This is a genomic window from Streptomyces sp. PH10-H1 (assembly GCF_030063355.1).
Classification (GTDB): Bacteria; Actinomycetota; Actinomycetes; order Streptomycetales; family Streptomycetaceae; genus Actinacidiphila.
This window is the reverse complement of record NZ_JASISZ010000055.1, coordinates 1-52,265: the sequence shown is the minus strand read 5'-3', so window position 1 is coordinate 52,265 and position 52,265 is coordinate 1. Positions and strand designations below refer to the sequence as shown.

General features: G+C 70.9%; 49 protein-coding genes and 1 pseudogene. 37 read left to right on the top strand and 13 right to left on the bottom strand.

Going from position 1 to position 52,265, the window contains the following annotated elements; all coding sequences use genetic code 11:
* Positions 1 to 52 precede the first annotated feature (52 nt).
* Positions 53 to 2,494 carry a RelA/SpoT family protein gene (locus QMK24_RS28220; protein WP_502962517.1) on the top strand — a complete coding sequence of 814 codons (2,442 nt, stop codon included), beginning with the start codon at positions 53 to 55 and terminating at the stop codon, positions 2,492 to 2,494.
* A gap of 69 nt (positions 2,495 to 2,563) precedes the next feature.
* On the opposite strand, the gene QMK24_RS28215 is transcribed toward QMK24_RS28220, so the two are convergent.
* Together QMK24_RS28215 and QMK24_RS28210 are read right to left on the bottom strand one after the other, a co-directional pair.
* On the bottom strand, positions 2,564 to 3,793 hold the full coding sequence (locus tag QMK24_RS28215; RefSeq protein ID WP_283469619.1) for a DUF349 domain-containing protein: 1,230 nt from the start codon (positions 3,791 to 3,793) through the stop codon (positions 2,564 to 2,566).
* Between the two features lie 173 nt (positions 3,794 to 3,966).
* Positions 3,967 to 4,806, bottom strand: a complete 840-nt coding sequence (locus QMK24_RS28210) for a peptidylprolyl isomerase (RefSeq protein ID WP_283469618.1) — start codon at positions 4,804 to 4,806, stop codon at positions 3,967 to 3,969.
* A gap of 221 nt (positions 4,807 to 5,027) precedes the next feature.
* Here QMK24_RS28210 and QMK24_RS28205 point away from each other — a divergent pair, with 221 nt between their 5' ends.
* Both QMK24_RS28205 and hisS read left to right on the top strand, forming a co-directional pair.
* Entirely contained in the window at positions 5,028 to 5,738 is a 711-nt protein-coding gene (locus QMK24_RS28205; protein WP_283469617.1) for an MBL fold metallo-hydrolase, read from the top strand.
* A gap of 11 nt (positions 5,739 to 5,749) precedes the next feature.
* Positions 5,750 to 7,012, top strand: a complete 1,263-nt coding sequence (hisS, locus tag QMK24_RS28200; protein ID WP_283469616.1) for a histidine--tRNA ligase — start codon at positions 5,750 to 5,752, stop codon at positions 7,010 to 7,012.
* 72 nt (positions 7,013 to 7,084) lie between these two features.
* Here the strand turns inward: hisS and QMK24_RS28195 are convergent, their stop codons facing one another.
* The 4 genes from QMK24_RS28195 to QMK24_RS28180 are packed head-to-tail and all read right to left on the bottom strand — an operon-like array spanning position 7,085 to position 10,633.
* Positions 7,085 to 7,705 carry a response regulator gene (locus QMK24_RS28195; RefSeq protein WP_283469615.1) on the bottom strand — a complete coding sequence of 207 codons (621 nt, stop codon included), beginning with the start codon at positions 7,703 to 7,705 and terminating at the stop codon, positions 7,085 to 7,087.
* Entirely contained in the window at positions 7,702 to 8,937 is a 1,236-nt protein-coding gene (locus tag QMK24_RS28190) for a sensor histidine kinase (protein ID WP_283469614.1), read from the bottom strand. Before QMK24_RS28190 ends, QMK24_RS28195 begins: the two co-directional genes overlap by 4 nt.
* Positions 8,934 to 9,782, bottom strand: coding sequence for an ABC transporter permease (locus tag QMK24_RS28185; protein ID WP_283469613.1), 849 nt, complete (start codon positions 9,780 to 9,782; stop codon positions 8,934 to 8,936). The genes QMK24_RS28190 and QMK24_RS28185 overlap by 4 nt, the downstream gene beginning before the upstream one ends.
* Positions 9,779 to 10,633, bottom strand: a complete 855-nt coding sequence (locus QMK24_RS28180) for an ABC transporter ATP-binding protein (RefSeq protein WP_283469612.1) — start codon at positions 10,631 to 10,633, stop codon at positions 9,779 to 9,781. Before QMK24_RS28180 ends, QMK24_RS28185 begins: the two co-directional genes overlap by 4 nt.
* Before the next feature lie 152 nt (positions 10,634 to 10,785).
* On the opposite strand from QMK24_RS28180, the gene QMK24_RS28175 reads away from it, so the two are divergent.
* Positions 10,786 to 11,424 carry a vitamin K epoxide reductase family protein gene (locus QMK24_RS28175; RefSeq protein ID WP_283469611.1) on the top strand — a complete coding sequence of 213 codons (639 nt, stop codon included), beginning with the start codon at positions 10,786 to 10,788 and terminating at the stop codon, positions 11,422 to 11,424.
* Between the two features lie 124 nt (positions 11,425 to 11,548).
* Here the strand turns inward: QMK24_RS28175 and QMK24_RS28170 are convergent, their stop codons facing one another.
* Genes QMK24_RS28170 through QMK24_RS28160 form a run of 3 tightly spaced genes read right to left on the bottom strand, consistent with a single transcriptional unit; the run spans position 11,549 to position 15,089 of the window.
* Positions 11,549 to 12,340: a 3-oxoacyl-ACP reductase gene (locus QMK24_RS28170; RefSeq protein WP_283469610.1), complete on the bottom strand. Its 792-nt coding sequence runs from the start codon at positions 12,338 to 12,340 to the stop codon at positions 11,549 to 11,551.
* Between the two features lie 6 nt (positions 12,341 to 12,346).
* The gene (locus QMK24_RS28165; RefSeq protein WP_283469609.1) at positions 12,347 to 13,714 is read right to left on the bottom strand and encodes an aldehyde dehydrogenase family protein; all 1,368 of its coding nucleotides are present in this window, start codon (positions 13,712 to 13,714) and stop codon (positions 12,347 to 12,349) included.
* A 13-nt stretch (positions 13,715 to 13,727) separates the two neighbouring features.
* Positions 13,728 to 15,089 (bottom strand): glutamine synthetase family protein, encoded by a 1,362-nt coding sequence (locus QMK24_RS28160; protein WP_283469608.1) that lies wholly within the window; start codon positions 15,087 to 15,089, stop codon positions 13,728 to 13,730.
* 74 nt (positions 15,090 to 15,163) lie between these two features.
* Between QMK24_RS28160 and QMK24_RS28155 the strand changes: the two genes are divergently transcribed.
* The 4 genes from QMK24_RS28155 (at position 15,164) to QMK24_RS28140 (ending at position 19,741) form a co-directional block, all read left to right on the top strand.
* Positions 15,164 to 15,919, top strand: a complete 756-nt coding sequence (locus tag QMK24_RS28155) for a FadR/GntR family transcriptional regulator (RefSeq protein ID WP_283469607.1) — start codon at positions 15,164 to 15,166, stop codon at positions 15,917 to 15,919.
* A gap of 138 nt (positions 15,920 to 16,057) precedes the next feature.
* Complete coding sequence (gene eat, locus QMK24_RS28150) at positions 16,058 to 17,557, top strand: ethanolamine permease (protein ID WP_283469606.1); 1,500 nt, start codon at positions 16,058 to 16,060, stop codon at positions 17,555 to 17,557.
* 101 nt (positions 17,558 to 17,658) lie between these two features.
* Positions 17,659 to 18,381 (top strand): gamma-glutamyl-gamma-aminobutyrate hydrolase family protein, encoded by a 723-nt coding sequence (locus QMK24_RS28145; protein WP_283469605.1) that lies wholly within the window; start codon positions 17,659 to 17,661, stop codon positions 18,379 to 18,381.
* A 10-nt stretch (positions 18,382 to 18,391) separates the two neighbouring features.
* Positions 18,392 to 19,741 (top strand): replication-associated recombination protein A, encoded by a 1,350-nt coding sequence (locus QMK24_RS28140; RefSeq protein WP_283469604.1) that lies wholly within the window; start codon positions 18,392 to 18,394, stop codon positions 19,739 to 19,741.
* A 40-nt stretch (positions 19,742 to 19,781) separates the two neighbouring features.
* Here the strand turns inward: QMK24_RS28140 and QMK24_RS28135 are convergent, their stop codons facing one another.
* Complete coding sequence (locus tag QMK24_RS28135) at positions 19,782 to 20,081, bottom strand: YciI family protein (RefSeq protein ID WP_283469603.1); 300 nt, start codon at positions 20,079 to 20,081, stop codon at positions 19,782 to 19,784.
* A gap of 10 nt (positions 20,082 to 20,091) precedes the next feature.
* Positions 20,092 to 20,832, bottom strand: a complete 741-nt coding sequence (locus QMK24_RS28130) for a DUF2470 domain-containing protein (protein ID WP_283469631.1) — start codon at positions 20,830 to 20,832, stop codon at positions 20,092 to 20,094.
* Between the two features lie 124 nt (positions 20,833 to 20,956).
* Here QMK24_RS28130 and rpsD point away from each other — a divergent pair, with 124 nt between their 5' ends.
* A complete protein-coding gene (gene rpsD, locus QMK24_RS28125) occupies positions 20,957 to 21,568 on the top strand; it encodes a 30S ribosomal protein S4 (RefSeq protein ID WP_283469602.1) in 612 nt (203 codons plus the stop codon).
* A gap of 95 nt (positions 21,569 to 21,663) precedes the next feature.
* Here the strand turns inward: rpsD and QMK24_RS28120 are convergent.
* Positions 21,664 to 22,474 (bottom strand): annotated as a pseudogene (locus QMK24_RS28120) (ATP-binding protein); the annotation flags it as partial.
* A 173-nt stretch (positions 22,475 to 22,647) separates the two neighbouring features.
* On the opposite strand from QMK24_RS28120, the gene QMK24_RS28115 reads away from it, so the two are divergent.
* From QMK24_RS28115 to nusB, 14 genes are all read left to right on the top strand, one after another.
* Positions 22,648 to 23,082, top strand: a complete 435-nt coding sequence (locus QMK24_RS28115) for a DUF948 domain-containing protein (RefSeq protein ID WP_283469601.1) — start codon at positions 22,648 to 22,650, stop codon at positions 23,080 to 23,082.
* Positions 23,083 to 23,088: 6 nt separating this feature from the next.
* A complete protein-coding gene (locus tag QMK24_RS28110) occupies positions 23,089 to 23,454 on the top strand; it encodes a DUF6167 family protein (RefSeq protein ID WP_283469600.1) in 366 nt (121 codons plus the stop codon).
* Positions 23,454 to 26,123, top strand: a complete 2,670-nt coding sequence (gene alaS / locus QMK24_RS28105; protein ID WP_283469599.1) for an alanine--tRNA ligase — start codon at positions 23,454 to 23,456, stop codon at positions 26,121 to 26,123. The genes QMK24_RS28110 and alaS overlap by 1 nt, the downstream gene beginning before the upstream one ends.
* Positions 26,120 to 26,593, top strand: a complete 474-nt coding sequence (gene ruvX, locus QMK24_RS28100) for a Holliday junction resolvase RuvX (RefSeq protein ID WP_283469630.1) — start codon at positions 26,120 to 26,122, stop codon at positions 26,591 to 26,593. The genes alaS and ruvX overlap by 4 nt, the downstream gene beginning before the upstream one ends.
* Positions 26,594 to 26,697: 104 nt before the next feature.
* Positions 26,698 to 28,431, top strand: coding sequence for an endolytic transglycosylase MltG (mltG, locus tag QMK24_RS28095; RefSeq protein ID WP_283469598.1), 1,734 nt, complete (start codon positions 26,698 to 26,700; stop codon positions 28,429 to 28,431).
* Between the two features lie 11 nt (positions 28,432 to 28,442).
* Positions 28,443 to 29,300 carry a shikimate dehydrogenase gene (locus QMK24_RS28090; RefSeq protein WP_283469597.1) on the top strand — a complete coding sequence of 286 codons (858 nt, stop codon included), beginning with the start codon at positions 28,443 to 28,445 and terminating at the stop codon, positions 29,298 to 29,300.
* Positions 29,301 to 29,450: 150 nt separating this feature from the next.
* Entirely contained in the window at positions 29,451 to 30,635 is a 1,185-nt protein-coding gene (aroC, locus tag QMK24_RS28085; RefSeq protein WP_283469596.1) for a chorismate synthase, read from the top strand.
* Positions 30,632 to 31,147, top strand: coding sequence for a shikimate kinase (locus QMK24_RS28080; protein WP_283469595.1), 516 nt, complete (start codon positions 30,632 to 30,634; stop codon positions 31,145 to 31,147). Before aroC ends, QMK24_RS28080 begins: the two co-directional genes overlap by 4 nt.
* Positions 31,144 to 32,235 carry a 3-dehydroquinate synthase gene (gene aroB, locus QMK24_RS28075; RefSeq protein WP_283469594.1) on the top strand — a complete coding sequence of 364 codons (1,092 nt, stop codon included), beginning with the start codon at positions 31,144 to 31,146 and terminating at the stop codon, positions 32,233 to 32,235. The genes QMK24_RS28080 and aroB overlap by 4 nt, the downstream gene beginning before the upstream one ends.
* On the top strand, positions 32,232 to 32,672 hold the full coding sequence (gene aroQ, locus QMK24_RS28070; protein WP_283469593.1) for a type II 3-dehydroquinate dehydratase: 441 nt from the start codon (positions 32,232 to 32,234) through the stop codon (positions 32,670 to 32,672). Before aroB ends, aroQ begins: the two co-directional genes overlap by 4 nt.
* Positions 32,669 to 33,511, top strand: coding sequence for an AAA family ATPase (locus tag QMK24_RS28065; protein WP_502962521.1), 843 nt, complete (start codon positions 32,669 to 32,671; stop codon positions 33,509 to 33,511). Before aroQ ends, QMK24_RS28065 begins: the two co-directional genes overlap by 4 nt.
* A 77-nt stretch (positions 33,512 to 33,588) precedes the next feature.
* Positions 33,589 to 34,698, top strand: a complete 1,110-nt coding sequence (locus tag QMK24_RS28060; protein ID WP_283469591.1) for an aminopeptidase P family protein — start codon at positions 33,589 to 33,591, stop codon at positions 34,696 to 34,698.
* Between the two features lie 53 nt (positions 34,699 to 34,751).
* On the top strand, positions 34,752 to 35,318 hold the full coding sequence (efp, locus tag QMK24_RS28055) for an elongation factor P (RefSeq protein ID WP_283469590.1): 567 nt from the start codon (positions 34,752 to 34,754) through the stop codon (positions 35,316 to 35,318).
* Position 35,319: 1 nt separating this feature from the next.
* Positions 35,320 to 35,745: a transcription antitermination factor NusB gene (gene nusB / locus QMK24_RS28050; protein WP_283469589.1), complete on the top strand. Its 426-nt coding sequence runs from the start codon at positions 35,320 to 35,322 to the stop codon at positions 35,743 to 35,745.
* A gap of 287 nt (positions 35,746 to 36,032) precedes the next feature.
* On the opposite strand, the gene bldD is transcribed toward nusB, so the two are convergent.
* Positions 36,033 to 36,533, bottom strand: a complete 501-nt coding sequence (gene bldD / locus QMK24_RS28045) for a transcriptional regulator BldD (protein ID WP_138352602.1) — start codon at positions 36,531 to 36,533, stop codon at positions 36,033 to 36,035.
* Between the two features lie 237 nt (positions 36,534 to 36,770).
* Here bldD and pyrR point away from each other — a divergent pair, with 237 nt between their 5' ends.
* The 14 genes from pyrR to QMK24_RS27975 all read left to right on the top strand — a co-directional run.
* Positions 36,771 to 37,343 carry a bifunctional pyr operon transcriptional regulator/uracil phosphoribosyltransferase PyrR gene (gene pyrR / locus QMK24_RS28040; protein ID WP_283469588.1) on the top strand — a complete coding sequence of 191 codons (573 nt, stop codon included), beginning with the start codon at positions 36,771 to 36,773 and terminating at the stop codon, positions 37,341 to 37,343.
* 83 nt (positions 37,344 to 37,426) lie between these two features.
* Positions 37,427 to 38,452, top strand: a complete 1,026-nt coding sequence (locus QMK24_RS28035) for an aspartate carbamoyltransferase catalytic subunit (protein WP_283469587.1) — start codon at positions 37,427 to 37,429, stop codon at positions 38,450 to 38,452.
* A gap of 2 nt (positions 38,453 to 38,454) precedes the next feature.
* Complete coding sequence (locus QMK24_RS28030; protein WP_283469586.1) at positions 38,455 to 39,750, top strand: dihydroorotase; 1,296 nt, start codon at positions 38,455 to 38,457, stop codon at positions 39,748 to 39,750.
* The gene (locus QMK24_RS28025) at positions 39,747 to 40,421 is read left to right on the top strand and encodes a PH-like domain-containing protein (protein ID WP_283469585.1); all 675 of its coding nucleotides are present in this window, start codon (positions 39,747 to 39,749) and stop codon (positions 40,419 to 40,421) included. The genes QMK24_RS28030 and QMK24_RS28025 overlap by 4 nt, the downstream gene beginning before the upstream one ends.
* Positions 40,418 to 41,593, top strand: coding sequence for a glutamine-hydrolyzing carbamoyl-phosphate synthase small subunit (carA, locus tag QMK24_RS28020; protein WP_283469584.1), 1,176 nt, complete (start codon positions 40,418 to 40,420; stop codon positions 41,591 to 41,593). The genes QMK24_RS28025 and carA overlap by 4 nt, the downstream gene beginning before the upstream one ends.
* Positions 41,586 to 44,897 (top strand): carbamoyl-phosphate synthase large subunit, encoded by a 3,312-nt coding sequence (carB, locus tag QMK24_RS28015; RefSeq protein WP_283469583.1) that lies wholly within the window; start codon positions 41,586 to 41,588, stop codon positions 44,895 to 44,897. The genes carA and carB overlap by 8 nt, the downstream gene beginning before the upstream one ends.
* Before the next feature lie 78 nt (positions 44,898 to 44,975).
* Positions 44,976 to 46,100 carry a quinone-dependent dihydroorotate dehydrogenase gene (locus QMK24_RS28010; protein ID WP_283469582.1) on the top strand — a complete coding sequence of 375 codons (1,125 nt, stop codon included), beginning with the start codon at positions 44,976 to 44,978 and terminating at the stop codon, positions 46,098 to 46,100.
* Positions 46,097 to 46,933 carry an orotidine-5'-phosphate decarboxylase gene (gene pyrF / locus QMK24_RS28005; RefSeq protein WP_283469581.1) on the top strand — a complete coding sequence of 279 codons (837 nt, stop codon included), beginning with the start codon at positions 46,097 to 46,099 and terminating at the stop codon, positions 46,931 to 46,933. Before QMK24_RS28010 ends, pyrF begins: the two co-directional genes overlap by 4 nt.
* 233 nt (positions 46,934 to 47,166) lie before the next feature.
* Entirely contained in the window at positions 47,167 to 47,490 is a 324-nt protein-coding gene (locus tag QMK24_RS28000) for an integration host factor (protein WP_138352594.1), read from the top strand.
* Positions 47,491 to 47,528: 38 nt separating this feature from the next.
* On the top strand, positions 47,529 to 48,122 hold the full coding sequence (gene gmk, locus QMK24_RS27995) for a guanylate kinase (protein WP_283469580.1): 594 nt from the start codon (positions 47,529 to 47,531) through the stop codon (positions 48,120 to 48,122).
* A gap of 44 nt (positions 48,123 to 48,166) precedes the next feature.
* Positions 48,167 to 48,436, top strand: coding sequence for a DNA-directed RNA polymerase subunit omega (rpoZ, locus tag QMK24_RS27990; RefSeq protein WP_138352592.1), 270 nt, complete (start codon positions 48,167 to 48,169; stop codon positions 48,434 to 48,436).
* A gap of 98 nt (positions 48,437 to 48,534) precedes the next feature.
* A complete protein-coding gene (gene coaBC / locus QMK24_RS27985; protein ID WP_283469579.1) occupies positions 48,535 to 49,743 on the top strand; it encodes a bifunctional phosphopantothenoylcysteine decarboxylase/phosphopantothenate--cysteine ligase CoaBC in 1,209 nt (402 codons plus the stop codon).
* Positions 49,744 to 49,974: 231 nt separating this feature from the next.
* Positions 49,975 to 51,183 (top strand): methionine adenosyltransferase, encoded by a 1,209-nt coding sequence (gene metK / locus QMK24_RS27980; RefSeq protein ID WP_283469578.1) that lies wholly within the window; start codon positions 49,975 to 49,977, stop codon positions 51,181 to 51,183.
* A gap of 94 nt (positions 51,184 to 51,277) precedes the next feature.
* Positions 51,278 to 52,265, top strand: a 988-nt coding sequence (locus tag QMK24_RS27975; RefSeq protein WP_502989165.1) for a primosomal protein N' family DNA-binding protein, incomplete at its 3' end; no start/stop codon positions are given.

The window sequence follows — 52,265 nt, the reverse complement described above, 5'->3', positions numbered from 1 at the left end:
CTCCTGCCACAGATCGATACCATGGGTTCTCCCACCCGCGTGAGGAGTGCTCTTGCCAGACGAGGCCCAGCCGCTCGACGCCGAAGGCGGGACCGAATCCCCCGCCGGGAGCAACGGAGCCGCTCCTGAGCCGCCGACGCCTGCCGTCCGGCCCGTACGGACCCCCGGCAGCGCGACACCGTCGCGCGCCGTGGGCTCCTCCAACCGCGTCCGCGCCCGCCTCGCCCGGCTCGGCGTCCAGCGTTCCAGCCCGTACAACCCGGTGCTGGAGCCGATGCTGCGGATAGTCCGGGGAAACGACCCCAAGGGCGACACCGCCCAGCTGCGCCAGATCGAGCGCGCCTACCAGGTGGCCGAGCGCTGGCACCGCGGGGTGAAGCGCAAGAGCGGCGACCCGTACATCACCCACCCGCTCGCCGTCACGACGATCCTCGCCGAGCTGGGCATGGACCCGGCCACCCTGATGGCGGGGCTGCTGCACGACACCGTCGAGGACACCGACTACAGCCTGGACGCGCTGCGCCGGGACTTCGGCGACCAGGTCGCCCTGCTCGTCGACGGTGTCACCAAGCTCGACAGGGTGAAGTTCGGCGAGGCCGCGCAGGCCGAGACCGTGCGCAAGATGGTCGTGGCCATGGCCAAGGACCCGCGCGTCCTGGTCATCAAGCTCGCCGACCGCCTCCACAACATGCGCACCATGCGCTATCTCAAGCGGGAGAAGCAGGAGAAGAAGGCCCGCGAGACGCTGGAGATCTACGCACCGCTGGCGCACCGGCTGGGCATGAACACCATCAAGTGGGAGCTGGAGGACCTCGCCTTCGCGATCCTCTACCCCAAGATGTACGACGAGATCGTGCGGCTGGTCGCCGAGCGCGCCCCCAAGCGCGACGAGTACCTCGCCGTCGTCACCGACCAGGTCCAGCAGGACCTGCGCGCGGCCCGGATCAAGGCGACCGTCACCGGCCGCCCGAAGCACTACTACAGCGTGTACCAGAAGATGATCGTGCGAGGCCGCGACTTCGCCGAGATCTACGACCTGGTGGGCATCAGGGTGCTGGTCGACACGGTCCGCGACAGCTACGCGGCGCTCGGGACCATCCACGCGCGGTGGAACCCGGTGCCCGGGCGGTTCAAGGACTACATCGCGATGCCCAAGTTCAACATGTACCAGTCGCTGCACACGACGGTCATCGGGCCCAGCGGCAAGCCCGTCGAGCTGCAGATCCGCACCTTCGACATGCACCGCCGCGCCGAGTACGGCATCGCCGCGCACTGGAAGTACAAGCAGGAGCCGGTCTCCGGCGCCTCCAAGGTGCGCACCGACACCCCGCGCAAGAGCGACAGTGCCACCGGCAGCAACGCGGTCAACGACATGGCGTGGCTGCGGCAGCTGCTGGACTGGCAGAAGGAGACCGAGGACCCGAGCGAGTTCCTCGAGTCGCTGCGCTTCGACCTCTCGCAGAACGAGGTCTTCGTCTTCACCCCCAAGGGCGACGTCATAGCGCTGCCGGCCGGTGCCACCCCGGTGGACTTCGCCTACGCGGTCCACACCGACGTCGGCCACCGGACCATAGGGGCCCGGGTCAACGGCCGTCTGGTGCCGCTGGAGTCGGCACTCGACAACGGCGACCTGGTGGAGGTCTTCACCTCCAAGGCCGCGAGCGCCGCCCCGTCGCGCGACTGGCTGGGCTTCGTGAAGTCCCCGCGCGCCCGCAACAAGATCCGCGCCTGGTTCTCCAAGGAGCGCCGCGAGGAGGCCGTCGAGCAGGGCAAGGACGCCATCGCACGCGCGATGCGCAAGCAGAACCTGCCGATCCAGCGGGTGCTGACCGGCGACTCGCTCGTCACCCTCGCGCACGAGATGCGCTACCCGGACATCTCCGCGCTGTACGCGGCGATCGGCGAGGGGCACATCACCGCCCAGTCCGTCGTCCAGAAGCTGGTCGACGCGCTCGGCGGCGAGGAGGGCGCGACCGAGGACATCGCCGAGATCACCACCCCCTCGCGCAGCCGCTCCAAGCGGCGGGCCAACGCCGACCCGGGCGTGGTCGTGAAAGGCGTCGACGATGTGTGGGTCAAACTGTCCCGCTGCTGCACCCCGGTGCCCGGCGACCCGATCATCGGCTTCGTCACCCGGGGCAGCGGCGTTTCCGTGCACCGCACGGACTGCGTCAACATCGAGTCGCTGTCCCAGGAGCCCGAGCGGATCCTGGAGGTCGAGTGGGCGCCCACCCAGTCGTCCGTCTTCCTGGTCGCCATCCAGGTTGAGGCGCTGGACCGGTCGCGGCTGCTGTCGGATGTGACCCGGGTCCTGTCCGACCAGCACGTCAACATCCTGTCCGCCGCTGTGCAGACCTCCCGCGACCGGGTCGCGACCTCGCGCTTCACCTTCGAGATGGGCGATCCCAAGCACCTGGGACACGTCCTGAAGGCCGTACGCGGCGTCGAGGGCGTCTACGACGTGTACCGGGTGACTTCGGGCCGTCAGCGCTAGTTTTCGTCCTCAGAACGCCGGACGGGCTGGTTCACCAGCCCGTCCGGCGTTTCGATGTCACGGCAACGTTCAGCCGCCGAACTCCTCCAGGCCCTTCAGTGCCTGGTCCAGCAGGGCCTGGCGGCCCTCCTGCTCCCGGGTGAGCTTGTCGGCCTTGCCGGTGTTGCCCGCCGCCCGGGCCGCCTCGGCCTGCGCGCCCAGCTTGTCGACGGCCGCCTGCAGCTGACCCGTCAGACCCGCGGCGCGGGCCCGCGCTTCCGGGTTCGAACGGTGCCACTCGTTCTCCTCGGAGTCCTGGATCGCGCGCTCGACCGCGTGCATCCGGGCCTCGATACGGGGCCGGGCGTCGCGCGGCACATGGCCGACGGCCTCCCAGCGCTCGTTGATCGCCCGGAACGCCGCGCGCGCGGCCTTGAGATCCGTCACCGGAAGGAGCTTCTCGGCCTCGATGGCCAGCTCCTCCTTGAGCGAGAGGTTCTCCCGCTCCTGGGTGTCCCGCTCGGCGAAGACCTCGGCACGGGCCTGGAAGAACCCGTCCTGGGCGCCGCGGAAGCGGTTCCACAGGTCGTCCTCGGACTCGCGCTGGGCGCGGCCCGCGGCCTTCCACTCCGTCATCAGCTCGCGGTAGCGGGCGGCGGTCGGACCCCAGTCGGTGGAGTTCGCCAGCGCCAGTGCCTCCGTGACCAGCTTCTCCTTGGCGCGACGGGCCTCCTCGCGCTGTGAGTCCAGCGACGCGAAGTGCGCCTTGCGCCGCTTGGAGAACACCGAACGGGCGTGGCTGAAACGGTGCCACAGCTCGTCGTCGGCCTTGCGGTCCAGGCGCGGCAGCGCCTTCCAGGTGTCCACCAGGGCGCGCAGCCGCTCGCCCGCGGTCCGCCACTGCTCGCTCTCGGCCAGCCCCTCGGCCTCCGCTACCAGCTCCTCCTTGGCCACCTTGGCCTCGTCGGTCGCCTTCGCCTTGGCGACCTTGCGCTCCTCGCGGCGGGACTCCACCAGCCCGACGAGAGCGTCCAGCCGCTTGGCCAGCGCCTCCAGGTCCCCCACCGCGTGCGCCTCGGTCACCGACGCCCGAAGGTGCTCGATCGCGGTCAGCGCGTCCTTGGGCGCGAGGTCGGTGGTCTTCACCCGCCGCTCGAGGAGGCCGATCTCAACGACGAGCCCCTCGTACTTGCGCTCGAAGTAGGCCAGCGCCTCGTCCGGAGACCCCGCCTGCCACGAACCGACCTCCCGCTCTCCGTCGGCCGTACGCACGTACACGGTCCCCGTCTCATCGACGCGGCCCCATGGGTCGCTGCTCACAGCGCCTCCTCCACGTGATGCCCGGCCGTTGTACGGCTCGCCGGCATCGTCCACAGTTTCCTCCGGCCGGGCTGCGCCCTGACCGGTCCAACGCCAACATAGGCGACCGGCGCCCCGGCTGTCCGCATCCCGCACACGCGAAATTTACCGCCGGGGCCCCGTTCATCAGGGGTTCACGACTGCTTGACGACCGCCTTGTCGATCACCACGGTCGCGTTCGGGGCGGTGTTCTGCTGGGCGTCGGGCGCCTGCGCACCCGCTGCCGCGATCTTCTGCAGCACCTTCATGCCGTCGGCGCCGATCGTGCCGAACGGTGTGTAGTCGGCCGGCAGCGGACTGTCCTTGTAGACCAGGAAGAACTGGCTGCCGCCCGAGTTCCGGCCCGTGGCTGCCTGGGCGTTGTACTGATTCGCCATCGCGACCGTCCCGGCCGGATAAGTGCCCTTCGCGATGGCGGTGTCCTTCAGGTTCTCGTCCGGAATCTTGTAGCCGGGTCCGCCCTGTCCGGTGCCCGTCGGGTCGCCGCACTGCAGGACGTAGATGCCCGTGGTGGTGAGGCGGTGGCACTTGGTGTGGTCGAAGAAGCCCTTGCCGGCCAGGAACGTGAACGAGTTCACCGTGGCCGGCGCCTTCGCGGCGTCCAGCGACAGCGCGATGTCACCGCAGGTGGTCTGCAGCGTGAAGGTGTACTTGGCGCTCTTGTCGATCGCCATCGCCGGTTCCGTTTTCCACTGCGCCTTCCCCGGGACGCCCGCGCCCGGCTTGGCGCACGGGTCCGGCGCCTTGGAGGCCGGCGGCGGCGTGGTGGCCGCCGCGTCGGTCTTCGCCTTGTCCTTGCCGCCCAGGCTGCCCGTCGCGTACGCCGTGGCACCGGCGGCGACCACGACGGCCACCACGGCGGCGACCACCGCGTTGCGCCGGCGGGACTTGGAGCGCTCCGCGGTCCTGCGCTGCTGCTGCCGCTCGAACTTCTCTCGGGCGAGCTGTCGCCGCCGCTGTTCCTTGGTGACCACTTCGCCGTCTCCCGGTCTTCTTCTTCAGTCTTCTCGAAAACGTCTGCTCGAACGTGAATCCGCGTGCGGCAGATCTTCGCGCCCCACACGGCCCCCAGTCCAGTACCCGTCCGGCCCGGCCGGGCGCCCTCTGCGGGGACGATACGGGTTAGCGGCCGCCGCTCCCGCGCCGGTAGGCTCGTGAACTGCCGACACTTCCCGCGGACGACAGAAGGACGAACGTGCTTATTGCCGGGTTCCCCGCCGGGGCCTGGGGGACCAATTGTTATGTGGTCGCCCCCGCCGCCGGTGAGGAGTGCGTGATCATCGACCCGGGTCACCAGGCGACCCAGGGCGTCGAGGACACCCTCGCCAAGCATCGCCTCAAGCCCGTCGCCGTCATCCTCACCCATGGCCACATCGACCATGTGGCGTCCGTCGTGCCGGTCTGCGGGGCCCATGACGTCCCGGCGTGGATCCACCCCGAGGACCGCTACATGATGAGCGACCCGGAGAAGGCCCTGGGCCGCTCCATCGGGCAGCCCCTCATGGGAGAGCTGACCATCGGCGAGCCCGCCGACGTCAGGGAGCTCAGCGACGGCGCCGCCCTCGCGCTGGCCGGCCTGCGGTTCACCGTGGCGCACGCGCCCGGCCATACCAGGGGGTCGGTGACCTTCAGGCTCCCCGACTCCTCCGACGTGCCGTCGGTGTTCTTCTCGGGCGACCTGCTGTTCGCCGGCTCCGTCGGACGCACCGACCTGCCCGGTGGCTCCACGGCCGAGCTGTACGAGTCGCTGGCCCGCGTGTGCCTGCCGCTCGACGACTCGACCGTGGTGCTGTCCGGCCATGGCCCCCAGACGACCATCGGCCGCGAGCGCGCCGCCAACCCCTACCTGGGGGAAGCGGCCCGCGGCCCCGGAGCCGGCTCCCCGGCTCCGCGACGAGGAATGTGACGACGCTTCCTGTGAGTACCTTCCAGGCCCCCCGGGGCACCTATGACCTGCTGCCGCCGGACTCCGCGACGTTCCTCGCGGTGCGTGAGGCGATCTCCGCGCCGTTGCGCAACTCCGGCTACGGCTACATCGAGACGCCCGGCTTCGAGAACGTCGAGCTCTTCGCGCGCGGTGTCGGCGAGTCCACCGACATCGTGTCCAAGGAGATGTACGCCTTCACGACCAAGGGCGGCGACGAGCTGGCGCTGCGCCCCGAGGGCACCGCGTCCGTGCTGCGCGCGACGCTGGAGGCCAACCTCCACAAGACGGGATCGCTGCCGGTCAAGCTCTGGTATTCCGGCTCGTACTACCGCTACGAGCGCCCGCAGAAGGGCCGGTACCGGCACTTCTCGCAGGTCGGCGCCGAGGCGATCGGCACGGAGGATCCGGCGCTGGACGCCGAGCTGATCATCCTCGCCGACCAGGCGTACCGCTCGCTGGGACTGCGCGACTTCCGGATCCTGCTCAACTCGCTGGGCGACAAGGAGTGCCGTCCGGTCTACCGCGACGCGCTCCAGGGCTTCCTGCGCGAGCTCGACCTGGACGAGGAGACCCGGCGCCGTATCGAGATCAACCCGCTGCGGGTTCTCGACGACAAGCGCGCGGACGTCCAGAAGCAGCTGGTCGGCGCACCCCTGCTGCGCGACTTCCTGTGCGACGCGTGCAAGGCGTACCACGAGGAGGTGCGTGAACTGATCGGTGCGGCCGGTGTGGTGTTCGAGGACGACGAGAAACTGGTGCGCGGCCTCGACTACTACACCCGCACCACCTTCGAGTTCGTGCACGACGGACTCGGCGCGCAGTCCGCGGTGGGCGGCGGCGGCCGCTACGACGGCCTGTCCGAGATGATCGGCGGCCCGGCGCTGCCGTCGGTGGGCTGGGCACTCGGCGTGGACCGTACGGTGCTGGCGCTGGAGGCCGAGGGGATCACGCTCGAACTGCCCGCCTCCACCAGCGTGTTCGCGGTGCCGCTCGGCGAGGAGGCCCGCAGGATTCTGTTCGGCGTGGTCACCGAGCTGCGCAAGGCGGGGGTGGCCACCGACTTCGCGTACGGCGGCAAGGGGCTCAAGGGGGCGATGAAGGCGGCCAACCGCTCGGGTGCGCGCTACGCGCTCGTCGCGGGCGAGCGCGATCTCGCCGAGGGCGTCGTCCAGCTCAAGGACATGTCGAGCGGCGAGCAGGCCCCGGTGGCCCTGGGCGAGCTGGTCGCCACCCTCCAGGCCAAGCTGGCCTGACGCACGGCGAAGGCCTGGACGGCACCGGCCGTCCGGGCCTTCGGCGTTCCGCATCGCGCGTCGCCGTGGGGATCAGATCAGCCCGTGCCGCATCGCGCTGGTGACGGCGGCGGTGCGGTCGTCGACGCCGAGTTTGCCGAACGACCGCAGCAGATGGGTCTTGACGGTGCTCTCGCCGATGAACAGCCGGCGTCCGATCTCTGCGTTCGTGCAGCCCTGCGCGACCAGTCGCAGGACGGCGCACTCGCGGTCCGTCAGCCGGGGCCGTTCCGGCTTGGTCCGCAACTGGTCCACGAGCCGGGCCGCGACCGACGGGGACAGTACGGTCTCGCCCCGGCCGGCCGCGCGGATGGCGTCGGCGAGTTCGGCGCGTGAGGTGTCCTTGAGCAGGTAACCGGCCGCGCCCGCCTCGACCGCGCGCAGGATGTCGCCGTCCGTCTCGTACGTGGTCAGCACGATCACCCGGCACGGGAGCCCGGCCGCCGTGATGCGGGCGGTCGCGGCCACGCCGTCGCCGCCGGGCATCCGCAGGTCCATCAGCACGATGTCGGGGAGCAGGGTCGCTGCCAGCGCCTCGGCCCGCGGGCCGCTGTCCGCCTCGCCGACGACCTCGAGGTCGGGTTCGGCGTTGAGCATGCCGCGCAGCCCCTCCCGCACCACGGGATGGTCGTCGGCCAGCAGGACGCGGATCACGCGGGGCTCCTCACAGCGGTGGCCGGCAGCGGGCCGGTGGGGAGGGATATGACGACCTCCGTGCCGTCGCCGGGCGCGCTGGTCACACCGGCCGTGCCGCCGATCTCGCCGGCCCGGGCACGGATCCCCGCCAGACCGTACCCGGCCGTGCCGGCGCCGGTGTCGAATCCGCGGCCCGCGTCGCGGACCCGCAGGCACAGCGTCCCGGGGGTGTACTCCAGGGAGACGGTGACGCGGGCGTCCGGCCCCGCGTGCCGCCGGGCGTTGGCCAGGGATTCCTGGCAGCCGCGCAGGATCACCACCTCCACGCCGGGCGGCAGCGCGCGAGCGGGACCCGTCACCGCGACCGCCGCCGGGGCGCCGGTCTGCTCGTGGTGGCGGACCGCCAGCCGGCGGACGGCGTCGGGCAGCGAGCCGTCCTCCAGGCCGGTGGGTCCGTCGCCGGCCACGAGCGCGCGGGCCTCGGCGAGGTTCTCGCGGGCCGTGCGGGCCATCAGCCCGAGATGGCGGCGGGCCTGTTCCGGCTCGCTGTCCAGCTCCGACTCGACGGCCTGGACGAGCATCAGCAGGCTGGTGAAGCCCTGCGCCAGCGTGTCGTGGATCTCCCGGGACATCCGGGCCCGCTCGGCCAGCGCGCCCCGCTCGGCGGACAGCCGGGCCACCGCCTCCCGGCTGGCGTCCAGTTCGGCGATCAGATCGGCACGTTCCGCGCTCTGGGTGATGATGCGGATGATCCAGCCGCCGAACGCCGCGGAGAACGCCAGCGTGACGACGGCGAAGACGGAATTGAAGAACAGCACGTCCGGGGCCGGCCGCCAGATCAGTCCCCAGCCCACCACCGGCACCAGGTTGACGATCGCGATCAGGACCAGCGCGCGGCGCATCCGCGTCCACAGCAGCATGAAGCACTGCGGGGCGAGGGCGAAGGTGGCGAGCCGGACCTCCCCGACCAGGAAAGACGGCGGCAGGAACAGCGCCACCGCGCCGATCAGATAGACCAGCGACCGGCGGGCGTCCTCGCCCTCGGCGAGCAGCGCGGGGCGTCCGACGACGATGTACCAGGGCACGGCCACGGTGAAGAGCACGGCCGCGGCCACCCGCGGGATGAGCCCGGGGGTGGCCGCGCCCAGGATGAAGATCAGGGTGGCGGTGTACACCACCGCGAAGTAGGCGTCCCAGCGCGGGAACCGGCTGCTCCACTCGTCGCCGTCCCGGGCGTTGCCCGTGGTCATCCGTCGTCCCGGCTCTTCCACCGGAAGGTCATCACGCACAGCAGCAATCCTGCGACGCACCAGGCCCCGAGCACCAGGGCGATCTTTCCGTACTCCCAGGACCCGGCCTGTTCCAGCACCTTGGCCTGCTCGGGCAGGAACACCCCGCGGAAGCCCTGGCACATCCACTTCAGCGGGAAGAACGCGCCGACGGTGAGCATCCAGTCCGGCACCGTGTCGACCGTGATGTAAACGCCCGAGATGAACTGGAGCACCAGGAAGGGGAGGACGACCACCGAGGAGGCGCTCCGGCCGGACTTGGGCACATTGCTGATCGCGATGCCGAGCAGCGAGCAGCCGATCAGGCCGAGGACCAGGACCCAGAAGAACGTCATCCACTTGTCGGCGGACGACGGCAGGTCGAGGTCGAACAGGGTGGTGCCGGCGACCAGCAGCAGCGCGGTCTCGGCGATCCCGGTGACGAGCACCAGCCAGAGCTTGCCGAGGAAGTACGCGGATTTCGGCATCGGTGTGCCGCGCAGCCGGCGCAGTACCTTCTCGTCGCGCTCGATGGCGATGGAGATGCCCAGCGACTGGAAGCTGGTGGACATCACGCCCGCGCCGATCATCGCCGCCGCGTAGAGCTGGGAGGCGGTGACGCCGGAGCCCTTCACATCGTCGTGGAAGATCGTCGCGAACAGTGCCATGAGCACGACGGGGAAGGCGAAGGTGAACACCACCTGCTCGCGGACCCGGAAGAACTGCTTCAGTTCGATCGTGGCCCGGTCCAGGCCGACCCGCCATGCTCCGGGGAGCCGGCCCTCGCCGGCCGCGGTGGTGGTGATGTGCGAGGTGGTGGTGGTCATCGCGCGTCCTCCTGGCCGATCAGCCGCAAGTAGACGTCTTCGAGGGTGGTGCGGGAGACCCGCAGCCCGGGTATCTCGCCGTCGAAGCGGCGGGTGAGTTCCGCGACGGTCCTGGTCGGGGTGTCGGTCTCGGTGCTGCGTGGCCCGTCCTGCGGATCGGTCCAGTGGACGGTCGCCCGGTCCTCCGCGCGTCCGCCCAGCGTGGCCGGGTCGCCGTGCGCCACCACCCGGCCCGCGGAGATCACCGCGAGCCGCCCCGCCAGGGCCTCCGCCTCCTCCAGATAGTGCGTGGTCAGCACGATCGTGGTGCCCTCGTGGGCCAGCATCCGGATCAGGTCCCAGAACTGCCGGCGGGCCGCCGGGTCGAAGCCGGTGGTCGGTTCGTCGAGCAGCAGCAGCTCGGGCGCGCCGATCACCCCGAGCGCCACGTCGAGCCGCCGCCGCTGGCCGCCGGACAGCGCCTTGATCCGGCTGTCCGCCTTCTCCTCCAGGCCGACCAGGGCGATCACGTCCTCCGGGTCGCGCGGCCGGGGGTAGTACCGGGCGAAGTGCCGCACGCTCTCGCGGACGGTCAGCTCCGCGGGCGCCGACTCGTCCTGCCAGACGATGCCGACCCGCGCCCGCCAGGCCCGCCCTGCCGTGCCCGGGTCCTCGCCCAGTACGGTCACCTCGCCGCCGTCCCGTGACCGGTGCCCTTGCAGGATTTCGACCGTCGTACTCTTGCCCGCCCCATTGGGGCCCAGGATCCCGAACACCTCGCCGCGCCGGATGTCCAGGTCGACTCCGTCAACCGCCGTGACCTCGCCGTACCGCTTGCAGAGCCCCCGCACTCTCACCGCTTCGTTTCCCATGCCCGTAAGGCTCCTCCTGACGGGCCCGGCGGGGGACGACCAGGAGGACATTGCGTTGTCCGTCGTTCGATGGACCTTCCGGCCCTGGGCGCCGTGCCACTGGTGCACAATGAAGGTCGCGCGGGATAACGACGGATCTACGGAACGGCGATATGACGACTTCGGCGCTCGACCAGACGCTCAACGACGGCGACCGGGACACCCCGGACACCATCGGGACGGGACGTCCTTTCGCGTGGCTGCTGGTGATCTGCGGCGCCCTCGGGACCCTCGCGGCCTTTGTGATCACCATCGACAAGTTCAAGCTCCTCGAGGACCCGAACTTCGTCCCGGGCTGCAGCCTGAACCCGATCATCTCCTGCGGCAACATCATGAAGAGCGAGCAGGCCCACGCGTTCGGATTCCCGAACCCGATGATCGGCCTGATCGCGTACCCGATCGTCGTCTGCATCGGCATGGGCCTGCTCGCGGGCGCGCGCTACCGCGGCTGGTTCTGGCTCGGCCTGCAGGCCGGCACCCTCTTCGGCGCCGGATTCGTGACCTGGCTGCAGTACCAGTCGCTCTACAGCATCAACTCCCTGTGCCTGTGGTGCTGCCTCGCGTGGGTCGTGACCATCGCGCTCTTCTGGTACACGGCCGTGCACAACATCAAGCACGGCATCATCCCGGTCCCGGCCGCGGTGCGCACCGCGGTCCTGGAGTTCCACTGGGTCGTGCCGGTGCTCTGGTACGGCATCATCGCGATGCTGATCCTGACCCGCTGGTGGTCGTACTGGAGCACCCTCATCTGACGCGTGTCCCGCGCCGCGCAGCCCGTACCCGCCGGTGGGACGATGCCGTGGTGAACAGTCGTCGTCCCGCCGACGGGCGGTCGGGTGCCATGGATTGCCATGGATTGCCGGGGCTCGCCGGGGTCTACTGCGGGGTGACGTACGCCCCGGCGATACCGCCGTCGACGAGGAACTCACTCGCGGTCATGAAGCTGGAGTCGTCGCTGGCGAGGAACGCCACCGCGGCGGCGATCTCCGTCGGGTCGGCGAAACGGCCCACCGGAATGTGCACCATCCGGCGGGCGGCGCGTTCCGGGTCCTTGGCGAACAGCTCCTGCAGCAGCGGGGTGTTGACCGGCCCGGGGCACAGCGCGTTGACCCGGATGCCCTCGCGGGCGAACTGGACACCCAGTTCGCGGGTCATGGCCAGGACGCCGCCCTTGGACGCGGTGTACGAGATCTGTGAGGTGGCGGCGCCCATCCTGGCCACGAAGGACGCGGTGTTGATGATCGAGCCCTTGCCCTGCCGCTGCATATAGGGGAGTACGGCCTTGCAGCACAGATAGACGGAGGTCAGGTTGACCTCCTGGACCCGGCGCCAGGCGTCCAGGCCCGTGGTGAGGATCGAGTCGTCGTCGGGCGGGGAGATCCCGGCGTTGTTGAAGGCGATGTCGACCGATCCGTAGGTGTCGAACGCCGTCCTGAACAGCGCCTCGACCTGCTCGGGGTCGGTGACGTCGACCTTGACGAAGATCCCGCCGATTTCTCCGGCCGCGGCCTTGCCCGAGGTCTCGTCGATGTCGGCGACGACGACGTTCGCGCCCTCGGAGGCGAAGCGGCGTGCGGTGGCCAGGCCGATGCCGCTGCCGGCGCCGGTGATGACCGCGGTACGGCCGACGAGGCGGCGGCAGACTTCGGTGGTGGATGGCTCTGACATGCGCTGCTACTCCTCAGTGCTGATGAAGACGTTCTTGGTCTCGGTGAAGGCGGCGAGTGCTTCGGGGCCCAGCTCCCGGCCGAGGCCGGATTCGCCGAAGCCGCCGAACGGCGTCGAGTAGCGGACCGAACTGTGGCTGTTGACCGACAGATTGCCCGCGTCGACCCCGCGCGACATCCGGATGGCCCGGCCGAGATCGCGGGTCCAGATCGAACCGGACAGCCCGTAGCGGGTGGCGTTGGCGAGCCGCAGCGCGTCCGCCTCGTCCTCGAAGGGCAGGACGACGGCGACCGGCCCGAAGATCTCCTCGACGGCGGCGGGGGCGGCGGCGTCGGCCGGCGCCAGGACCGTCGGCGGATACCAGAAGCCGGGTCCTTCGGGAGCGCTGCCGCGTGCGGCCACCGGCAGGTCGGCCGTGACGAGCGAGCGGACCCGTTCCCGCTGGACCGCCGAGATCAGCGGGCCCATCTCGGTGGCGGGGTCGGACGGGTCGCCGACCCTGACGGCCTCGACCGCGGGGACCAGCAACTCCAGGAACCGCTCGTAGACCTCCCGTTGGACCAGGATCCGGGTGCGGGCGCAGCAGTCCTGGCCCGCGTTGTCCAGGAAGGCCATGGGAGCGGCCGCCGCGGCCTTCTCCAGGTCCGCGTCGGCGAAGACGATGTTGGGGCTCTTGCCGCCGAGTTCGAGGGTGACCCGCTTCACCTGTCGCGCGCACTGCTCCATGATCCGCTTGCCGACGGCGGTGGAGCCGGTGAACACGATCTTCCGCACGTCCGGGTGCTCGACCAGCCGGGCACCGGTGACCGGGCCCGCGCCGGGCAGCACCTGGAAGAGCCCCTCGGGCAGGCCCGCGTCCAGGGCGAGCGCCGCCAGCCGCAGTGCGGTCAGCGGTGTGGTCTCGGCCGGTTTGAGTACGACGGCGTTGCCCGCCGCCAGCGCCGGGGCGGTGCCCCACGCGGCGATCGGCATCGGGAAGTTCCATGGGGCGATGACGCCGACGACGCCGAGCGGCTCATGGAAGGTGAGATCGAGGCCGCCGGCGACCGGGATCTGCCGGCCGTTGAGCCGCTCCACTCCGCCGGCGGCGTATTCGAGCAGGTCACGGACGTTGCCGGCCTCCCAGCGGGCATTGCCGAGGGTGTGGCCGGCCTCGCGGACCTCCAGCGCGGCGAGCTCTTCGGTGTGGGCGTCGACCTCGGCGGCGAACCGGCGCAGGGCGCGGGCCCGATCGGCCGGGGCCAGAGCGGCCCAGCCCTGTTGGGCCTTGGCCGCCGCGGCGACGGCGGCGTCCACGCCTTCCGGGCTGGTCGCCGCGACGGTGGCGACGACCTCCTCGGTGGCGGGGTTGAGTACCTGGTGGTGCTCGGTCACGGGGGCTGCTTCCTTACATCCGCTCGAAGGAGCGGAACCGCTCCCAGTCGGTGATGGCGGTGTCGAACGCTTCCTGTTCGATCCGCGCCATGTTGCTGTAGTGGGCGACGACGTCCTCACCGAAGGCCGCCCGCGCGATGGGGCTGGCAGCCCACAGGCCGGCGGCCTCCCGCAGGGTGCCGGGCACCTGCTCATAATCGGCGGTATAGGCGTTGCCCGCGCAGGGTTCGGGGAGTTCCAGCTTGTGCTCGATGCCGTACAGACCCGCCGCGACCATGCCCGCCACGGCGAGGTACGGGTTGACGTCGCCGCCCGGGACGCGGTTCTCCAGGCGCAGCGAGGCGCCGTGCCCGACGACGCGCAGCGCGCAGGTGCGGTTGTCGACGCCCCAGGCGACCGCGGTGGGCGCGAAGGAGCCCGGCCGGAATCGCTTGTAGGAGTTGATGTTCGGCGCGTACAACAGGGAGAAGTCGCGCAGGGCGGCGAGCTGCCCGGCCAGGAAGTGCCGCATGACGGGCGACATGTGCCCGTCCTCGCCCGCCATGACAGGGCTTCCCGCCTCGTCCCGCAAGGAGAGGTGGATATGACAGGAGTTGCCCTCGCGCTCGTTGAACTTCGCCATGAAGGTGAGCGCGGCGCCCTCCTGGGCGGCGATCTCCTTGGCCCCGGTCTTGTAGACGGTGTGCTGGTCGCAGGTGGTGAGCGCCTCGTCGTAGCGGAAGACGATCTCGTGCTGCCCGAGATTGCACTCGCCCTTGGCGGACTCCGGGGTCAGGCCCGCTCCGGCCATCTCATTGCGGATCCGGCGCAGCAGCGGCTCCACACGGGAGGTGGCGAGCACCGAGTAGTCGGCGTTGTACTGGTTGGCGGGGGTCAGGCCGCGATAGCCGCCGTCCCACGCCTGCTCGTAGGTGTCGCGGAAGACCATGAACTCCAGCTCGGTGCCCACATGGGCGCTCCAGCCCTGCTCCGCCAGCCGGCCCAGCTGATGGCGCAGGATCTGCCGGGGGGCGGCGACCACCGGCGAGCCGTCGTTCCACGCGAGGTCGGCGACGAGCAGCGCGGTGCCGTCCTGCCAGGGGACATGGCGCAGGGTGCTGGTGTCGGGGTGCATGGCGAAGTCGCCGTAGCCGCGTTCCCAGGAAGACATCGCGTAGCCGTCGACGGTGTTGAGGTCGATGTCCACGGCGAGCAGGTAGTTGCAGCCCTCGGTACCGTGGGCGAGCACCTCGTCGAGGAAGAACGGCGCGGCGAATCTCTTGCCCTGCAGCCGTCCCTGCATATCGGCGAAGCCGAGAATGACGGTGTGGATCTTCCCTGCCTCGACGAGAATGCGCAGTGCGTCGACGGACAGGGGGGGTGTGCGATCTGCCACGAGGGAGGTCCTCTCGGATCGGACGGGAGCACTAAGGTATGGGTTGGAACCATTGATTGGGAAGGGGTCCGCGCATGAGTGAGCGTCAAATCTCCGTGGATCCGCTCGCCCCGGTGCTGCGGCCGGTCCGCGGCGGCAATGGATTCGAGGAGGCGCTGGAGCAGGTGCTCCAGGTCGTACGCCTGGGCCTGGTGCCCGACGGTGAACGGCTGCCTGCCGAGCGCGAACTGGCCGAGCGGCTGCGGATCAGCCGCGTCACCCTGCGCGAGGTGCTGAAAGTCCTCCACGACCAGGGCCTGGTCGAGACCCGCCGCGGCCGGCACGGCGGCACCTTCGTCCGCAACAGGACCCCGTCGCACGGCGCGGGCCGGGCCGAGGCGGAGACCGAGCTGCGCCGCCGGGCGGCCGGGCTCGGCGCCGGGGGCCTCGACGACGTGCTGCGCTTCCGGGAGGTCCTGGAGGTCGGCGCCGCCGGGCTGTGCGCCCGCACCGAACTGACCGAGGAGCAGGCGGGCCTGCTGCGCCGCAGGCTGCGCGAGACGGGCGACGCGCCCACTGCCGACTACCGGCGCGCCGACACCCTGCTGCACCTGACCATCGCCGAGCTCTGCGGCTCCCCGTCGCTGGCCACGCAGTACGCGGCGGTGCGCGCCCAGGTCAATGAACTCCTGGACTGCATCCCCATCCTGGTGCGCAATCTCGAACACTCTCAGGGCCAGCACACCGCGCTGGTCGAGGCCATTCTCGACGGTGAGGAGGCGGCCGCCGCGGCGGTGATGCGCGAGCACGCCGAGGGCACCGCCGCGCTGCTGCGCGGGTTCCTCGCCTGAAACACGCCCGACCCACGGCTGAAGCACGCGCGGCGGTGCGGTGGGCGACCGAGCCGTCCCGGGGGCTTGCGCATCTCCACGGCAGCCGTAAAGGTATGCGTTCAAACCTTTACCCCTCGTACCGTCCGGGAGTGACGCATGCCGCAGTCCGGCGATTTCCCAGCCTCCGCAGACCGCACGGCAGGTACCACGGCGACAGCGGCCCCGCCCGGAGCCCCGCCCGGCGGTGACGACTATCTGGAGCGCCGCACCCTGCGCCGCGGCAGCGCGGGCTGGCTGCTGCTCACCGGTCTCGGCGTGGCGTACGTCGTCTCGGGCGACTACTCCGGCTGGAACTTCGGCCTGCGCGAGGGCGGCTTCGGCGGACTCGCCATCGCCACCGCCCTGATGGGCCTCATGTACACCTGCCTGGTCTTCTCGCTCGCCGAGATGTCCTCGGTGCTGCCCACGGCCGGCGGCGGCTACGGCTTCGCCCGCCGCGCCCTCGGCCCCTGGGGCGGATTCCTGACCGGCACCGCCATCCTCATCGAGTACGTGCTGGCGCCCGCCGCCATCGCCACGTTCATCGGCTCCTACGTCGAATCCCTGCACCTGTTCGGGCTGACGTCCGGCTGGCCGGTCTTCCTCGCCTGCTTCGTCGTCTTCATCGGCGTGCACCTGTGGGGAGTCGGCGAGGCGCTGCGCTTCAGCTTCGTCGTCACCGCCATCGCGGTGGCCGCCCTGGTGGTCTTCGCCGCGGGCGCGCTGCTGTCCTTCGACGCGAGCGGGCTCACGGACATCAAGGTCAGCGACGCGGCGGGCGCCAACTCCTGGCTGCCCTTCGGGCTCATGGGCATCTGGGCCGCCTTCCCGTTCGGCATGTGGTTCTTCCTCGGCGTCGAGGGCGTCCCGCTGGCGGCCGAGGAGACCAAGGACCCGGTCAAGAGCCTGCCCAAGGCAATGGCCCTGTCCATCGGCATCCTGGTCGTCCTCGCGGTCATCACCCTGGTTCCCACCGCCGGTGCGGGCGGCGCCAACGCGCTCAAGGACTCGGGGAACCCGCTGGTGGCAGCCCTCGAACTGGCCAACGGCGGCCACTCCACCGCGCTCAGCCAACTCGTCAACTACGCCGGTCTCGCAGGTCTGGTCGCTTCCTTCTTCTCCCTCATCTACGCCGGATCACGGCAGCTGTTCGCCCTGTCCCGGGCCGGCTACCTGCCCCGCTTCCTCTCCCTCACCAGCAAGCGCAAAGCCCCCTATCTGGGGCTGATCGTGCCCGGCGCCCTCGGTTTCGTACTGGCCGCGCTGAACGCCGACGACGGCTCCCGGGTGCTGAACATGGCCGTGTTCGGCGCGGCCGTCAGCTATGTCCTCATGGCGCTGTCCCACATCGTGCTGCGCCGCCGTGAGCCCGGTCTCGTCCGCCCCTACCGCACACCCGGCGGTACCGTCACCTCCTCGATCGCGTTCCTGCTCGCCGTCGCGGCCGTGGTGGCCACCTTCCTGGTGGACGTCCAGGCCGCGCTGACCGCACTCGCCGTCTACGCCGTGGCCATCGGCTACTTCGCCTTCTACAGCCGCAAACATCTGGTCGCCTCGGCCCCTGAGGAGGAGTTCGCCGCACTCGCCGCCGCCGAGGCCGAGCTGGCACGAGACTGAAACGCCACCGCGCGACAACCACCGCGCGATTACTGCCGTGCGACCCCCGGCACCCGGCCGGCCGCGCGACAATCGAATGGGTCACACAGGAGGATCAGTCCATGCCCGAGCAGCCGCTGGTCGGCGTCACGACCTATCTCGACACCGCCCGGTGGAGCGTCTGGGAGACCAGCGCCGTGCTCCTGCCGGCGGTCTACCCCCGCCTGGTGCGGTCCGCCGGCGGCATCGCCGCGCTGCTGCCGCCGGACGAGCCGGCGGCGGCGGCCGCCGCGGTCGCCAGGATGGACGCCGTCATCGTCTCCGGCGGCCCCGACGTCGACCCCTCGCGCTACGGGGAGCCGCGCCATCCGCGTACCGGACCCGAGGGGCGCGAGCGCGACGGGTGGGAACTGGCGGTGCTGCGGGCCGCGATCGACTCCGGCACCCCCGTCCTCGGTATCTGCCGCGGCATGCAGTTGCTGAACGTGCTGTACGGCGGCACGCTGGTCCAGCACCTCCCCGACACGGTCGGCCACGACGGTCACGCCATCGCGCCGGGTGTCTTCAGCGACCATGTCGTGACACCGGTGCCGGGGACCCTGCTGGCCCGGATCGCCCCTGCCCCGGAAAAGGTGCCGACCTACCACCATCAGGCGGTCGGCCGGCTCGGCGCCGGGCTGACCGTCGGCGCGTACGCCGACGACGGCACGGTGGAAGCGGTCGAGCTGCCGGGGCCCGCCTTCGCGCTGGGCGTGCAATGGCACCCCGAGATGGGCGGCGACCAGCGGCTGGTCCGCGCTCTGCTGCGGGCCGCGGCGGGAGGCGCTGTCACAGGCGTGCCATAGGCTCGGTCGGATGGAGCCCGACCTGTTCACCGCAGCCGCAGAGGACCGCCAGGAGAGGGAGCCGGGAAACAGCCCGCTCGCCGTGCGGATGCGTCCGCGCGTCCTGGACGAGGTGGTCGGCCAGGGGCATCTGCTCAAGCAGGGCGCACCGCTGCGCCGGCTCGTGGGCGAGGGCAGCGGCGGCCCGGCCGGACAGTCCTCGGTCATCCTGTGGGGCCCGCCCGGCACCGGCAAGACCACCCTCGCGTATGTGGTCAGCAAGGCCACCAACAAGCGCTTCGTCGAGCTCTCGGCGATCACCGCGGGCGTCAAGGAGGTCCGCGCGGTCATCGAGAGCGCCAGGCGGCAGTCCGGCGGCTACGACCGGGAGACCGTGCTCTTCCTCGACGAGATCCACCGTTTCAGCAAGGCCCAGCAGGACTCGCTGCTGCCCGCCGTGGAGAACCGCTGGGTGACGCTGATCGCGGCCACCACCGAGAATCCGTACTTCTCGATCATCTCCCCGCTGCTGTCCCGCTCGCTGCTGCTCACTCTGGAGCCGCTCACCGACGAGGACCTGCGCGGTGTGCTGCACCGGGCGCTGACCCACGAGCGCGGACTGGGCGGCGCTGTCACCCTGCCCGGGGACGCCGAGGCCCATCTGCTGCGCATCGCGGGCGGCGACGCGCGACGGGCCCTGACCGCGCTGGAGGCGGGCGCCGGCTCGGCCATCGCCAAGGGCGAGGAGGAGATCACCCTCAGCACCCTGGAGGAGGCGGTCGACCGCGCCGCGGTGACGTACGACCGGGACGGCGACCAGCACTATGACGTGGCGAGCGCCCTCATCAAGTCCATCCGGGGCTCGGACGTGGACGCCACGCTGCACTACCTGGCGCGCATGATCGAGGCCGGGGAGGACCCCCGCTTCATCGCCCGGCGGCTGATGATCTCGGCGAGCGAGGACGTCGGCATGGCCGACCCCACCGCGCTGCAGACCGCGGTCGCCGCCGCGCAGGCCGTGGCCCTGATCGGCTTCCCCGAGGCCCGCATCATCCTGTCGCAGGCCGCGATCGCCCTCGCCCTGGCCCCGAAGTCCAACGCGGCCTATCTGGCGATCGACGCGGCGCTCGCGGATGTGCGCAAGGGCCTGGCGGGACCGGTGCCCCCGCATCTGCGCGACGGCCACTACAAGGGCGCGGCCAAGCTCGGCCACGCCCAGGGCTACCAGTACCCCCACGACCTGCCCGGCGCTATCGCGGCGCAGCAGTACGCCCCCGACGAGATCCACGGCCGCCGCTACTACGAGCCCACCCGCTACGGCGCGGAGGCCCGTTACGCCGATGTCCTGGACCGCGTCCGGGAGCGCCTCGCGGGGGAGTGACCCGGCGGGCCACCCCGGGACCGCGGCGCGCAGGGCCAGGTCAGGCCGGCAGCTGCTGGCGGTACTCCGCGAGGCCCGGCACGGTCTTCGTCGCCAGGAATTCGGTGATCCGGTACGCGCACACGCCCGCGGTGACGAAGGGGTCGCCCGCGACGAGGTCCTCGATCGCGGCACGGTCCGCAGCCACCGCCAGGATCACCCCTCCATCGCGCGGCTCCTTGCGTCCCGAGGCCAGGAAGGTGCCGGCCGCGTACTGCCGGTCCAGCCAGTCGACGTGGTCGGCGAGTGCGGCGTCGACCTGCTCCAGCGGAGCGGTGTAGGTCAGTTCGAGTACAAACATGGCAAGCAGGCTACGCCCCGTGAAGATCGTCCGCGCACCCGCGTGCCGCGTCGAAGAGGGTGTGCATCGCCCGGTGCAGTTCCTCGTGGCCGCGCAGCGGCTCGGGGAAGTCGAAGCGGGCGTCGAAGGTTCCGCCGGCACCGGTGAAGCGCACCCGCAGCCCGAAGCGGTCGAGCGCCACCGGCACCGCCGTCCGTGCGCCGTCGCACTCCCCTCCGCACTCCCCGTCGCGGCCGCCGTACCCGCCGACGAGCCCGCACAGCCATCCGACCTGGTCCTCGTGGGCCGCGGCCAGGTGCTGGAGCAGGTCGGCCTCGTGGGCCGCCAGCGGGTCAGCGGTGGCGGTGGCGAAGTCATCGGGTTCCACCTGTTCGGCGCCCCACAGGTCGTCGACGGACGCCTCGCCGACCTCCAGCCGCAGCAGCGCCGTGCCGGGCACGACCGGCTCGTCGCGTACCGGGGTGAGCCAGCCCGCGATCCAGGCCCGGCCGCGGATCCGGTGCGGCACCGAGACCGGTGCCACATCGGTGATCTCCAACACAGCGGCCAGCTCGTCGGCCTCGGCGTGGGTGGCGGCCCGGACGGCCGGGGAGTCCGCCGGGAACAGCAGGAATACGTCTCCGCCTGGGCCGACGCTGCGCATCTCGGGGACCATCTGACCAGGCGGGCCCGCGTCCAGGCCAGGAATGACCAGGACGGCCGACGGGTTACCCTCGACTAGAGTTCGCGCGCGTTCGGCTGCCGATGGCATCCGGAGCGCATCGTCCACATCGGGGCGCGGCTGACCGTGTGCAGACATGGGGTTCCCGGGTCGAATCATGCGATCTCCTCAGCTAAGGTAAGCCTTACCTAATTTACATGGAGGATCGTTCCACGTGAACCAGTCGCGTCCCAAGGTCAAAAAGTCCCGTGCGCTCGGCATCGCGCTGACGCCGAAGGCCGTCAAGTACTTCGAGGCCCGCCCCTACCCGCCGGGCGAGCACGGTCGCGGCCGCAAGCAGAACAGTGACTACAAGACCCGTCTGCTCGAGAAGCAGCGCCTGCGCGCTCAGTACGACATCAGCGAAACGCAGATGCGCCGCGCCTACGACCGCGCTCGGAAGGTCGACCTCAAGACAGGCGAAGCGCTGATCATCGAGCTGGAGCGCCGTCTGGACGCGCTCGTCCTGCGGGCCGGTCTGGCCCGCACCATCTACCAGTCCCGGCAGATGGTCGTGCACGGCCACATCGAGGTCAACGGCCGCAAGGTCGACAAGCCCTCCTACCGCATGCGCCCCGACGACGTCGTCACGGTCCGCGAGCGCAGCCGCGAGAAGACGCCCTTCCTCGTCGCCCGTGAGGGTGGCTGGGCCGGCGAGGGCGAGACGCCGAAGTACCTGCAGGTCAACCTGCAGGCCCTGGCCTTCCGCCTGGACCGCGACCCGAACCGTCGCGAGATCCCGGTGATCTGCGACGAGCAGCTCGTCGTCGAGTACTACGCCCGCTGATCCAGCGAGGGCGCTCACGGCCCGGTCGTTGCACTCAGCCCGCCGTCTCCCCGCCGCCCACGGCAGGGGAGGCGGCGGGTTCGTGCGCACGGGGCCACGGAGAGCCGCGCCCACAGCAGCCGCTGGGCGGGCGTGCACAGTTCGTGGCTCCAGCCGATCGCGGTGCGCAGCGTGTGGTGGCGGGTCGGCGCGCTGGGGTCGCCGCCGGTCAGCAGCCGGAAACGGTCGTCAAGGCGCTGCAGCACCTGCTCGACCGACAGCGACCGCAGCCGGCCCGCCGCCAGTTCCAGGGCCAGCGGAATGCCGTCCAGGCGCCGGCAGAGCTCGACGGCGGCCTCCTGATGGGCCGCGGTGACCGTGTAGCCCGGCAGCACGGCGGCCGCCCGGTCGGCGAACAGCCGGACGGCGTCACTGCCGGCGGCCGACGCGGACAGCGGTGCCAGCGGGACGGTGTGCTCGCCCGTAATGCCGAGCGGCCGGCGTGCCGCGGTCAGCACCGCAGACCCGGCGCCCGGCGCAGCAGATCCGCGACCAGCCCTGCGCACTCCTGCACCACATGCTCGAAGCCGTCCAGCACCAACAGCAGCTCGCGCTCCGCCAGTTCCTCGGCGAGCGCGGCCCGCGGTGGCCGGCCGGTGTGATCGGGCAGCTTCAGCGATTCGGCCAGGGTGTGTTCCAGCAGCTCCGCGTTGTACAGCGCGGACAGCTCCACCAGCCACACCCGTCGCGGAACCGGCTCTCCACCCGCCGCGCCGTCCGCGTCGCGAGCCGGGTGTTGCCGACGCCGCCGACGCCGGTGATGGTGACCGGCCGCGCGTGCTCCAGCAGACCGGCGAGCGCCGGGAGTTCGGCGGCCCGCCCGACAAAGCTGTTCAGCTCGGCGGGGAGATTGCCCGCTGCCTCCATGGTGCACGGAGCGTACTGGAGGGTAAACGGAGCGTACAATCCCGCCACATTCCGGCCCCTGGCCCGCTACCCTGCGCCGGGGCCGCCGCGCCGGTAATGCGGTACGGACGCCGATGCCGGGCGCGATAAGGTCGGTACCCGATTGACGTGGTGATGTGAGGGAGCGCAGCAACGTGTCCGGTGGAGAGGTGGCCGGCCTGATCGTGGCCGTCTTCTGGGCGATCCTGGTGTCGTTCCTGGCGGTGGCGCTGGTCCGGCTGTCCCAGGCGCTCAGGAAGACCACCGAACTGGTCGCGAGCGTCACCGAGCAGGCGGTACCGCTGCTCGGCGAGGCGTCCTCGGCGCTCCGCTCCGCGCACACCCAGCTCGACCGGGTCGACACGATCACCGCTGACGTGGCCGAGGTGACCGCCAACGCCTCCGCGCTCTCCTCGACCGTCGCCTCCACGTTCGGCGGGCCGCTGGTGAAGGTCGCGGCCTTCGGCTACGGGGTGCGGCGCGCGGTCGGGCTGCAGGCCAAGGGCGCGGGGAAGACCCGCACCGTCGTGGTCGGCAAGGCACTGCCGGCCGCCCGGCGCGGCAGCCGACGCAACCGTTCGAAGGGCTGACACACCATGTTCCGCCGCATGTTCTGGTTCTTCACCGGCGCCGCCGCGGGCGTCTGGGCCACCACCAAGGTCAACCGGGCGGTGCGCAGGCTCTCCCCGGAGGGCCTCGCCGCGACGGCGGCCGACAAGGCGCTCGAAACCGGTGCCCGCCTGCGGCTGTTCGCCCAGGACGTGCGCGCCGGGATGACCGAGCGCGAGATCGAGCTCAAGGACGCGCTGGGCCTGGAGGCCGCGGAGCCCGAGCTCCCTGGGCAGCGCCGCCGGCCGGCTCTCGGCACCGGGCAGCCGCACCCGAAGCAGCCGTACAAGACGTACAAGCAGTCGCAGAAGCAGTCGCACAAGCAGTCGTACAACCGGAAGGACGATCACTGATGGAGTCGGCAGAAATCCGCCGCCGCTGGCTGCGCTTCTTCGAGGAGCGCGGGCACACGGTCGTGCCCTCGGCGTCCCTCATCGCCGACGACCCGACCCTGCTGCTGGTCCCGGCGGGCATGGTCCCGTTCAAGCCGTACTTCCTCGGTGAGGTCAAGCCGCCCTACGTACGCGCCACCAGCGTGCAGAAGTGCGTGCGGACGCCCGACATCGAAGAGGTCGGCAAGACCACCCGGCACGGCACCTTCTTCCAGATGTGCGGCAACTTCGCCTTCGGCGACTACTTCAAGGAAGGCGCCATCACGTACGCCTGGGAGCTGCTCACCGGCTCGGTGGCGGACGGCGGCTTCGGGCTGGAGCCCGAGAAGCTCTGGGTCACCGTCTATCTCGACGACGACGAGGCCGAGCGCATCTGGCGCGATGTCGTGGGCGTCCCCGCCGAGCGCATCCAGCGGCTGGGCAAGGCCGACAACTACTGGTCCATGGGCGTTCCCGGACCGTGCGGCCCCTGTTCCGAGATCAACTATGACCGCGGCCCGGCATTCGGCGCCGAGGGCGGCCCGGCCGTCAACGACGAGCGCTACGTGGAGATCTGGAACCTGGTCTTCATGCAGTACGAGCGCGGCCCCGGCCAGGGCAAGGACGACTTCGAGATCCTCGGAGACCTGCCGTCCAAGAACATCGACACCGGCCTCGGCCTCGAACGCCTCGCGATGATCCTGCAGGGCGTGCAGAACATGTACGAGACCGACACCCTGCGCGTGGTGATGGACACGGCCACCGGGGTCACCGGTGTCCAGTACGGTGCCGACCGCGGCACGGACGTCTCGCTGCGCGTGGTCGCCGACCACATGCGCACCTCAGTGATGCTCATCGGCGACGGGGTCACCCCCGGCAACGAGGGCCGCGGCTATGTGCTGCGCCGCATCATGCGCCGCGCCATCCGCAACATGCGCCTGATGGGCGCCACCGGTCCGGTCGTCGGCGAGCTCGTCGACACCGTCATCAAGACCATGGGCGAGCAGTACCCGGAGCTGCTCACCGACCGCAAGCGCATCGAGACCGTGGCGCTCGCCGAGGAGGTGGCCTTCCTCAAGGCCATCAGCGGCGGAACCAACATCCTGGACTCCGCCGTCAGCGAGACCAAGGCCGCCGGCGGCACGGTCCTGCCCGGCGACAAGGCGTTCCTACTCCACGACACCTGGGGCTTCCCGATCGACCTCACCCTCGAAATGGCCTCCGAGCAGGGCCTGTCGGTGGACGAGGAGGGCTTCCGCCGCCTGATGAAGGAGCAGCGGGACCGCGCCAAGGCCGATGCCCGGGGCAAGAAGCAGGGCCACGCCGACCTCTCGGCCTACCGCGAGGTCGCCGACCGCTCCGGCACCACCGAGTTCACGGGCTATACCGCCAACCAGAACGAGGCCACCGTCGTCGGGCTGCTCGTCGACGGCGTGCCGTCGCCGGCCGCCCACGAGGGCGACGAGGTCGAGGTCGTCCTGGACCGCACCCCGTTCTACGCCGAGGGCGGCGGCCAGCTCGCCGACACCGGCCGGATCAGGATCGACACCGGCGCGATCATCGAGGTCCGCGACGTACAGCAGCCGGTGGCCGGCGTCAGCGTGCACAAGGGCGTCGTCCAGGTCGGCGAGGTCACCCTCGGCTCCGGCGCGCTCGCCCAGATCGACCTGGTGCGCCGCCGGGCCATCGCCCGCGCCCACAGCGCCACCCACCTGACCCACCAGGCCCTGCGGGACGCGCTGGGCCCCACCGCCGCCCAGGCCGGTTCCGAGAACTCCCCGGGCCGCTTCCGCTTCGACTTCGGCTCGCCCGCCGCCGTACCCGGCACGGTGCTCACCGACGTCGAGCAGAAGATCAACGAGGTCCTCTCACGCGAGCTCGATGTAACCGCCGAAGTGATGAGCATGGAAGAGGCCAAGAAGCAGGGCGCCATCGCCGAGTTCGGCGAGAAGTACGGCGACCGGGTCCGCGTGGTCACCATCGGCGACTTCTCCAAGGAGCTGTGCGGCGGCACCCATGTCGGCAACACCGCCCAGCTCGGGCTGGTGAAGCTGCTCGGCGAGTCGTCCATCGGCTCCGGGGTGCGCCGCGTCGAGGCCCTGGTCGGGGTGGACGCCTACAAGTTCCTCGCCCGCGAGCACACGGTCGTCGCGCTCCTCACCGAGCTGGTCAAGGGCCGACCCGAGGAGCTGCCCGACAAGATCTCGGGCATGCTCGCCAAGCTCAAGGACGCGGAGAAGGAGATCGAGCGCTTCCGCGCCGAGAAGGTCCTGCAGGCCGCCGCCGGGCTCGCCCAGGGTGCCCAGGACATCAAGGGCGTGGCCCTGGTCACCGGCACCGTGCCGGAGGGCACCGGCGCCGACGACCTGCGCAAGCTCGTCCTGGACGTGCGCCAGCGCGTCGGGGGCGGCCGGCCGGCCGTCGTCGCCCTGTTCACGGTGGCCAACGGCCGCCCGCTCACCGTCATCGCCACCAACGAGGCCGCCCGCGAGCGCGGCATCAAGGCCGGCGAGCTGGTCCGTTCCGCCGCCAAGACCCTCGGTGGCGGCGGCGGGGGCAAGGACGACGTGGCTCAGGGCGGCGGCCAGAACCCGGCCGCCGTCGACGAGGCCGTCGCCGCGGTGCAGCGCCTGGTCGAAGAGAAGGCCTGACCCGGGTGCGAAGAGGCAGACGCATCGCCGTCGATGTGGGGGACGCCCGGATCGGGGTCGCCTCGTGCGACCCGGACGGGGTCCTCGCGACGCCGGTCGAGACCGTTCCGGGGCGGGACGTCCCGGCGGCGCTGCGCCGCCTCGCCGCGATCGTCGAGGAGTACGAGCCGATCGAGGTGATCCTGGGCCTGCCGCGCTCCCTGAGCGGGAACGAGGGTCCCGCCGCTGTCAAGGTCCGGGCCTTCGCGCAGGATGTGGCGAAGATCATCGCACCGGTCCCGGTACGGCTGGTGGACGAGCGGATGACCACGGTCACCGCCACCCAGGGGCTGCGCGCGTCGGGCGTCAAGGCCAAGAAGGGCCGTGCGGTGGTGGATCAGGCCGCCGCGATCGTGATCCTGCAGAGCGCCCTGGAGACCGAACGCGTGTCGGGAAAAGCTCCGGGGGAGAGCGTCGAAGTGGTCATCTGATCGCGGTACGGTAACGTTCCGCGCGACACGGCGGCGCCAACTGGCGCCGCCCGTTTCGCAAGGGGCGGCCACCCCTCTCGCCGCCCCGCGTACCAAGGGGACCGATGACTGACTATGGCCGGGGCTCCGGCTCCGAACCGTGGCATCCCGAGGACCCGCTCTTCGGTGACCAGGGGTACCAGCAGCAGCCGAACCAGGCGCAGCAGCAGGACGACTGGGACCCGTATGCCACCGGCCAGCAGCCGCAGTACCCGTACAACGGTCAGCAGGCCCCCCAGCAGCACCCGCAACAGCAGCAGCACCCTCAGCACCAGCACCAGCACCCGCAGCAGGAGCAGTACCCCCAGCAGCACCCGCAGCAGGGGCAGTATCCGCAGCAGGGATACCCGCAACAGCCCCAGCAGCCGCAGCCCCAGCAGCCGCAGCAGCAGTACAACGGGTGGGACACCGCGGGCGGAGCCTCCGCCCCGTACGGCACGAACCCCGGCGATCCCTACGGCGGCCAGCCGCCGGCCGATCCCTATGGCGCCCAGCAGCCCGACTTCTACGGGCAGGGCGGCTACCCGCCTCCGCAGCAGCCCCAGTACCGGCAGCCGCCGGAGCAGCCCCAGCAGCCGATGCGGTCCGCCCCGGACAGCACCGGTGACTGGGACGCCGAGGCCGAGCCCGAGAGCCACGCCTTCTTCGCCGACGACCCGGACGACGCGGAGCCGGACGACGACGCCCCCACCGGCCGCGGCGGACGCAAGCGCGGCGGCGGCAAGAAAGAGGGCAAGAAGCGCCGCAGCGGCTTCGCCTGCCTGGTCGTCCTACTGGTCCTCGGCGGCGGTGTCGGCGGCATCGGCTACTTCGGGTACCAGTTCTACGAGAGCCACTTCGGCGCGGCGCCCGACTTCACCGGACAGGGCACCGGCGACGTCCAGGTCGAGATCCCCAAGGGCTCGACGCTCACGGACATGGGCAACATCCTCAAGACCGCGGGCGTGGTCAAGAGCGTCGACGCCTTCACCACGGCGGCCGGCAAGGACCCCAAGGGCAAGAGCATCCAGGCCGGTGTCTACCTCCTGTACAAGGAGATGTCGGCCGCGGCGGCGGTCACGATGATGACCGACCCGACCAAGCAGAGCGCGATCATCATCCCCGAGGGCACCCGCGACGCGAAGATCTACACGATCATCGACAAGAAGCTGGGCATCGCCGAGGGCACGACCGCCGGCGTGGCCAAGGCGCAGGCCACGAAGCTCGGCCTGCCCGCCTGGGCGAACACCAACGAGAAGATCAAGGACCCGCTGGAGGGCTTCCTCTTCCCGACGCGCTACAGCGTGGGCAAGGGCATGAAGCCCGAGGACGTCCTGCGCCAGATGGTCGCGGAGGCCACCCGGCGGTACTCGGATTACGACCTGGTGGCCGAGGCGAAGAAGCTGAGGCTCAAGTCGCCGCTGGAAGTGATCACGGTCGCCAGCCTGGTGCAGGCCGAGGGCAAGACCACCGATGACTTCCGCAAGATGTCGCGGGTCGTCTACAACCGCCTGGTGCCGACGAACAAGGAGACCTTCGGGATCCTCCAGTTCGACTCGACGTACAACTACATCAAGAACACGAACAACACGAATCTGAAGCTCGCGGACCTGAAGAAGCTCGACGACGCGTACAACACGTACTACTACAAGGGCCTGCCTCCCGGCCCGATCGGCAACCCGGGCATCGACGCGCTCAAGGCGGCGACCGACCCGGATCCGGGTGAGTGGTACTACTTCATCTCGCTGGACGGGAAGACGACCCAGTTCACCAAGACGCGGGCGGAGCACGACAAGCTCGCGAAGCAGTACAAGGGGTAGTGCGCGCACTCATGGAACGCAATCGCGCGGGTGTCCTCGGTTCGCCGATCTCCCACTCGCTCTCACCGGTGCTGCACCGGGCCGCCTACGCCGCGCTCGGTCTCACCGGCTGGCGCTACGACCCCTTCGAGGTGGACGAGGCGGCCCTGCCGGGTTTCCTGGCCGGGCTGCGGGCCGGCGGCGCGGGGGAGTCGCCGGGTGAGTGGGCCGGGCTGTCCCTGACGATGCCGCTCAAGCGTGCGGTCATTCCGCTGCTGGACGCGATCAGCGACCACGCGGCCTCGGTCGAGGCCGTGAACACAGTGGTCTTCACCGAGGACGGCCGGCTGACCGGCGACAACACCGACATCCCCGGAATCGCCGCCGCGCTGCGCGAACACGGCGTGACGACGGTCGAGTCCGCGGTCGTGCTCGGCGCCGGGGCGACCGCCGCGTCCGCGCTGGCGGCGCTCGCGCGGATCTGCACGGGCGAGGTCACCGCGTATGTGCGCAGCGCCGCCCGCGCCGCCGAGATGCGGGAGTGGGGAGAGCGGCTCGGAGTGCGGGTGCGTACCGAGGACTGGGGCGACGCGGCGAAGGCGTTCGAGGCGCCGCTGGTGATCGCCACGACTCCGGCGGGCGCCACCGACAGCCTGGCCGCGTACGTGCCGGAGCGGCCGGGCGCGCTCTTCGACGTGCTGTACCACCCGTGGCCGACCGCTCTCGCCGCCGCCTGGTCGGCCCGCGGCGGCGAGGTGGTCGGAGGTCTCGACCTCCTGGTGCACCAGGCCGTACTCCAGGTCGAGCGGATGACCGGCCGGGCGCCGGCGCCGCTCGCGGCGATGCGCGCCGCGGGCGAGGCGGCGCTGGGAGGCGTCCGCCCGGCCTAACGACCTGCCCCGCCGCCGCCGTCCACACCGTGGACCGGAGGCGGGCCGCCCGCCCCGGCCGTGGGAGGATCTGTGGTGGCGGGCCAGGGCCGCGCACCCGGCCGCGCCGTTGAAAGTCGGACGTTCTAGGCGCGAGCAAGAGGAGCACCGTTGAGCAGGTTGCGCTGGCTGACCGCGGGGGAGTCGCACGGCCCCGCACTCGTCGCGACGCTGGAGGGGCTGCCCTCCGGCGTGCCCGTCACCACCGGGCTGGTGGCGGACGCGCTGTCGCGCCGGCGGCTGGGCTATGGCCGCGGTGCCCGGATGAAGTTCGAGCAGGACGAGGTCACCTTCCTCGGCGGTGTACGGCACGGTCTGACCATGGGCAGCCCGGTCGCGATCATGGTCGGCAACACCGAGTGGCCCAAGTGGGAACAGGTCATGGCGGCCGACCCCGTCGACCCGGAGATCCTGGCCGGCCTGGCGCGCAACGCCCCGCTGACCCGTCCCCGCCCCGGCCACGCCGACCTCGCCGGTATGCAGAAGTACGCGCTGGACGAGGCCCGGCCGATCCTGGAGCGCGCCAGCGCCCGGGAGACCGCCGCGCGCGTCGCGCTGGGCGCCGTCGCCCGCTCCTACCTCAGGGAGACGACGGGCATCGAGATCGTCAGCCATGTGGTCGAGCTGGCCGCGGCAAAGGCCCCGTACGGCGTAGTGCCCGTTCCCGCCGACGAGGCCAGGCTCGACGCCGATCCGGTGCGCTGCCTCGACGCCGACGCGAGCAAGGCGATGGTGGCCGAGATCGACCAGGCCCACAAGGACGGCGACACGCTGGGCGGAGTCGTCGAGGTGCTGGCGTACGGCGTCCCCGTCGGACTCGGCAGCCACGTCCACTGGGACCGGCGGCTCGACGCGCGGCTGGCCGCCGCCCTGATGGGCATCCAGGCCATCAAGGGCGTCGAGGTCGGCGACGGCTTCGGTCTCGCCCGGGTGCCGGGGTCGCAGGCGCACGACGAGATCGTGCCGTCCCCCGGGGGCATCCGCCGCACCACCGGCCGCTCCGGCGGTACCGAGGGCGGTATGAGCACCGGTGAGCTGCTGCGGGTGCGCGCCGCGATGAAGCCCATCGCGACGGTGCCGAGGGCACTGGCCACCATCGACGTCACCACCGGTGAGGTCGCCCAGGCGCATCACCAGCGCTCGGACGTGTGCGCGGTACCGGCCGCCGGGATCGTCGCGGAGGCGATGGTCGCGCTGGTGCTCGCCGACGCGGTCGCGGAGAAGTTCGGCGGCGACTCGGTGGGCGAGACCCGCCGGAACGTCCGGGGGTACCTCGAGAACCTGGCGATCCGGTGACCGGCCCGCTGGTCGTCCTCGTCGGCCCGCCCGGTGCGGGCAAGACCACCATCGGCATGCTGCTCGCGGCGCGGCTGGGCACCACCTACCGGGACACCGACGCGGATGTCGAGCGGACGGCGGGCAAGCCGATCCCGGAGATCTTCATCAACGACGGTGAGGACCACTTCCGGCAGCTCGAACTGGCCGCGGTCACCGACGCGCTCGCCGAGCACACCGGCGTGCTGTCGCTGGGCGGCGGAGCGATCATGTCCCCGGTCGCGCGCAGTCTGCTGCGCGGCCGGCCCGTGGTCTTCCTGGACGTCGGTGTCAATGACGCCGTCAAGCGGGTCGGCCTGGACGCCCCGCGTCCGCTGCTCGCCGTCGCTCCGCGCCAGCAGTGGCGCGAGCTGATGGACAAGCGCCGCCCGCTGTACACCGAGGTCGCCCGCGCGGTCGTCTCCACCGACGCCCGCACCCCCGAGGACGCCGCCGAAGCGGTCCTCGACGCACTGGAATTGAAGGACGCATGAGCGAGAACCCCACCCGTATCGCGATCAGCGGCACCGCGGGTACGGACCCCTACGAAGTGCTGGTCGGACGCCAGCTGCTGGCCGAGCTGCCCGCCCTGATCGGGCCGGCCGCCAAGCGAGTCGCGATTCTCCACCCCGAGGCGCTGGCCGCCACCGGCGAGGCGCTCCGTGCGGACCTGGCCGAGCAGGGCTTCGAGGCCATCGCGATCCAGCTGCCCAACGCGGAGGAGGCCAAGACCGTCGAGGTCGCCGCCTACTGCTGGAAGGCGCTGGGCCAGACCGGCTTCACCCGCACCGATGTGATCGTCGGCGTCGGCGGCGGAGCCACCACCGACATCGCGGGCTTCGTCGCGGCGACCTGGCTGCGCGGAGTGCGCTGGATCGCCGTCCCCACCACCGTGCTGGGCATGGTGGACGCGGCGGTCGGTGGTAAGACCGGCATCAACACCGCCGAGGGCAAGAACCTGGTCGGCGCGTTCCACCCGCCGACCGGGGTGCTGTGCGACCTCGCCGCGCTGGACTCGCTGCCGCCCAACGACTACATCAGCGGCCTCGCCGAGATCATCAAGGCCGGCTTCATCGCCGACCCGGTCATCCTCGACCTGATCGAGGAGGACCCGGCCGCGGCCCGTACGCCGCAGGGCGCCAGGACCGCCGAACTGATCGTGCGCTCCATCCAGGTCAAGGCCGATGTGGTCTCCGCCGACCTCAAGGAGGCCGGCCCGCGCGAGATGCTCAACTACGGGCACACCCTCGCGCACGCCATCGAGAAGAACGAGCGCTACAACTGGCGGCACGGAGCCGCGGTGTCCATCGGCATGGTCTTCGCCGCGGAACTGGGCCGGCTGGCCGGCCGGCTGGACGACGCGACCGCCGACCGGCACCGCACCGTCCTGGAGTCGGTGGGACTGCCGCTGGCCTACCGCGGCGACCAGTGGCCCAAGCTGCTGGACGCCATGCGGGTCGACAAGAAGTCCCGCGGTGACGTGCTGCGCTTCATCGTCCTGGACGGCCTCGCCAGGCCCACCGTCCTGGAGGGCCCGGACCCGGCGGTGCTGGTGGCCGCCTACGCCGAGGTCTCCAAGTGACGCGCCCGGTCCTGGTGCTGAACGGACCGAACCTCGGCCGGCTCGGCTCCCGGGAGCCCGATGTGTACGGCGCGACGTCCTACGCCGGGCTCGTCGAGGCCTGCACCGCCCTCGGCAAGGAGCTGGGCTTCGAGGTCGACGTCCGCGAGACCAACGATGAGGCCGAGCTGATCGGCTGGCTGCACGAGGCGGCCGACGGACGGATTCCGGTCGTCATCAACCCGGGCGCGTTCACCCACTACTCGTACGCGATGCGCGACGCCGCCGCCCAGCGCACCGCGCCGCTGATCGAGGTGCACATCTCCAACCCGTACACCCGTGAGGAGTTCCGGCACACCTCGGTCATCGCCGGCGTCGCCACCGGTACCGTCGCCGGCTTCGGCATCGGCTCGTACCGGCTGGCCCTGCGCGCCCTGGCCGAGGAAATCACCGGCTGACATCTCCTTCCGGGCACCCGCGCCGCCCCCCGGCCGTTCACACAAGTACGACCGGGGACGGTACGGTTCGGTGCGAACGGCCCGTTCCAGGCCGGTCACGGAAGCACGACCTCCGGCACGAGATGGAGTGGGACGGGATGCAGCACGCTGTGGGGGCACCGCAGCCCGGCCGGCCGGGAGCTCTGCCGGCCGCCAGCACCACCGGCCACTTCCCCATGCCGGCCGCCAGCCCGGTCCAGCTGCCCGCGGCCGGCGGCGGCGCCTTGCTACCGGGTGCGGGGTCCGGTCCTGTGGCCGTCCTGCTGATCGGCGCGGCCGGAGCCGGCAAGACCACCATCGCCCGGCACTGGGCCGACAACCGCGGCGTCCCGACCGCCCACATCAGCCTCGACGACGTCCGGGAATGGGTCCGCTCCGGTTTCGCGGACCCGCAGGCCGGGTGGAACGAACACTCCGAGGCCCAGTACCGGCTGGCCCGCCGCACCTGTGGCTTCTCCGCCCGGAACTTCCTGGCCAACGGCATCTCCTGCATCATCGACGACGCGGTCTTCCCCGACCGGCCGGTCGTCGGCCTCGGCGGCTGGAAGCGCCACGTCGGCCCCGGCCTGCTGCCCGTGGTCCTGCTCCCGGGCCTGGACGTGGTCCTCGCCCGGAACGCCGCGCGCAGCGGCAACCGGCGGCTGTCCGACGAGGAGGTCGCCCGGATCCACGGCCGGATGGCGGGCTGGTACGGATCGGGGCTGCCGATCATCGACAACTCCCAGCTCGACGTGGCCGCGGCGGCCGCGGCGCTGGACCGGGTCGTGGCCCGCAGCGTCCAGGGCCCGCCCGTCTGGTGATCCGCGGGGTGCCGGGGGTTTCCCCGGTCGGACGCGCTCGGGCGGCCCGCCGGGCGGCCCGCACATACGCTCGCGATATGTCCGACGTGCACGCTGCCCGCAGAGAACGCCTGCGCGACCGATGCGCGGCGGCCGGAACGGCGGCGGCGCTGGTCTCCCACCCCGCCAACGTCCGCTATCTGACCGGCTGCGCTCCGTCCGGTGCGGTGCTGCTCGTCGGTCCCGGCGAGCAGGACGCGCTGGTCCGACCCCGCCCGGCGGCCGGGGACCTGGACGGCGGCCGGCCGCCGGAGGACGTACGGACCGTGGTGCTGCCCACCTCGGACGGCGATCCGGTGGTGGCCGCCGCCGGGCTGGTCCGCGACCAGCGGGGCGGCACCCTGGCGGTCGAGGAGCACCACCTCACGGTCGCGCGGCACCGGGCGATCGGCTCGGTCGCGCCCGGCCTGGTCCTGTCCGACCTCGGCGGGGCCGTGGAACAGCTGCGGGTGGTCAAGGACGAGCAGGAGATCGCCTCGCTCCGCATCGCCGCGGAACTCGCCGACCAGGCGCTCGGCGAGCTGCTGGAGTCGATCCTGGTCGGCAGGACCGAGCGGCACCTGGCGCTGGAACTGGAGCGCCGGCTGGTCGATCACGGCGCGGAGGGCCCGGCCTTCCCCACCTGTGTCGGCACCGGGCCGCACTCGGGTGCCGCCCGGCACGCCCCCACCGACCGGCGTGTCGAGGAGGGCGATTTCCTCACCGTCCGGCTCGGCGCCTGCTACCGCGGATACCGCTGCGAGGTCGGCCGTACCTTCGTCGTGGGGGCTTCTCCCGCCGACTGGCAGATCGAGCTCTACGAGCTGGTATTCGCCGCCCAGCGGGCCGGCCGGGAGGCCCTCATACCCGGTGTGGCCTGCCGTGATGTGGACCACGCGGCACGCCGGGTACTGGCCGCCGCGGGCTACGGGGAGGCCGTCGGAGAGGTGACAGGTCACGGTGTTGGACTCGAAATCGACGAGGACCCTCGGCTGTCACCTGCGGCCATGGGTAAACTGAACGCTTGCGTGCCGGTCACCGTCGAACCGGGGGTCCACCTTCCGGGCCGCGGCGGTGTCCGCATCGACGACACGCTCGTCGTACGTCCCCCGACGGACGGCGGGCCCGAGCTACTCACCATTACGACCAAGGAGCTGCTCGCCCTGTAAAAGGGCGCGCCCCCTCGGTCTCCGAAGCAGCACTTTCAGGAGATTCCGCAACCGTGGCATCCACGAACGACCTCAAGAACGGCCTCGTGCTCAAGCTCGACGGCGGCCAGCTCTGGACCGTTGTCGATTTCCAGCACGTCAAGCCCGGCAAGGGCCCCGCCTTCGTCCGCACGAAGCTCAAGCACGTGCTGTCCGGCAAGGTCGTCGACAAGACCTTCAACGCCGGCATCAAGGTCGAGACGGCCAACGTCGACAAGCGCGGTATGCAGTTCTCCTTCAAGGACGGCACCGACTTCGTCTTCATGGACAGCGACACCTTCGAACAGGTGTACATCACTCCCGAGGTCGTCGGCGACGCGGCCAACTACCTGCTCGAGGGCTTCGAGGCCATGGTGGCGATGTACGAGGGCGCTCCCCTGTACATCGAGCTCCCGGCCTCCGTCGAGCTGGTCATCGAGTACACCGAGCCGGGTGTCCAGGGCGACCGGTCCACCGGTGGCTCCAAGCCGGCCCGCCTCGAGACCGGCTACGAGATCGGCGTTCCGCTCTTCATCACCACCGGTGAGAAGATCAAGGTCGACACCCGTTCGGGTGACTATCTCGGCCGGGTGAACAGCTAACGTGGCTGCTCGGAACAAGGCCCGCAAGCGCGCCTTCCAGATCCTCTTCGAAGCGGATCAGCGGGGTGTCGACCCGAAGACCGCCATGGCGGACTGGATCCGGCTCGCCCGGACCGATGACCGGCAGCCGCCGGTCACCGAGTACACCATGCAGCTGGTCGAGGGGTACGCGGAGAACGCACCCCGTATCGACGAGCTGCTAGCGACCTACTCGGTCGGCTGGACGCTGGACCGGATGCCGGTCGTCGACCGGAACGTCCTGCGACTCGGTACGTACGAGCTGATCTGGGAGGACGACGTCCCGGACGCCGTCGTGCTGGACGAGGCGGTACAGCTCGCCAAGGAGTTCTCCACCGATGAGTCGCCCGCCTTCGTCAACGGGCTGCTGGCCCGTCTGAAGGACCTCAAGCCGACCCTCCGGCGATAGCGTCACCCGCACCGCCCAGGGCCCGCAGCAGAACGTGAACACAACGTTCTACTGCGGGCCTGGTGCGTTTCCGGCTGCCTGAAGGCACCGGCCGGATCTTCCCGGCGCGGACTGCTCTTCCCGGCGCGGACTGGGCCGTAGGAGTGAGTGGGGGCGGGTGTGGCCCCGCACGGAGCCCGGCCCGGGGTCCGCCCGAGGTGCGCCCGGGGCGGGGCGCAGACAGAACCGCCCGGGGCGGTGTCCCTGCGGACACCGCCCCGGGCGGTACGTTTCTGCACTGTTGGCTGTCAGCCGTCCTCATGCTGGACCGCGCGGCGCGCGTCCGCGTCGAGGACGCCCCAGCCGATGAGCTGCTCGGTGAGGACCGACGGCGACTGGTCGTAGATCACGGCCAGCGTGCGCAGGTCGTCCTGGCGGATCGACAGCACCTTGCCGTTGTAGTCGCCGCGCTGGCTCTGGATGGTGGCGGCGTAGCGCTGCAGCGGACCGGCCTTGTCCGGCGGGACCTGGGACAGACGCTCCAGGTCCAGGACAAGCTTCGGCGGCGGCTCGGCGGCCCCGCCCGGCGTGGTGCCGGGCAGCAGCTCCTGGACCGGAACGCCGTAGAAGTCCGCCAGCTCGGCGAGGCGCTGTACGGTCACGGCGCGGTCGCCACGCTCGTACGAGCCGACGACGACGGCCTTCCAGCGGCCCTGGGACTTCTCCTCGACGCCGTGAAGGGAGAGACCCTGCTGCGTGCGGATGGCGCGGAGCTTGGCTCCGAGCTGTTTGGCGTAATCGCTGGACATAAGGCTCCCCGGACGGAATCTCGGTGACTCACTGTGAGGTTACGCAGCGTAATTTGACTTCGTCAAGCCGAATGGTCCGGACCGGTCCCCCCGTGAGGCTGGAGAGTCCGGTTCGTACCGGTGTGCCTATCCTGCGACCGCCCGCCCGACCGCGCGACCGGCGCGCCTGATAACGTGTGGGTGTATCCCTGGCGTCCTTTAAGACCCGTCCCGTGAGGCGGGGAAGGAGAGCCCTTCATGGCTGAAGACCGCAGTACATCCGCACGCCCGGTGCTGGAAGCACCCGATATCGCCCGGGTCCTGACCCGCATCGCCCACGAGATCGTCGAACGCGCCAAGGGCGCCGACGACGTGGTGCTCCTCGGCATTCCCACCCGCGGTGTCTTTCTCGCCCGCAGGCTGGCCGACAAGCTCGCCGACATCACCGGCCGCAAGGTCCCGGTCGGTTCGCTCGACATCACCATGTACCGCGACGATCTGCGGCTCGGCCCGGCCCGCGCGCTGGCCCGCACCGACATCCCCGGCGACCGTGTCGACGGCCGGCTCGTGATCCTCGTCGACGACGTGCTCTTCTCGGGCCGCACCATCCGCGCCGCCCTCGACGCGCTGAACGACATCGGCCGTCCCCGCGCCGTGCAGCTCGCCGTCCTGGTCGACCGCGGACACCGCGAACTCCCGATCCGGGCCGACTACGTCGGCAAGAACATCCCCACCTCGCTGCGCGAGACCGTCAAGGTCCACCTCACCGAAGAGGACGGCCGCGACACGGTCCTCCTCGGCGTGCGCGAGGGCTCCCCGGCGGACGAATAGCGCACGCACGTTCCGGACCCCCACGGCGTCCGGCCTCACGAGCATGCCCTCCGCCGCCCCAGTACCCCCTTCGGAGTGACCCGATGAAGCGCCACCTGATCTCGGCCGCCGACCTGACCCGCGACGACGCCATCCTCGTGCTCGACACCGCCGAGGAAATGGCCCGCGTGGCCGACCGGCCGATCAAGAAGCTGCCCACCCTGCGCGGCCGTACCGTCGTCAACCTCTTCTTCGAGGACTCGACCCGCACCCGCATCTCCTTCGAGGCCGCCGCCAAGCGGCTCTCCGCCGATGTCATCAACTTCTCCGCCAAGGGCTCCTCGGTCTCCAAGGGCGAGTCCCTGAAGGACACCGCGCTGACCCTGGAGGCAATGGGCGCCGACGCCGTCGTCATCCGGCACGGCTCCTCCGGCGCCCCGCACCGGCTGGCCACCTCCGGCTGGATCGGCGGCTCGGTCGTCAACGCCGGTGACGGCACTCACGAGCACCCCACCCAGGCGCTGCTCGACGCCTTCACCATGCGCCGCCACCTGGCGGGCGCCAAGGACGGCGGCCCCACCTTCCACCGCGGCCCCGGTGACGGCACCGGCCGTGACCTGGCGGGCCGCCGCATCACGATCGTCGGCGACGTCCTGCACAGCCGGGTCGCCCGCTCCAACGTCCACCTGCTGAACACCCTCGGCGCCCACGTCACCCTGGTCGCCCCGCCCACCCTGATGCCGATCGGCGTCGAGACCTGGCCCTGCGAGGTCTCCTACGACCTGGACACGGTGCTGGCCAAGTCCGACGCCGTGATGATGCTGCGGGTGCAGAGCGAGCGGATGAACGCTGCGTTCTTCCCCACCGAGCGCGAGTACTCCCGCCGTTACGGCCTCGACGGCACCCGGATGGCCGCGCTGCCCGAACACGCCATCGTCATGCACCCCGGCCCGATGAACCGCGGCATGGAGATCACCGCCGAGGTCGCCGACTCCGAGCGCTGCACCGTGGTGGAGCAGGTCGCCAACGGCGTCAGCATCCGGATGGCCGTGCTGTACCTGCTGCTGGGCGGCGCTGAACCCGCCATCTCGAACGCCGCCCCCACCGCCCGCACCAAGGAGAACAACTAACCATGAGTGAGCCCCAGAAGGTTCTGATCCGCGGTGCGAAGGTGCTGGGCGGCGAGGCGCAGGATGTGCTCATCGACGGCGCCACGATCGCCGCCGTGGGAACGGCGCTGGAAGCGGACGGTGCCACCGTCATCGAGGCGGAGGGCAGGATCCTGCTCCCCGGCCTCGTCGACCTCCACACCCACCTGCGCGAGCCGGGCCGTGAGGACTCCGAGACCGTCCTGACCGGCACCCGCGCCGCCGCCATCGGCGGTTACACCGCCGTCCACGCGATGGCCAACACCTTCCCTGTCGCCGACACCGCCGGCGTCGTCGAGCAGGTCTGGCGGCTCGGCCGGGAGTCCGGCTACTGCGACGTGCAGCCGGTCGGCGCCGTCACCGTGGGCCTGGAGGGCAAGCAGCTCGCCGAGCTGGGCGCGATGGCCGACTCCGCCGCGCGCGTCCGGGTCTTCTCCGACGACGGCAAGTGCGTCGACGACGCGGTGATCATGCGCCGGGCCCTGGAGTACGTGAAGGCCTTCGACGGCGTCGTCGCCCAGCACGCCCAGGAGCCGCGCCTCACCGAGGGCGCCCAGATGAACGAGGGCATCGTCTCCGGCGAACTGGGCCTGCGCGGCTGGCCGGCCGTCGCCGAGGAGTCGATCATCGCCCGGGACGTGCTGCTCGCCGCCCACGTCGGCTCGCGGGTCCACATCTGCCACCTGTCCACGGCCGGCTCGGTCGAGATCGTCCGCTGGGCCAAGTCCAAGGGCTGGAACGTGACCGCCGAGGTCACCCCGCACCACCTGCTGCTCACCGACGAGCTGGTCCGTTCGTACAACCCGGTCTACAAGGTCAACCCGCCGCTGCGCACCGAGGCCGACGTCATGGCGCTGCGTGAGGCGCTGGCGGACGGCACCATCGACTGCGTCGCCACCGACCACGCCCCGCACCCGCACGAGGACAAGGACTGCGAGTGGGCCGCGGCCGCCATGGGCATGGTGGGCCTGGAGACCGCGCTGTCCGTCGTCCAGCACACGATGGTCGACACCGGCCTGCTGGACTGGGCCGGCGTCGCCGACCGCATGTCGGCGCGGCCAGCCGTCATCGGCCGGCTCGCGGGACACGGACGGCCGATCGTCGCGGGCGAGCCCGCGAACCTCACCCTCGTCGATCCCGCATACCGTGGAGTGGTGAATCCCGCGGGCTTCGCCTCCCGCAGCCGCAACACCCCCTACGAGGGCCGTGAGCTGCCGGGCCGGGTGATCGCCACCTTCCTGCGGGGCAAGGCGACGGTCGTGGACGGGAAGCTCGCGTGACACCTCTGACTCTCCTGCTGGCGGCGGACCAGAAGTCCCAGCAGGTCACCGACTGGTCGTCCAGGATCGGCTGGATCGTCGGCCTGGCGCTCCTCGTCGCGCTCGTCTACTGGCTGATGCGCGAGGGCTGGAAGTGGCGTGGCACCCTGCAGGGCGGTCTGCCCGAGCTGCCCGCCGCACCCGAGGACGCCCCCGGGGACGGCGGCGAGCCGCCGCTGACCCTCAAGGGCCGCTACCACGGCAGCACCACCGCCGGTCAGTGGCTGGACCGCATCGTCGCCCACGGCCTCGGTGTGCGCAGCATGGCCGAGCTCACCCTGACGGCCCAGGGCCTGCGGGTGGAGCGGAAAGGGGCGCCGGACTTCTTCGTCCCGGCCGCCGCGCTGCGGGGCGCCCGGCTCGACAAGGGCATCGCGGGCAAGGTCCTCACCGAGGGCGGCCTGCTGGTGATCACCTGGGAGCACGGCGGCACCCTCATCGACTCGGGATTCCGCTCCGAGCACGCGGCCGAGCACACCGCCTGGGTCGAGGCCATCACGGCTGCCAGCTCAGCGGCACCGGCACCGGCGGGCTCCGCGGCACCAGCATCCGGGGCAGCCGTCCCCGTACCCGACCAGCACCCCGGCGACAGTGTCGTCGCCGACCGGCTTCACCAGGAAGGCCCACGATGACGTCCTCCGCCCAGCGGGCAGACAGGATCCCCGCCGTACTCGTCCTGGAGGACGGCCGGGTGTTCCGCGGCCGTGCCTACGGGGCCGTGGGGGAGACCTTCGGCGAGGCCGTCTTCTCCACCGGCATGTCCGGTTACCAGGAGACGCTGACCGACCCCTCCTACCACCGCCAGGTGGTCGTCATGACCGCCCCGCACATCGGCAACACCGGCGTCAACGACGAGGACCCGGAGTCCGCCCGTATCTGGGTCGCCGGTTACGTGGTCCGCGACCCCGCCCGGATCTCCTCCAACTGGCGTGCCCGGCGGACCCTGGACGAGGAACTCGTCAACCAGGGCGTCGTCGGCATCAGCGGCATCGACACCCGCGCGCTCACCCGCCACCTGCGCGAGCGCGGCGCCATGCGCGTCGGCATCTTCTCCGGCGACGCGGTCGGCGCCGACTCCGAGCTGCTCGCCAAGGTCCTCCAGGCGCCCCAGATGAAGGGCGCCGACCTGTCCGCCGAGGTCGCGACCAAGGAGGCGTACGTCGTCCCCGCGATCGGCACCAAGCGCTTCACCGTCGCCGCCGTCGACCTGGGCATCAAGGCGATGACGCCGCAGCGGATGGCCGAGCGCGGCATCGAGGTCCATGTGCTGCCCGTCACCGCGACGATCGACGAGGTGTACGCGGTACGGCCCGACGGAGTGTTCTTCTCCAACGGCCCCGGCGACCCGGCCACCGCCGACCACCCGGTCGCAGTCATGCGGGGCGTGCTGGAGCGCGGGACGCCGCTGTTCGGCATCTGCTTCGGCAACCAGATCCTGGGCCGCGCGCTCGGGTTCGGCACCTACAAGCTCAAGTACGGCCACCGCGGCATCAACCAGCCGGTCCAGGACCGCACCACCGGCAAGGTCGAGGTCACCGCGCACAACCACGGCTTCGCCGTCGACGCCCCGCTCGACACGGTGTCCGACACCCCCTATGGTCGGGCCGAGGTCTCCCACGTCTGCCTCAACGACAACGTGGTCGAGGGTCTCCGGCTGCTCGACCGGCCCGCGTTCAGCGTCCAGTACCACCCTGAGGCGGCAGCGGGTCCGCACGACGCCGCGTACCTGTTCGACCGATTTGTCGACCTCATGCGAGACAACAACCAGCACAGCGTAGATTTGATGGAGGGCCAGCGTGCCTAAGCGCACCGATATCCAGTCCGTCCTGGTCATCGGCTCCGGCCCGATCGTCATCGGCCAGGCAGCGGAGTTCGACTACTCCGGTACCCAGGCGTGCCGCGTGCTGAAGTCCGAGGGCCTGCGGGTCATCCTCGTGAACTCCAATCCGGCCACGATCATGACCGACCCCGAGATCGCCGACGCCACCTACATCGAGCCGATCACCCCGGAGTACGTCGAGAAGATCATCGCGAAGGAGCGCCCCGACGCGCTCCTGCCGACCCTCGGCGGCCAGACCGCGCTCAACACCGCGATCTCGCTGCACGACAACGGCGTACTCGCCAAGTACAACGTCGAGCTGATCGGCGCCGACGTCGAGGCGATCAACAAGGGCGAGGACCGCCAGCTGTTCAAGGGCGTCGTCGAGGCCGTCAACGCCAAGATCGGCCACGGCGAGTCCGCCCGCTCGGTCATCTGCCACACGATGGACGAGATCATGGCGGGCGTCGACACCCTCGGCGGCTACCCCGTCGTGGTCCGCCCGTCCTTCACCATGGGCGGCGCCGGCTCCGGCTTCGCCCACAACGAGGACGAGCTGCGCCGCATCGCCGGCCAGGGCCTGGCGCTCTCCCCGACCACCGAGGTGCTCCTGGAGGAGTCCATCCTCGGCTGGAAGGAGTACGAGCTCGAGCTGATGCGCGACAAGCACGACAACGTCGTGGTCGTCTGCTCCATCGAGAACTTCGACCCGATGGGCGTCCACACCGGCGACTCCATCACCGTCGCCCCGGCGCTGACGCTGACCGACCGCGAGTACCAGAACCTGCGGGACGTCGGCATCGCGATCATCCGCGAGGTCGGTGTCGAAACCGGCGGCTGCAACATCCAGTTCGCGATCAACCCCGAGGACGGCCGGGTCATCGTCATCGAGATGAACCCGCGCGTCTCGCGCTCCTCGGCGCTCGCCTCCAAGGCCACCGGCTTCCCGATCGCCAAGATCGCCGCCCGGCTGGCCGTCGGCTACACGCTCGACGAGATCCCGAACGACATCACCGAGAAGACCCCGGCGTCCTTCGAGCCGACCCTCGACTACGTCGTCGTCAAGGTGCCGCGCTTCGCCTTCGAGAAGTTCCCGGCCGCCGACGCCACCCTCACCACCACCATGAAGTCGGTCGGCGAGGCCATGGCGATGGGCCGCAACTTCACCGAGGCGCTGCAGAAGGCGCTGCGCTCGCTGGAGAAGAAAGGCAGCCAGTTCACCTTCACCGGCGAGCCCGGCGACAAGGACGCGCTGCTGGCCAAGGCGGCGGTGCCGACGGACGGCCGCATCAACACCGTCATGCAGGCGATCCGCGCCGGGTCGACCCCGGAGGAGATCTTCGACGCCACGAAGATCGATCCCTGGTTCACCGACCAGCTCTTCCTCATCAAGGAGACCGCCGACGACCTGGCGGCCGCCGACAAGCTCGGCCCCGAGCTGCTCACCGACGCCAAGCGGCACGGTTTCTCCGACGTCCAGATCGGCGAGATCCGCGGTCTGCGCGAGGACGTCGTCCGCGAGGTCCGGCACGCGCTGGGGGTGCGCCCGGTCTACAAGACCGTCGACACCTGCGCCGCCGAATTCGCCGCCAACACCCCGTACTTCTACTCGTCCTACGACGAGGAGTCCGAGGTCGCCCCGCGCGAGAAGCCCGCCGTGATCATCCTCGGCTCGGGCCCCAACCGCATCGGCCAGGGCATCGAGTTCGACTACTCCTGCGTCCACGCCTCCTTCGCGCTCAGCGACGCGGGCTACGAGACCGTGATGGTCAACTGCAACCCCGAGACCGTCTCCACCGACTACGACACCTCCGACCGGCTCTACTTCGAGCCGCTCACCCTGGAGGACGTCCTGGAGATCGTGCACGCGGAAGAGCTGGCCGGCCCGATCGCGGGCGTCATCGTCCAGCTCGGCGGCCAGACCCCGCTGGGCCTGGCCCAGGCGCTCAAGGACAACGGCGTGCCGATCGTCGGCACCTCGCCCGAGGCCATCCACCTCGCCGAGGACCGCGGCGCCTTCGGCCGGGTGCTGGCCGAGGCCGGACTGCCCGCACCGAAGCACGGCACCGCCACCACCTTCGACGGCGCCAAGGCCATCGCCGACGAGATCGGCTACCCGGTCCTGGTCCGCCCGTCGTACGTACTCGGCGGCCGCGGCATGGAGATCGTCTACGACGAGACCCGGCTCTCCTCGTACATCGCCGAGTCCACCGAGATCAGCCCGGACCGCCCGGTCCTGGTCGACCGGTTCCTGGACGACGCGATCGAGATCGACGTCGACGCGCTCTACGACGGCACCGAGCTGTACCTCGGCGGCGTCATGGAGCACATCGAGGAGGCCGGCATCCACTCCGGCGACTCCGCCTGCGCGCTGCCCCCGATGACGCTCGGCGGCTACGACATCAAGCGGCTGCGGACCTCCACCGAGGCCATCGCCAAGGGTGTCGGCGTGCGCGGGCTGATCAACATCCAGTTCGCGCTGGCCGGGGACATCCTCTACGTCCTCGAGGCCAACCCGCGCGCCTCGCGCACCGTCCCCTTCACCTCGAAGGCGACCGCGGTACCGCTGGCCAAGGCCGCCGCCCGGATCTCGCTCGGCGCCACCGTCGCCGAACTGCGTGCCGAGGGCATGCTCCCGAAGACCGGCGACGGCGGCACCCTGCCGCTGGACGCGCCGATCTCCGTCAAGGAGGCCGTCATGCCGTGGAGCCGCTTCCGCGACATCCACGGCCGCGGCGTCGACACCGTGCTGGGCCCGGAGATGCGCTCCACCGGCGAGGTCATGGGCATCGACTCGGTCTTCGGCACCGCCTACGCCAAGTCCCAGGCCGGCGCGTACGGCGCGCTGCCCACCAAGGGCACCGCGTTCATCTCGGTCGCCAACCGTGACAAGCGCAACCTGGTCTTCCCGGCCCGCGCGCTCGCCGACCACGGGTTCGAGCTGCTCGCCACCTCCGGCACCGCCGAGGTGCTGCGCCGCAACGGGATCCACGCCACCGTCGTCCGCAAGCAGAGCCAGGGCACCGGGCCGGACGGTGAGCCGACCGTCGTCCAGCTCATCCACGACGGCAAGATCGACCTCATCGTCAACACCCCGTTCGGCACCGGCGGCCGCCTCGACGGCTACGACATCAGGACCGCCGCGGTCTCCCGCGGCGTCCCGTGCCTGACCACGGTGCAGGCGCTCGCCGCCGCCGTACAGGGCATCGACGCGCTCACCCGCGGCGACATCGGGGTCAGATCGCTGCAAGAACACGCGGAACGTCTGAACGCCGCCCGCGAGGGATAGCGCCACGAGGGGGACATCGAACCGGTGTCCCCCTCTTCGCGCGACCGTGTCCCCGCAGAATCCCGTGGAAGGCTCCGCATGTACTCACTGTTCTTCAAGCTGATCTTCCAACGCCTGGACCCCGAGCAGGCGCACCATCTGGCGTTCGCCTGGATTCGGTTCGCCGCCCGGGTGCCGGTCCTGCGTACGCTCGTCGCCGCCGTCCTCGCGCCCCGCCACCCGGCGCTCCGTACCGAGGCGCTGGGCCTGCGCATGCACGGCCCCTTCGGCCTGGCGGCCGGCTTCGACAAGAACGCCGTGGCGATCGACGGCATGACGATGCTCGGCTTCGGCCATGTCGAGATCGGCACCGTCACCGCGCAGCCGCAGTCCGGCAACCCCAAGAAGCGGCTCTTCCGCCTCGTGCGGGACCGCGCGCTGATCAACCGGATGGGCTTCAACAACGAGGGCTCCGCCGCCGTCGCCGCCCGCCTCACGGCCCGCAAGGCCGCTCTGGGCGAGAAGCACAGCGCGACTACGGTCGGCGTCAATATCGGCAAGACCAAGGTGGTCCCGGAGCACGAGGCCATCGCCGACTACGTGACCTCCACCGAGCGGCTCGCGGCCCACGCCGACTATCTCGTCGTCAACGTCTCATCACCCAACACGCCGGGACTGCGCGACCTCCAGGCCGTCGGCCAGCTGCGCCCGCTGCTCACCGCGGTGCGCGAGGCCGCCGACCGCACGGTCACCACGCGCCGGGTACCGCTGCTGGTCAAGATCGCCCCCGACCTGGCCGACGACGACATCGACGCCGTGGCAGATCTCGCCGTCGAGCTGGGCCTGGACGGCATCATCGCCACCAACACCACCATCGCCCGCGACGGTCTGGGGCTGACCTCGGATCCGGCGCTGGTCAAGGAGACCGGCGGCCTGTCCGGCGCCCCCCTCAAGTCCCGCTCGCTGAGGGTCCTGCGCCGGCTGTACGCCCGTGTCGGCGACCGGATCACCCTGGTCGGGGTCGGCGGCGTCGAGACCGCCGACGACGTCTGGGAGCGCATCCTGGCCGGCGCCACCCTGGTCCAGGGCTACAGCGCCTTCATCTACGAGGGCCCGTTCTGGTGCCGCACCCTCCACAAGGGCCTCGCGGCGCGGCTGGCCGCGAGCCCGTACGCCACCCTCGCCGACGCCGTCGGCGCCGACCACCGGAAGGTGACCTCATGACCCAGGAGCCCTTCGGCGCACGCCTGCGCCACGCCATGGACACCCGAGGCCGGCTCTGCGTCGGGATCGACCCGCACGCCGCGCTGCTCAACTCCTGGGGCCTGAGCGACGACGTCGCCGGTCTGGAGCGCTTCACCCGCACCGTCGTCGACGCGCTCGCCGACCGGGTCGCCGTCCTCAAGCCGCAGAGCGCCTTCTTCGAGCGGTTCGGCTCCAAGGGCATCGCCGTCCTCGAACAGGCCGTCGCCAACGCCCGCGCCGCCGGCGCGCTGGTCCTGATGGACGCCAAGCGCGGCGACATCGGCTCCACCATGGAGGCGTACGCGGCCACCTTCCTCGACAAGGACTCGCCGCTGTTCTCCGACGCGGTGACCGTCAGCCCGTACCTCGGCTTCGGTTCGCTGCGCCCGGCGCTGGACGCCGCGCGGATCTCCGGCGCCGGCGTGTTCGTCCTCGCCCTGACCTCCAACCCGGAGGGCGCCGAGGTCCAGCGGGCCACGGCGGCGAACGGCAAGTCGCTCGCCCAGGTGATGCTCGACCACATCGCCGGGGAGAACGCGGGTGTCCGGCCGCTCGGGTCCGTCGGCGCGGTGGTCGGCGCCACGCTCAGCGAGGTCGGGGTCGACCTGGACATCAACGGGCCGCTGCTCGCCCCCGGCATCGGTGCCCAGGGCGCGACGCCCGCCGATCTTCCCGGGCTCTTCGGATCCGCGGTCGGGAACGTCCTCCCGAGCGTCAGCCGCGACGTGCTGCGGCACGGTCCGGACGCCGCCGGGCTGCGTGACGCGGCGGCCCGATTCGCCGACCAGGTGGGTCTCGCCGTGGCGGGCTGAGCCCCGAAGGGGGCCGCAGAAGCGTCAACCGGTGCCGATATGTCCTAAAAATCCCAACGGATCGAGTCTGACCAGGACTTTTCGTCTGTTCTCGCTGACTTGAGCCGCCGTGACCGCTAGTCTCCGACGAGAGCGAGCACGCAAGTGCATCGCTCGTTGCCCTGCAGGTGAAGGGCGACGAGGTTCCACAACCGGTCCGTATCCGACAGTTCGATATCCGAGGTGACGTAGGCGTGGCTCTTCCGCCCCTTACCCCTGAACAGCGCGCTGCCGCGCTCGAGAAGGCCGCCGCGGCTCGCCGGGAGCGCGCCGAGGTCAAGAATCGGCTCAAGCACTCCGGCGCTTCGCTGCACGAGGTCATCAAGTCGGGCCGAGAGAACGATGTCATCGGCAAGATGAAGGTCTCCGCTCTCCTTGAGTCCCTGCCCGGCGTGGGCAAGGTCCGCGCCAAACAGATCATGGAGCGGCTCGGCATCTCCGAAAGCCGCCGGGTCCGGGGTCTCGGCTCCAACCAGATCGCATCTTTGGAGCGTGAGTTCGGCGGCGGCGCCGCCTGACGGTCCCCAGCACCTCCGGGAACCGGGATAATCGCTTCATGGCTGCAACATCCCGGGGGACGTCCCCCGTGCCCCCGGACGTACGTCCGCGGCTGACCGTGCTCTCCGGCCCCTCAGGAGTCGGCAAGAGCACGGTCGTCGCGCATATGCGCAAGGTCCACCCCGAAGTCTGGCTCTCGGTGTCGGCCACCACTCGCAGGCCCCGGCCCGGCGAGCAGCACGGAGTTCACTACTTCTTCGTGGACAGCGACGAGTTCGACAAGCTCGTCGCCAACGGTGAACTGCTGGAGTGGGCCGAATTCGCGGGCAACCGCTACGGCACCCCGCGCAAGGCGGTACTGGACCGGCTCGACGCGGGTGAGCCCGTGCTGCTGGAGATCGATCTGCAGGGTGCCCGGCTGGTCCGCCAGTCGATGCCCGAGGCGCAGCTGGTCTTCCTGGCCCCCCCAAGCTGGGAGGAGCTGGTCCGCCGGCTCACCGGACGGGGCACGGAATCGCCCGAGGTGATCGAGCGGCGGCTGGCCGCGGCGCGGATCGAACTGGCTGCCGAATCCGAGTTCGACATCACTCTTGTCAATACCTCAGTCGAGGATGTAGCACGCGAGCTGCTAGCCTTGGTGAGAGTTGTATGATCCACTTCCATTCTTTTCCACAAGCAAGTAGGGGTAGGTAGAGAATGTCCTCTTCCATCACCACGCCCGAGGGCATCATCAACCCGCCGATCGACGAGCTGCTCGAGGCCACTGACTCGAAGTACAGCCTGGTGATCTACGCGGCCAAGCGCGCGCGCCAGATCAACGCGTACTACTCCCAGCTCGGTGAAGGCCTGCTGGAGTACGTCGGCCCCCTCGTGGACACCCACGTCCACGAGAAGCCGCTGTCGATCGCGCTGCGCGAGATCAACGCGGGACTGCTGACCTCCGAGGCCATTGAGTCGGCCGGCTAGCAGTAACCCGAATCCTTGTCACCACGGGCCCGGCAGCACAGCTGCCGGGCCCGTGGTGTGTGATGGACGTGAGAATCCACATCTCGGCGGGAGAGACGATGGGCCAGCCACAGGTCGTCCTGGGGGTGAGCGGCGGGATCGCCGCCTACAAGGCGTGCGAGCTGCTGCGGCGGCTCACCGAGTCGGGACACGGCGTACGGGTGGTGCCCACCGCGTCGGCGCTGCACTTCGTGGGCGAGGCCACCTGGTCGGCACTGTCCGGCAACCCCGTCTCGACCCGGGTGTGGGACAGCGTCGAGGAGGTCCCGCACGTCAGGATCGGCCAGCACGCCGACCTCGTGGTGGTCGCTCCGGCCACCGCCGACCTGCTCGCCAAGGCCGCGCACGGCCTCGCCGACGACCTGCTCACGAACACCCTGCTCACCGCGCGCTGTCCGGTGGTCTTCGCGCCCGCGATGCACACCGAGATGTGGGAGCACCCCGCCACCCAGGAGAACGTGGCCACGCTGCGCCGCAGGGGCGCGATCGTGATCGAGCCCGCCGTCGGCCGCCTCACCGGCGTCGACACCGGCAAGGGCCGGCTGCCCGACCCCGGCGAGATCTTCGAGGTCTGCCGACGGGTGCTCGCCCGGGGCCCGCTGGGGTCGGCGACCGACCTCGCGGGGCGCCATGTGGTGATCAGCGCCGGCGGGACCCGCGAGCCGCTGGATCCCGTGCGCTACCTGGGCAACCGCTCGTCGGGCAAGCAGGGCTACGCCCTCGCCCGCACGGCGGTCGCCCGCGGTGCCCGGGTCACGCTGGTGGCCGCCAACACCGGCCTCGCCGACCCGGCCGGGACCGATGTGGTGCGCGTCGGAACGGCCCTGCAGCTGCGCGAGGCCGTACTGAAGGCGGCGGCGGACGCCGATGTGGTCGTCATGGCCGCAGCCGTGGCGGATTTCCGGCCCGCGCACTACGCGGCAGGCAAGATCAAGAAGAGGGACGGCCACGAGCAGCCGCCGCTGGAACTCGTCCGGAACCCCGACATCCTCGCCGAACTGGCCGGCACACGTTCATCCGCCGGACAGCTTGTCGTCGGCTTCGCCGCCGAAACCGACGATGTACTGGCGAACGGCCGGGCCAAGCTGGCGCGCAAGGGTTGTGACCTGCTCGTCGTCAATGAGGTGGGGGATCACAAGGCGTTCGGCTCCGAGGAGAACGAGGCCGTGGTGCTCGGCGCCGACGGCAGCGAGACCTCGGTGCCGTACGGTCCCAAAGAGGCTCTCGCCGATCAGTTGTGGGATCTCACGGTCGCCCGGTTGACGTGAAATCGTCCCTACGGGAGTATCAAAACCGGACTTCTGCCGTATTCCGCCCCCGGAACGGGGTGGATCGTCGTATCACTGAGAGTGGTGTCGCAGGTCACGCCATATCCAAGTACCGAGATGGCTTGTCCGTCCGGCCGAAGCGAACGATAAACTAGCCAGGGAACGCCGGGCGCAGCCCCGCGCGTCCCACCCCATGATCAGCCAGCAGCCGCTGCAACCCCAGGGAGCAATGTGTCCCGCCGCCTGTTTACCTCGGAGTCCGTCACCGAGGGACATCCCGACAAGATCGCTGACCAGATCAGCGACACGATTCTCGACGCCCTCCTCCGGGAGGACCCGACCTCCAGGGTCGCGGTCGAGACGCTGATCACCACCGGCCAGGTGCATGTCGCCGGCGAGGTCACCACCAAGGGCTACGCGGACATCGCGACCCTGGTGCGCAACAAGGTCCTCGAGATCGGCTACGACTCCTCGAAGAAGGGCTTCGACGGCGCCTCGTGCGGCGTCTCGGTGTCCATCGGCGCGCAGTCGCCGGACATTGCCCAGGGCGTGGACACCGCGTACGAGAAGCGGGTCGAGGGTGACGAGGACGAGCTCGACAAGCAGGGCGCCGGCGACCAGGGCCTGATGTTCGGCTACGCCTGCGACGAGACCCCCGAGCTGATGCCGCTGCCGATCCACCTGGCACACCGGCTCGCCCGCCGGCTGTCCGAGGTCCGCAAGAACGGGACCATCCCGTACCTGCGCCCGGACGGCAAGACCCAGGTCACCATCGAGTACGACGGGAACAAGGCCGTACGCCTGGACACCGTCGTGGTCTCCTCGCAGCACGCGTCCGACATCGACCTGGAGTCGCTGCTCGCCCCCGACATCCGCGAGTTCGTCGTTGAGCACGTGCTCAACGAGCTCGTCGGGGACGGCATCAAGCTGGACACCGAGGGCTACCGGCTGCTGGTGAACCCGACCGGGCGCTTCGAGATCGGCGGCCCGATGGGCGACGCCGGCCTCACCGGCCGCAAGATCATCATCGACACCTACGGCGGCATGGCCCGCCACGGTGGCGGCGCCTTCTCGGGCAAGGACCCGTCCAAGGTCGACCGCTCCGCCGCGTACGCCATGCGCTGGGTCGCCAAGAACGTCGTGGCGGCGGGCCTCGCCTCGCGCTGCGAGGTCCAGGTCGCCTACGCGATCGGCAAGGCCGAGCCGGTGGGCCTGTTCGTGGAGACCTTCGGCACCGAGACGGTGGACGTCGAGAAGATCGAGCAGGCCATCGCCGAGGTCTTCGACCTCCGTCCGGCCGCGATCATCCGCGACCTGGACCTGCTGCGCCCGATCTACTCCCAGACCGCCGCCTACGGCCACTTCGGCCGTGAGCTGCCGGACTTCACCTGGGAGCGCAGGGACCGCGTCGACGCGCTGCGCGCCGCCGTCGGCGTGTAACGACCTGGTAAGCACACCCGCACCGTGTGTACGGCCCCGGACCAAGCGGTCCGGGGCCGTCGCGTTGTCGGACCCTTCTGGTAGGACTGGGGCTGTGAGCAGCGAGGACGAGCGGACGAATCCACCAGCGGGGGAGCAGCTGGCACTCATCCGCGAATCCGTGCGCAAGGCGAAGGAGCCGAAGGCCAAGCGCGGCACCTGGCGCGGCGCCGAGCTCGCCGAGGGGCTGCCCGTCGCGCGCGTTCTGGTCGACAAAGGGGTGCTGCACCTCGACAAGTACTTCGACTACGCGGTGCCGGCCGCGATGGACGCGGACGCACAGCCCGGGGTCCGGGTCCGGGTCCGGTTCGGCGCGGGGGCGCACAACGTGGTGAGCGGCCGCCGTGAGGGCGGCGGGCTGATCGACGGATTCATCGTCGCCCGGCTCACCGAATCCGACTACCCGGGCGCGCTCGCGGCGATCGCCCAGGTGGTGTCCCCTGAGCCGGTGCTCAGCCCGGCCCTGCTCCGGCTCTGCCGCGCGGTCGCCGACCGGTACGCGGGATCGCTCGCCGATGTGATCCAGCTCGCCGTACCCGCCCGGCACGGCCGCGTCGAGAAGAAGCCGTCCGCCGATCCGCCCGCCACCCCCGCCCCGCCTGAGCCCGGCACGTGGTCGCGCTATCCGACCGGACCCGCGCTGCTGCGCGCGCTCGGCCGCGGCGACTCCCCGCGCGCCGTATGGACCGCGCTGCCCGGTCCGCACTGGCCGGCGGAGCTGGCCGTCGCCATCGCCGCCACTCTCGCCTCCGGCCGCGGGGCGCTGGCCGTCCTGCCCGACGGACGGGCCGCCGCCCGCGTGGACGCGGCACTGACCGCGCTGCTCGGCGAGGGCCACCATGTGCTGCTCACCGCGGATTCCGGCCCCGAGGCGCGCTACCGGCGCTGGCTGGCCGTCAGCCGGGGCGCGGTCCGGGCCGTCGTCGGCACCCGGGCCGCGATGTTCGCCCCGGTGCAGGACCTCGGCCTGGTCGCGCTGTGGGACGACGGCGACTCCAGCCACGCCGAGCCGCACGCCCCCATGCCGCACGCCCGTGACGTGC

Bases quoted from the DNA above. Each gene is read 5' to 3' on its own strand.
- QMK24_RS28090 (WP_283469597.1), top strand. From the start codon at position 28,443: ATGGAACGCAATCGCGCGGGTGTCCTCGGTTCGCCGATCTCCCACTCG.
- QMK24_RS28035 (WP_283469587.1), top strand. From the start codon at position 37,427: ATGAAGCGCCACCTGATCTCGGCCGCCGACCTGACCCGCGACGACGCC.
- pyrR (WP_283469588.1), top strand. From the start codon at position 36,771: ATGGCTGAAGACCGCAGTACATCCGCACGCCCGGTGCTGGAAGCACCC.
- bldD (WP_138352602.1), bottom strand. From the start codon at position 36,533: ATGTCCAGCGATTACGCCAAACAGCTCGGAGCCAAGCTCCGCGCCATC.
- QMK24_RS28180 (WP_283469612.1), bottom strand. From the start codon at position 10,633: ATGGGAAACGAAGCGGTGAGAGTGCGGGGGCTCTGCAAGCGGTACGGC.
- pyrF (WP_283469581.1), top strand. From the start codon at position 46,097: ATGACCCAGGAGCCCTTCGGCGCACGCCTGCGCCACGCCATGGACACC.
- QMK24_RS28135 (WP_283469603.1), bottom strand. From the start codon at position 20,081: ATGTTTGTACTCGAACTGACCTACACCGCTCCGCTGGAGCAGGTCGAC.
- QMK24_RS28010 (WP_283469582.1), top strand. From the start codon at position 44,976: ATGTACTCACTGTTCTTCAAGCTGATCTTCCAACGCCTGGACCCCGAG.
- eat (WP_283469606.1), top strand. From the start codon at position 16,058: ATGCCGCAGTCCGGCGATTTCCCAGCCTCCGCAGACCGCACGGCAGGT.
- QMK24_RS28110 (WP_283469600.1), top strand. From the start codon at position 23,089: ATGTTCCGCCGCATGTTCTGGTTCTTCACCGGCGCCGCCGCGGGCGTC.
- rpoZ (WP_138352592.1), top strand. From the start codon at position 48,167: ATGTCCTCTTCCATCACCACGCCCGAGGGCATCATCAACCCGCCGATC.
- QMK24_RS28140 (WP_283469604.1), top strand. From the start codon at position 18,392: ATGGAGCCCGACCTGTTCACCGCAGCCGCAGAGGACCGCCAGGAGAGG.
- QMK24_RS28155 (WP_283469607.1), top strand. From the start codon at position 15,164: ATGAGTGAGCGTCAAATCTCCGTGGATCCGCTCGCCCCGGTGCTGCGG.
- QMK24_RS28175 (WP_283469611.1), top strand. From the start codon at position 10,786: ATGACGACTTCGGCGCTCGACCAGACGCTCAACGACGGCGACCGGGAC.
- mltG (WP_283469598.1), top strand. From the start codon at position 26,698: ATGACTGACTATGGCCGGGGCTCCGGCTCCGAACCGTGGCATCCCGAG.
- QMK24_RS28170 (WP_283469610.1), bottom strand. From the start codon at position 12,340: ATGTCAGAGCCATCCACCACCGAAGTCTGCCGCCGCCTCGTCGGCCGT.
- QMK24_RS28185 (WP_283469613.1), bottom strand. From the start codon at position 9,782: ATGACCACCACCACCTCGCACATCACCACCACCGCGGCCGGCGAGGGC.
- aroB (WP_283469594.1), top strand. From the start codon at position 31,144: ATGAGCGAGAACCCCACCCGTATCGCGATCAGCGGCACCGCGGGTACG.
- QMK24_RS28060 (WP_283469591.1), top strand. From the start codon at position 33,589: ATGTCCGACGTGCACGCTGCCCGCAGAGAACGCCTGCGCGACCGATGC.
- QMK24_RS28130 (WP_283469631.1), bottom strand. From the start codon at position 20,832: ATGCCATCGGCAGCCGAACGCGCGCGAACTCTAGTCGAGGGTAACCCG.
- gmk (WP_283469580.1), top strand. From the start codon at position 47,529: ATGGCTGCAACATCCCGGGGGACGTCCCCCGTGCCCCCGGACGTACGT.
- QMK24_RS28190 (WP_283469614.1), bottom strand. From the start codon at position 8,937: ATGACCACGGGCAACGCCCGGGACGGCGACGAGTGGAGCAGCCGGTTC.
- coaBC (WP_283469579.1), top strand. From the start codon at position 48,535: ATGGGCCAGCCACAGGTCGTCCTGGGGGTGAGCGGCGGGATCGCCGCC.
- carA (WP_283469584.1), top strand. From the start codon at position 40,418: ATGACGTCCTCCGCCCAGCGGGCAGACAGGATCCCCGCCGTACTCGTC.
- QMK24_RS28145 (WP_283469605.1), top strand. From the start codon at position 17,659: ATGCCCGAGCAGCCGCTGGTCGGCGTCACGACCTATCTCGACACCGCC.
- QMK24_RS28030 (WP_283469586.1), top strand. From the start codon at position 38,455: ATGAGTGAGCCCCAGAAGGTTCTGATCCGCGGTGCGAAGGTGCTGGGC.
- alaS (WP_283469599.1), top strand. From the start codon at position 23,454: ATGGAGTCGGCAGAAATCCGCCGCCGCTGGCTGCGCTTCTTCGAGGAG.